Below are 56314 nucleotides of genomic sequence, written 5' to 3'. Positions count from 1 at the left end.
GTCAGCCATGTTCTTCGTGGTCACCCACAGCGGGGTCAACAGAACGGATGCGACGTCGCTCTTGGCTGTATCGTCTGTAGTTTTGCCGTTCAGCAGGGTTGAAGGAATGCTCATGCTCGCCCGGAGGTAGAGCGCTGCCGCGGCGGCAGCCTGGGCCTCGAAGTAGATCGGCTTGTAGACCGTTCCGCATTGGTAGCCCTTCAGGATGTTCTGCAGTCCGGACAAGGACGCGTCCTGGCCGGTGGTCGGGAAGGTCTTGGCTGGAACCTGCTTGCTCTGGAGGTAGGCGATCACTGCGTTGGCGTTGTCATCGTTGGGCGTGACCACGGCGTTGATGTCCGGGTGGGCGGTGTACTGCTGGGCGAAGGTCGTCTGTGCCACAGATGGCGTCCAGGTGCCGGCGGGTTCGCCTGCATTCACGTACTCGTTACTGTCGAAATGCGGTTTGAGCACTGCGTTGTAGCCTTGGGCGAACAACTTCGCGTTGTTGTCGGTCGGGTCGCCGTCCATGATCAGGACGTTCGGCTTGGTGACCTTCCAGTCACCGATGCAGGTGACTTCGCCCTGCCCGATCAACTGGCCCACTTTGACGTTGTCAAAACTGACGTAGGTCCGATCCTTCGCGCCTCCCTTGACGAGCCGGTCGTAGTCGATCACTTTAACGCCGCGGGCGGTGGCTGCAGCCTCGATGGCGGCACCGGATCCGGAGTCGAGGGCGTCGACGAGCAGGACGGACGCTCCGGCCGTGATGTCTGCCTCGGCCTGGGTCTGCATGGTGCTTGCACTGCCTTGTGCGTTGTCGATCTTGAACTTGCTCGCGTCAAGGCCGGCCGCTTCGAAGGCCTTCTTCAAGTACGGAGCGTCAAAAGTGACATATCGCGCGGAGGTGGTGGTATCGGGAAGCAGGACACCGATGAGTCCCTTGCCTTGCGATGCGAGGGAAGTGAGTTGCTTCATTGCCGAGAAATCCGCCGTGAACGCGTCCGCCGAAATCTGCGGGACGGCTCCGCCGGAACTTGCGGTGCTGGGGGTGGACGGGGTGCTTGGGCTTGAACAGGCGGCGAGCGCCGTGACGGCGAGGGCTGCAATGAAGGTGGTTCCGGCGCCTCGGGCAGGGACCTTCATGTGCTTGAACATTTCTTTCCTTCTCATGACTTGCGGAATGCAGGCGAGACGGCGGGTCGCGATCTGAGCGCTGCCGCCCGGGGCGCAGGACGACGCTGGAGATCGAGGCGATTCACGCCGGGCGTGCCGGTAAGCCAGCAACGTGCTGGCTGGGAATCAAGGTCCAGGGACGCGAGATTACGGGATCCTTTCCGGACGAACGTGCCGGTACTCCCGGCACGTTCGTCAATATGTTCTATGACTACGTTGTAGACCCGAAGTTTGTGCTTATCAAGGCTTCGCGCGCGGGAGTTCCCGCCTTAAGCCTTGGACGTTTTCGCGGCTTTTGCGGCTGCCTTGGCCGCCTGCTTGGTTGCCCGGACCTTCGCCAGCGATTCAGGGTCCACGATATCCGCGACCGAGGCAAAGGATCCTTCGAGGCCGTAGGATCCGGCCGCTTCCCGCCAGCCTTCGGCTTGCAATCCGCACTGCTTGCCGAGCAGGGCCAGGAAGATCCTCGCTTTCTGCTCGCCGAACCCCGGCAGTTCCTTCAACCTGCGCAGGACTTCGCCGCCGTCCGGGTTGTCCCGGGTCCAGATGGCGGTGGCGTCCCCGTCCCAATCGTGATGGACCGTCTCGGCAAGGGCCTGGACCCGGCCGGCCATCGAACCCGGGAACCGGTGGACTGCCGGGGTCTCCTTGAAGACTTCGATGAACCCCGCGGGATCGTATTCGGCAATCGTGGCCGGATCGATGGATCCGATGCGGGTTTTGATTTTTTCAGGCCCGGCGAACGCCGATTCCATGGTCACTTGCTGGTCGAGCAGCATGCCCGTGAGAAGGGCAAACGCATCATCGCCGAGCAGCTTGTCGGCTGCGGCATCGCCAGTGATATGCAGTTCCATGGATCAGTCCTCCGTCGCTATTGGGTCTTTCCCAGCCCGGCCTCCGCTACGAGTTCGGTAAGCCAAGGCCGGTGCTCACGGTGGAATACTATTCCCTCGGGCAATCCCTGCACGGTGGGTTCGGATCCCGTGATGTCGATGGTCATGCGGCCTCCTGCCATCGGTGCGTTGGTGATGTGGAGGTCCCCGTAGGACTCCGGCAGGACGGGATCCATCCAGAATCCGCCCCGGGACACGTGCGCGTCATACCGCATGAGGCTTGTCACCAGCATGATCGGAGTGGTCGCGGCCCAGGCCTGCGGCGAGCACGCAGTGGGATACGGTACGGGCTCGGCGAGTTGCTCACGGTCGAATCCGCAAAAGAGCTCGGGCAAGCGGCCGTTGGAGTAGTCGGCAGCCTCGAGGAGGGCCGTAGCGATCCTCTGTGCTTCTTCGATGAAGCCGTAGCGGACGAGGCCCGCCGCGATGATGGCGTTGTCGTGCGGCCACACCGATCCGTTGTGGTAGCTGGCCGGATTGTACGCACCCATGTTGCTGGCCAGGGTGCGGACGCCCCATCCGCTGAACATCTCCGGCGACATGAGGCGCTCCACTACCAAGGGGACTTTGTCGTCGTCGATGATGCCGTGCCACAAGCATTGCCCCATGTTGGAAGCGCATGCGTCGACGGGCCGTTTCCTGCCGTCCAGGGCGACGGCGAAGTAGCCGCGGTCCGGGAGCCAGAATTGCTCGTTGAACCGATTCTTAAGCTGTGCCGCCTCCTCGGTGAGCCGGGCCGCCAAAGGTGCGTCACCGGCGTCGTACGCCATCCACGCACGCGAGAGCAACGCCGTATACACCAGCGCCTGCACCTCGCACAGGGCGATTGGCGGCTCCGCGAGCGTCCCGTCGGCAAAATTGATGCCGTCCCACGAGTCCTTCCAGCCCTGGTTGATAAGCCCTTGGTCATTGAGGCGCGCGTACTCCACGAAACCGTCGCCGTCCTTGTCGCCGTATGTCCGGACCCAGTCCAACGCGCGGTCGGCGTGCGGCAGCAGTGCGGCAATAGTGTCCTTGGCGAAACCCCAGCGGCTCACCGATCCGAGCGTCATCACGAATTGCGGAGTGGCATCGACGCTCCCGTAGTAGACGGATTTGCCGCCCAAGGCCAATCCCGTGGAGACGCCAAGCCTGACTTCGTGCAGGATCTTTCCGGGTTCCTCTTCGCTCATCGGATCCACGACTTTCCCCTGGCGTTCGGCCAAAGTCTGCAGTGTTCCGAGGGCCAAGGAGGGATCCACGGGAAGGGCCATTTCCGAAGCCCACAGGGAGTCGCGTCCGAACAGCGTCATGAACCACGGCGCTCCGGCCGCCACGACGATCCGCTCCGGGTGTGCCGGATCCTCGATGCGGAGCGCGCCGAGGTCGTCGTAGCTTCGGCGCAAAGTCCGTTCGATGGATCTGTTGCCCATGTGAAGCTTGGGAATCTTCGCGACCCACTCCTGGCGGCGCCGGTCGCTCGGCGACAATTCGCCCGCGGACTGCGTCGCGAACCGGCCCGCAGGTTCCGCCTTGTCCGCCGTGAACGGCGCCACACGGAGGGTCGTGCTCCACTCGCCGTGCGGCGGAACAAGCACCAGGTACCTGAGGCCATCATGCCCGACGGCGGCCGCGCCTCCCGTAACCACGATTCCCTTGCGCACGTCATGCCACTCAGCGCTAATGGTGAGCGAGTCCGCAGCCGCGACGCGCGATTCCTTCCAGCGCCGCTGGACGCGGGCCTCCTTCACTTCGAAGAGGTCCGCGAAGTCCGACTCCGCGCCGATGTCAACCGTGCACTCCGCCGGGGCAGTGGAATAGTTCCTGACGGTGATCTCTTCAACGATGCCTCCGCCGACCTCCCGGAGCCGCTCGACGATCAGGTGGCTGTCCGCGTACCCCTCGGAACGCGGGACACGGCCGATGAACAGGGCCCGGTAGGGTTCCTTGGTCTCCGCGGTCAGCGCCTCGAGGCGTTGGCCGTTGACCGTGAGGTTCCAGCGGGAAAGGATGCGTGTGTCTTCGTGGAAGACCCCGTGCGGCTGCTCGGGATGGATGTCTCCGTTCGCCGAGGAAATGCAGAAGGACGAGCCCTCCACCAACGTGATCGTGCCGGCTCCTACTGGTCCCGCGGCCGTGTCCGCGTTCCATCCAGCCATCCCTGCTCCTTCAACGATGAGGATCGGGGCGGCGCCTAAACCGTGCCGAAGGCCGTTCGCCGCCGCACTCTGCGGGATAGACGCTACGCCTCCGCACCCTTCGATGAAAGGTGCGGAGGCTCGCGATCAGGGCTCGAGGAGGACCTTGATGGCACGCCGTTCATCCATGGCGCGGTAGGCCTCGGGTGCTTCCTCGAGCGGCATCACCGAGTCGAAAACCCGGCCCGGATTGATCTTGCCGTCGAGCACGTCGGCCAGGAGTTCCGGGATGTAGGTGCGCGCGGGCGCCATCCCACCTGAAACGGAGATGTTGGTGTCGAACAGGTAGCGCGGGGGGATCTCGGCTCCACCCGTCGGAACGCCCACGAAGCCCAAAGCGCCGCCGGGACGCACGCTGTGCAGGGCTTGTTCCATGGATTCCTTGGTCCCGACGCACTCGAGGACCGAATCGGCAAGGACACCGCCCAGGAGTTCACGCACCCTTGCCACGCCGGCTTCGCCGCGCTCCTCGACAATGTCGGTGGCCCCGAACTCGCGGGCGATGGCCTGGCGATCGGCATGCCGGGACATGGCAATCACGCGCTCGGCGCCGAGCCGCTTTGCCGCCAGCACTCCACAGAGCCCGACGGCGCCGTCGCCAACCACGACGACGGTCCGGCCGGGACCGGCTTTCGCGGCAAGGGCGGCGTGGTGTCCGGTGGCCATCACATCGGACAGCGTCAACAGGCTTGCACGCAGGGCATCCTCCGGTTCCGTGACGCCGGGAACCTTTACCAGCGTTGAATCGGCCAACGGGACCCGGACGGCTTGGCCTTGGCCGCCGTCGATCGCGTGCCCGGTGTCATCCTTGCTGCCCCACCCCGCCAAATGTTCGCAAGCCACGGTGACTCCGTTGAGGCACTGCGGACACGCGCCGCAACTGACCACGAACGGCGCAATCACGAAGTCGCCGACAGCCAAGCCAGTGACGTCCTCGCCGACGCTTTCGACCGTGCCGATGAACTCGTGTCCGATCGCAGTCGGTTTCCGTACCTCCCGCACGCCCCGGTATGGCCAGAGGTCCGAACCGCATACGCAGGCGGCCGAGACTTTGACTACCGCGTCCGTGGGAAGCTGGATGGTCGGGTAGTCGCGTTCTTCAACGCGGATGTCGCCTGGGCCGTGGATGATGGTGGCGCGCATAGTGGCTCCTCAGGTGGTGGTTGTTGGGCTTGGTCGAGTCTAGTCCTGGTGCAGTTGGATGAAGTTCCCGCAGCCGTCATCGAAAACGGCGGTGACGCCCATCGGCCCTTCCGCAGGGTCAGCTTGGAATTTCACGCCCGCGCCCACGAGGCGGTCGTACTCGGCGCGCACATCCGGCACGCCGAAAACGATGGCCGGCAGGCCGGCGTCGTACACGGCGTTCATGTAGTCGGAGCCGATCGGATTGTCGCTGGGTTCCAGGAGGAGGCCCACAGCGCCTTCACCGGCCCCAGGGTCCTTGATGATGAACAAGTTGTATTCGGGCATTGCCATGAGCGTTTCAAAGCCCAGCGTTTCCGTGTAGAACGTGTGGGCGGTTGCGGGGTCCTGGACATGGATGCTGCACATTTTCAGTCTCATGCTCCTAAGCTACCGACACTCGAACGCAGATGCAGTGGCTCCCTACATAAGCCACTGCACGGAGACATTCATTGACAGCAGTGCGTTCGTCAAAGGCGCGAGTATTGCCTTGTCGGCTTCCATGCGGCGAAGCGTCTCAAGGAATTCATCCATTTGGGCGGTAGTGAATCCGCCCTCCCGAAGCTGTCGGATCACCAGGTCTTCGTTTTGCTTACGGGTGTTGCTGAACCTCGGATTGACTTCCAACGGCAACGTTTCCGAATTCACGGCGTAGTGCCACCCCTCGTTCCCCCATGCGCACGGACCACCGTGCGCCAAATTATTCTCGCATGGCAAATGCTACTATCCCCGGGAGTCGATGAATGGGCAAGGAATTGGGGGGTGCTGCGATTACCTATACCGGCAGCATCTCCCGCAGCTCGGGAAACCGGAGTTTCCTTAAGGCGTAACAACCGGCCTCGCCAGGGCGCATCGTCGCCCTCCACGAAAGGAAACTCATGTCCACGTGGCTCATTACCGGATGCTCCACCGGCCTCGGCCGGGCGCTCGCCCGGACGGTCCTCGCCAAAGGCCACAACGCCGTCGTCACCGCCCGCGACGAAAGCACGCTGCAGGACCTCGCCGCTGAATATCCGGAAACTGCGCTCGCCGTCTCCCTCGACGTCACTGACCGCGCACAGATCAGGGACGTCGTCGAGCGCTCCCAGGCCCGCTTCGGCGGTGTCGATGTGCTCGTGAACAACGCCGGATACGGCTACCGCGCGGCGGTTGAGGAAGCCGACGACGCCGACATCCGGCTTCTGTTCGACACGAACTTCTTCGGCGCGGTGGACATGATCAAGGCAGTCCTTCCGGACATGAGGGCGAAGCGTTCGGGTGCGATCCTCAACATTTCCTCCATCGGGGCCCGGATTTCACCGGCAGGATCCGGGTACTACTCAGCGACGAAGGCGGCCCTCGAAGGCTTGTCGGGATCCCTCAACAAAGAGCTTCGGCCGCTCGGCACGGTGACCGCGATCGAGCCTGGAGCGTTCCGCACGGATTTCGCCGGACGCTCGCTCACGCAATCGGCAAGTGCTATCGACGACTACGCGGAAACAGCCGGCAAACGCCGCAAGGAGAACGACACGGTCCACGGCACCCAGCCGGGGGATCCGATGAAAGCAGCCGCGGCGATGCTGTCGGTGGTCGAAAGTCCTAATCCGCCGTCGCTCCTGGTGCTCGGCCGGGACGCTTTCGATGCCTTTGCCGCAGTGGCGGAAGCGCAGCGGGACGAGCTCGACCAATGGAGTGAAACAAGCGTCGGCACGGGCATTGACGCCTGACTGGAATAACCGACTGGAACCGGCAAGGAGAGACCAATGGAATATACGCGCCTCGGGAAATCAGGCCTGAAAGTCAGCCGAATAACGCTTGGTTGCATGAGCTTCGGAGACACAAGCCGCGGCTTCAATGAATGGGCGCTCGGCGACGAGGAAGCCGAGCCGCTTTTCCGGCAAGCCGTCGAGCTGGGAATCACGTTCTGGGACACCGCAAATGTCTACGGATACGGTACGTCGGAAGAAATCGTCGGGCGCGCCATCAAGAAATACACTCGTCGCGAAGATGTCGTCCTCGCAACCAAGGTCAATTTCAAGATGCACGACGGCCCCGGTGGCTCCGGGCTGTCCCGCAAGTCGATCATGGAACAAATCGACGCTTCCCTGGGCCGGCTCGGCACCGATTATGTGGATCTGTACCAGATTCACCGCTTCGACCCGGAAGTACCCGTCGAAGAAACCATGGAAGCCCTCCACGACGTCGTTAAGTCCGGCAAGGCCCGGTACATCGGCGCGTCCTCGATGTGGGCTTGGCAGTTCGCGAAAATGCAGCACACCGCCGATCTTCATGGCTGGACCAGGTTCATTTCGATGCAGAACCAGTACAGCCTGGTCCAGCGGGAGGAGGAACGCGAAATGTTCCCCCTCCTTGCCGATCAGGGGGTGGGCAGCATCCCGTGGAGCCCGCTCGCCAAAGGACGGCTCACCAGGCCGTGGGGCGAACACACCAAGCGCGCCGATACTGATCCCGTCCAGCGGCGCTTCTTCGGCGACGAAGACCAACCGATCGTCGACGCCGTGCAGCAGCTCGCGCAGGAGCTGGAAGTACCGATGGCACAGCTCGCGCTGGCGTGGGTGCTGCGGAATCCGAACGTTACAGCTCCCATCGTCGGGGCGACGAAGAGCCACCACCTTGCCGACGCCGCGGCCGCATTGGACATCAAGTTGACGGACGAGCAGGCGGAGTTCCTCGAAAAGCCCTACAGGCTGCGTTTGCCCACGGGGTTCTGACCGATTGCCAATAGCATTGGCCCATGACGGATAAGTTCAGCAATGGATGAGTCTTCGGCTTCTGCCGGCCTGGCGCACGAAACGGCCCGGGATCCGGGCCGCGTGCATTGGATGGAGCTGCTTTTCGACCTCGTCTTCGTGGCTTTCGTCGGCCAGCTTGCCCGCGGGATCCACGGCAACCCGGGATGGTCCGAATTCGGCACGTACGTGTTGCTCTTCTTCCCGGCTTGGTGGGCCTGGGTGAACATTGCGTCCGTCGTCAACCTCCTGCCACGGCTGTCGTCGCGGGCACTCGGAGTGGCGATGCTTGCGGCCATGGCGTCTGCCGGCGTCATGGCCGCGGCTGCGCCCGCCGCTTTCGGGGAGCGGGCATGGGCATTTTCGCTCGCGAACGTCGCAATGCGGATTGTCCTCTTGGTCCTTTGGCTCCATCAACACCGGGAGCACTCGGACGAGGTTCCGTGGAGAATTTGGATCTACAACGGCGGAACCGCCGCTCTTTGGCTGGCGGCATCATTCCTTCCGTTTCAGGCCGCGGTGGTTTTGTGGGCGGCAGCCATTGTCATCGAGGTGGGCATGGCGTTCCTCGGCGGGCGTCTTTGGCCGGAGCGGGGTATCAGCGGGATCAACATCGAGCACGCATCGGAACGGCTGGGCCTGTTCGTCGTCATAGTCCTCGGCGAGAGTGTGTTCACCATCGTCACCGAGGCGTCCGATGACTGGGGCGCCTCCGCGGGATTAGTGGCCGCACTCGGCTTCCTGATCGTAGCGATCCTCGGCTGGGCATTCTTCCAGTACGGGACGGGGGCCATGACGGCGGGGCTTGAGCGATTGCAGGCGCGGGCCGACTTCGCCGGAATTCTCCAGACCACGCTTTTCCTGCCGTTCCTCCTGGTCATAGGGGTAACGGCCATCGCCGGTGCCATTGCCACCGCCATCCCGGACCCCTTCGGGCACCTTCCGCTGGGCTCGGGAATTTCGCTGGGCGGCGGGATCGCGCTTTTCTATGGATGCAACGCGATCGTCACGGTGCGGTATGGCCGCTCGCCGCGGTCCGTCCTGCCGTGGGCGCTGCCTTCCGTTGTCCTCGCCGTCTCCCTCATTCCGGTGAGTACGGTGGTGTCCGGGACAGTGCTCCTGGCTATGGCCGTACTTCTCTTGCTCGCTGTCACCGGATACGTGGAACTGCAGAGGCGGCGGCACAGGCGTGGTGCCTCGGTGCCGCCGCCTCTATTGCCACTTGGCTAGCCGTTGATCACTTGTGGCACGCCGAGGTGTTTGAGGCCTTCGGTGCCGAATTCGAGGCCGTAGCCGGATTGTTTGGCGCCGCCGAAGGGGATGCGGGGGTCCACGGCGCCGTGTTTGTTGATCCACACGGTCCCGGCTTGTAGCCGGGCGGCGACGTTGCGGGCGGCTTCGAGGTCGGGGGACCAGACGGAGGCGCCGAGTCCGACGTCGAGGGCGTTCGCCATTTCCACTGCTTCGTCGACGGTGCTGTAGCGGATGATGGGCAGGGCGGGTCCGAACTGCTCCTCGGTCACGAGCGGGTTGGTGTTCTCGATGTCCGCGACGAGGGTGGCGGGGTAGAAGTTGCCGGGTTTGCTGGTGTCCGGGTTCCCGCCGGTCAGGATCCGGGCACCGGCGTCGCGTGCTGCGTCCACGAGGCGGGCGACGATCTCGTACTGGGCCCGGTTCTGCAAGGGTCCCAGGACGTTGGCCTCGTCCAGGCCGACACCCATGGGCATGGACTGGGCGACGGCGGTGAGCTCGTCGCAGACGGCCTCGTACAACGAGTCGGGGACGTAGAGGCGTTTGAGGGCGGCGCAGGTTTGGCCGGTGTTGATGAACGCGCCCCAGAACAGGTCCTGCGCGATCGCCGCGGGGTCGGCGTCGGGCAGGATGATGCCGGCGTCGTTGCCGCCCAGTTCCAGGGTGAGGCGTTTGACGGTGTCCGCACTGGAGCGGATGATCGCCTTGCCGGTGGCGGTGGAGCCGGTGAACATGATTTTCCCGACGTTCGGGTGGGTGGCGAGGGCTTCGCCGACGTCCCGCCCGCCGGAGACCACGGTGAGCAGCCCCTCGGGGAGTTCCTGGTTGATGACGTGGATCAGGGCGAGCGCGGACAGGGGCGTGTATTCGGAGGGTTTGACCACCACGGTGTTGCCCATGCGCAGGGCGGGGCCGATCTGCCAGACGGTGATCATCATGGGCCAGTTCCAGGGCCCGATCGCGCCGACGACCCCGATGGGGCGGTAGTGCAGCACGGCCCGGGTGGTCCCGTCGTCGACGACTGTTTCCGGTTCCAGGGGTGTGGTGGCGGCGGCGCGCAGCCAGGCCGCGCAGGCGCCGACTTCGAAGCGGGCGTTCGGGCCGTTCAGCGGTTTGCCTTGCTCGCGGGAGAGCAGGCGGGCGAGTTCCTCGGCGGAGCGTTCGACGGCGTCGGCGGCCTTGAGCAGCGCCGTCGACCGGGCCTCGTGCCCGGCAGCAGCCCACGCGGGTTGCGCGGCAGCCGCGGCCGCGACCGCCGCGTCCAAGTCCGCCACAGTGTGCACGGGCGCTTCACCGACCGCCTCACCGGTCGCCGGATCAAAAATCGTGCGGGTTTCGCCTGTGGCGGGGGTGATGGAAGAGAGAAGGGCGTCGTAGGTTTCCAAGGTTCTTACTCCACTCTGAGTTGGTTGAATCTGTCGGCCGGAATGGCCGCGGACGGTGGTTCTAGGTGGTGGGTTACAGCGCCATCAGGATCACAGCATCATCAGGAGCATGGCTCCGAGGGCTCCCGCGGAAGAAAGTACTTCGATCGGCTCGCACAGGCGAGGTTTAGCGGATGCGTTGCCGCTTGGCAGGACCTGCCGGGCGACCATGAAGATCGAGTAGGCGATGACCGCCCCCGCCAGGGAGAGGGCCAGGCCCGGATTCACTCCGCCCATTCCGGCGTGGGAATGGGCTTGGTGCAGCGAACTGTTTGGCGCGGCAGTGAGGGTGGTGACGAGGATGGCGAACATGGCCAGGATCGAAAGGGAACGGTGCCTTTCCATGTCGCCGCGGCGTGCCTTGGGCAGGAGCACCAGTGGAAGCGGGGAAGCGAGGAGCAAGAGCAGCCCCCACACGACGGCGGGAAGGACGCCGGGCCCGATAGTCGTATCCACCATGGCCACGAGCATGAGGGCCATGGGTCCCCACTGGCTGAGGTTCCGGATGGCTCCAGTGCGCATCGGTCCCCAGATTCCCAGGGCGCAACAGCCCAGCATGACGATGGTGAGAATGGTGTGCATTGATTCGCCGTTGATCGGGACCGGAGCCGCTTAGTCTTCTTCTTCGCCGAGGTGCACGGCGCCGGCGGGCTCTTCGCCGTGGCCGATCTTCTTGTAGATGGCCGGGCGGCTTCGTCGAAGCCGGAGCGCCCAGGCAATCCCGGCCAGTCCGGGCAGGACGATCGTGGCCGGCAAGATGAACGTCAGCGCATTCGTCTGGTCTTGTCCCAGGAGAACATTGAAGTTGACCACGATCAGGACGAAGATCGCAGCGAGGAGCACGAAGCCCAATGCGGGGGCAATCATGCGGGTCCATACTCCGGCGTCGTGCTTGTTTTTTCGGAAGAATCCGATCACGGCCAGGGAGACGACGGTCATGAGGAGGACAAGGCCCATCGCGCCGTCGTTGGTCAGCCACGTGAACATGGTGAGCACCGGGTAGAGGTCGCCAAGGCTCGAACCGGTCCCGGCGATCGCGAAGCCGACGGTCACGATGACGGCAATGATCGTCTGGGCGAACGATCCCGCGTACGGCGCACCGCTATGCTTCCTGACTGCGCCAAGCTTCCGGGGGAGGACCTGTTCCCGTCCCAGTGAGAAGAAATACCTCGCGGCTGCGTTGTGGAAGCTGACCAGAGCGGCGAAGAGGCTGGTGACGAAGAGCAGTCGTGCGAGGTCGGCTAGCAGGATCCCGGCGTGGTCGCCCAGGAAACCGAACATCAGGTCCGGTCCCTGCTTGGCCGAAGCGTCGACGACGTCCGACGGTCCGGTTCCGACGGCCATGGCCCACGACGAGACGGAGTAGAACAAAGCGATGATGGCCACCGCTGTGTACGTTGCCCGTGCCACGGTGTGCTTGGGATCCTTGCTCTCCTCGCCGTAGATCGCCGCGGATTCGAATCCCATGAACGCTGCGATACCGAACGAGAAGACGGCTCCGACGCCGGGAACGAAGAGGCTTTGCGGCGTTAGCGGTGCTCCGCTCACGCCTTCCGGTGCCACCACGAAGGACACGACGTCATAGATGATGACTACCAGGAATTCCAGTCCCACGAGGATCCCGAGGACTTTCGCGGACAGGTCAACACGGCTCACGCCGAGGAACGCGACGACGGCGATGCACACCAGAACGGGAATCCACCACGGGACCGATATCCCGAAGCGTTCGTTCAGCAGGTAGGAGACAGTGAAGCCGAAGAGTCCGTAGATGCCCACCTGCATCAGGTTGTAGGCCATGAGCGCCACCATCGAGACTCCGACGCCGACCGGCCTTGAGATTCCCTGGGACACGTAGGAATAGAAAGCGCCGGCGTTGACCACATACCTGCTCATGGCGGCGTAGCCGACGGCGAAGATGGCGAGGGTCCCGCCTAGCAGGAGGAAGGACAGCGGCACGCCAGTGACTCCGGTGACGCCGAACGTCGTCGTCACCCCTCCCGCAAGAACGGTGAGCGGCGCGGAGGCGGCGATGATCATGAAGGTCACGGCCGGAACGCCTAAGCGGCGTCGATGGTGGTGCGGGTGTTGCGTTTCGATCGACTCCTTTCCTGCTGTCATGCTCATTTTTGGGCCTCCATGTGGCAATGGCCACCCTCTTCACGCTTCGCGGCGGGAACATCGAGGACCGGGCTGCGGTCGAAGAAGCCTTCGGGGCGGAGTTTGAAGCCGACTGTGTCCACGGGCATGATGGGCCAGTCTTCCGGGCGGGGGTAATGGGTCAAACCGAATGTGTGCCAAACGACGATGTCCTGGCCGTCGATGTCGCGGTCCGCGGCAATGTAGGACGGCAATCCGGCGCCGCCGGCATTCTGGTTGACGAAATCGCCGCTCGGGTAGCGTTCGTCCTCGTGGTGGCGGGTCACCCACAAGTCCTTCGTGGCGAAGGTGGCGCGCTTCGCGATGGACGATTCGGGATCCGCCAGCAACATGGGATGGCCTTGGCCGTGGAGCTTGTAGGCGACGGGCTCTCCCAAGCGGTTGAGGGATTCCGGATTCGAAATCACCCAGGCCCGACCGGCTGCCATGTCCGATTCGCGGACGGCTTCCGATTCGCGGGCCAGGACAGTACGACGGCGGGTGAATGCGTTTCCGCGCTCGTTGCCTTCTCCCATGGGAACCCTCACGGCGTCTTCTTCCTCGACCCTGTTGCACAGTCCGTCGATGGCGAAGTCGAGGCGTGCGCTGAAGAGGTGCTGGTGGAAGGGGGCGCCGAGGCCCGGAGCCAACTCCGAGGCGTAGGGGTATCCCTTGCCGGGGTGGGCGCTTGTGAAGACAACACCGGTGGCCTTGGCTTCGAATTCGATGGTGCCGTCGAGGTACAAGTACCAGTAGAAGCCGTAATCGTAGTTACCGATGGTGGTGAAGAAGCTGATGACGAGCCGGCGGTTGCGGCGGGTGTAGTTCACTCCGCTCCAGAAATCGCTGTGCTTGGCGAGGATGCTCCAGTCTTCCTCGTGCATGCAGATCCCGTTGCGGATTTCGCGCGGACGTCCGAAGGCGTCGCTCACCACAGGGCTGAGGTATGTGATTTCGCCGAGGCAATCGCAGCCGAGTTCCAGCGAGTTGGCGTACTGGCCAACGAGGTATTCGCCCGTGTCGAAGTAGTTCTGCCACGAACGCACGGGTGAGGGGTCGCCGTACGGAACCACCATTTCGGCGATGGAAGCGCGCTTGAGGATACTGCGGCGGCGATCGCCGTCGTCGAACGCTATGTTGTGGAGCACCACGCCTTCGCGGACATCGAATCCGATGTCGAGGCTCCACTTTTCCCATTCCACGTGGTTGCCATCCGTGAGCGCGAAGCTCGGACCTTCCGGCTGGGTGATTTGGATGGGCTTCTGCGTGGTGCGCAGCGGTCCGGTCAGTTCAGGATCGGTGAAGTTGCCGTGCTCGGCGGGAACCGGAACAGGCCCGAAGTCCAGGATCTGGTCGACCGTCTTGCTGACGACGTCGATGTACGCGACCAGGCCATCGACCGGGCGGGCCCATGCGCTGTCTTCCGGGAATTCCTGGACGAAGGCGAGTCCGCGCAGGATTCGGCGGCCCTTTTCCTCGGGGTATTCGAATACGCCTGCCGACAGGGGAGCGACCCTGACTTTGGTGACATCGAGGTTCCGGTCGGCCAGTGCCTTGAGCCAGCGTTCGTCCTGGGCGAGGATCTCTTCGACCATTTCGAATTCCTCTTCGATGACGGGAAGTTCGCCGGTTACGGAGGTGTCGAGGTCGATCTTGGAAAGTACGGTTCCGTGCGTCACTGAGGCGACGACGTCCTTGGCTTCGCCGGTGGCCACGTTGTGCAGGAAGACCCGGAAACGGCGGTCCGCGACGTCGGCGTCGCGTGCCGGATCAAGCAGGCCGAGGTAGGCGACCCTGGTGGATTCGTTGAAGAGTCCTGCCTCGGCGAGGATCGCGGTGACCGCCTCGACATCGGCCGGGCTGGTCAGTGCGTAGGGCGACAGCGCGGCACCTTCAATCATTTCGGCGATTTCGGGAGAGGAAGTTGTGCTCATGGAAGGCCTTTGTGAGTGGCGGTTTATTTTCTATGTGTGTAGAGAATAACATCGTGTAACCTGAGTCACAACGGTTGTAGAAAAAAAGATTTGGGGAACGCGTGCCGAAGATCGTCGACCATGAGAAGCGTCGGCTCGAGCTGGTGGAAGCCACGTGGCGCATCATTGCCACGAGGGGAATCGAGGGGGCCACCATGCGCGAAATCGCCACGGAGGCCGGCTTTGCGAACGGTGCGCTCAAGCCGTACTTCCCCACAAAGGACGATCTCCTGACGTTCGCCTTCGCCCACGTCTTCAACCAGACGAATACCCGCATGGACAGTGCGACTTCCGGGCTCCGGGGGCTCCCGGCCTTGCGCAGCTATTGCCATGAGATCCTGCCGCTGGACGCCGAGAGGCTCAACGAGGCTCGCATTGCGATCGCCTTCTGGCAGCGCGCGCTGACCGATCCTGCCAAGTCGGCCTTGCACGATTCCTCAATGGAGCAATGGCGGGAGTCCCTTTTTTCGAAGCTTCGGGAGGCACGCGAGCTTGGCGAACTGAAAGAAGGGCTCGACGACGACGACCTCGTCGGCGCGATCATGACGTTCGTGCTCGGTGCTCAGATCACGGCGACTTTGACGTCCGAACACCACTCGGCGGACCAGTTGCGGTCCCAGTTGGAGACCTACATCTCACTCATTTCCAACGACGTCGTGGACGCCGAGGGGTAACTTCACCCAGCCGGCCTGCGCTGTCAGTTTGAAAGGGCGGGGGCTTCGGTGTGTTGTTCTGCCGGGGCTGCTGGTCCCGCGGTGCTGCGGCGGATGACGAGTTCAGGCGTGAAGGTAATCGCTTGGTGTTTGTGGCCGGGGTTGCCGAGATCTGCCATGAGCAGTTGGATTGCCGAGCGGCCGATTGCTTCCGTGGGCTGCCTGATGGAGGAAAGCGGCACGACGGCGGATGCTGCGAAATCGATGTCGTCGTACCCGATGAGGGCCACGTCGTCCGGGATGGCCAGGCCGTTCATCATGGTGATGGATTGCATCACGCCAAGGGCCAGGAGGTCGTTCGCGCAGAAGATTCCGTCGGGAATCCCTGCCTTGTCGCGGGCGGCGAGGCTGTCGCCGATGCGACGGCCGGCCAAGACGGATTGCGCTCCGGAGTCGAGTACTTCGAGGGTTGCGCCGGGTGTATTGTCGATGGCGCGCCGGGCACCTGCCAGACGCTCTGCGACCTGGGCGAGGTGCAGGGGTCCGCCGACGAAGGCCAGTCTTCGGCGCCCGAGATCGAGGAGGTGCCGGGCAGCAAGGTACCCTCCGGCGTCGTCATCGACCGAGACGGAACTGTAGCGTGATTCGTCCGCCCGGCGATCGACCAGGACCGTGGGTATCCCGCGTTCACGGAGGTTGTCGATGCGGTCGAGGATGTTGCCGACGGGGGAGATGAGCAGTCCTTGGACGGCTTGTTCCTGGAATAGGTCGATGTAGTGCGATTCGCGGGCGGAGTCCTGGCCGCTGTCGCCGAGCAGGACCGCGCTTCCGTGTGCTTCGGCTGCGTCCTCGGCGGCCCGAGCGATGGCCGTGAAGAAGGGGTTGCCGACGTCGAGGACCACGACGCCGATAGTGCGGCTGTGCCCTGCCCGGAGTTGGCGGGCGGCGTCGTTGCGCACGAAGCCAAGTTCATCGATGGCGCGCAGGACTTTCTCTTTGGTGCGGTTGGAAACCCGGTCCGGATTGTTCAGGACGTTTGAGACCGTGCCGACGGCGACTTCCGCCAGGTTGGCTACATCCTTGATGCTGACCGAGCGCTGCATCCGCTTTCCTGCTTTCTGCATTTCACTTCGCTGTTGACACGTTCCTTCCTCAAGGGTACTTTGAAACGTAACAATGAATCGTTTCAAAGATTGAATCGATCTATGGATTTTTGACGTGGATACCAATGCAAGGGTGCTTGCGAAGCCGCAGAACCTGGAAGTGCTTGCGGCGGCCCTGTTACCGGGTCCCGGCAAGCAAAACTCGCTGACTTTAGCCAAGAAAGACACACCATGAACAGTTTTGAGTCGGTTTTGGGCCGTTTGGGGGAGCTTGCGATTGAGGTTCCGTCGTGGGCGTATGGGAATTCGGGGACGCGGTTCAGGGTGTTCGGCACGCCGGGTACTCCGCGGACCATCCAGGAGAAGCTGGCGGACGCGGCGATGGTCCACGAGTTGACGGGTTTGGCGCCGACGGTGGCGTTGCACATTCCCTGGGACAAGGTCGATGACTATGGCGCGCTTCGTGAGTACGCCGAAGGCCTCGGGGTGGGCCTGGGAACGATCAACTCGAACACGTTCCAGGATGATGAGTACAAGTTCGGCTCCCTGACCTCCTCCGATGAGTCGGTGCGCCGCCGCGCGGTCGACCACCACCTCGAATGCATCCGGATCATGCACGCCACGGGGTCGCGGGATTTGAAGATCTGGCTCGCGGACGGGACGAATTACCCGGGCCAGGATGATATGCGGGGTCGGCAGGACCGTTTGGCTGATTCGTTGCGGGAGATTTACGCGGCGCTGGGTGATGATCAGCGCCTGGTGTTGGAGTACAAGTTCTTCGAGCCGGCTTTCTACCACACGGATGTCCCGGACTGGGGTACCTCGTATGCTCAGACGTTGGCGTTGGGGGAGAAGGCGTTCGTGTGCCTGGATACGGGTCATCATGCGCCGGGGACGAATATCGAGTTCATCGTGATGCAGTTGCTGCGGTTGGGCAAGCTGGGGTCCTTTGACTTCAACTCCCGCTTCTATGCCGATGACGACCTGATTGTCGGTGCGGCGGATCCGTTCCAGTTGTTCCGCATCATGCACGAGGTCATCCGCGGCGGCGGGTACGGGACGGAGTCCGGCGTCGCGCTGATGCTGGACCAGTGCCACAACCTGGAGGAAAAGATTCCGGGCCAGATCCGTTCGGTGCTTAACGTGCAGGAGATGACGGCCCGCACGCTGCTCATCGATGAGGAGGCGCTGGCCGAGGCGCAGCGGGCCGGGGATGTGCTGGCCGCGAATGCTGTATTCAATGACGCGTTTTATACCGATGTCCGCCCGGTGCTGGCCGAATGGCGTGAATCCCGTGGCCTGCCCGCCGACCCGATCGCCGCCTATAAGGCCAGCGGCTACCAGAAGAAAATCAACGAGGACCGCGCAGGCGGCCAGCAAGCCGGATGGGGCGCATAGAACACATGAGCACGCAAAACATGAACACCACTGTTGAAGACCTGATCGCCCGTTCCAACCGCCTCGGCGCGGACAAACGGAACACCAACTTCGCCGGCGGCAACACCTCCGCCAAAGGCACCGCGACGGACCCCGTCACCGGGCAGGACATCGAACTCCTCTGGGTGAAGGGTTCCGGCGGGGACCTGGGCACGTTGACGGCCGGGAACCTCGCGGTGCTGCGCCTGGACCGTTTGCAGGCGCTCAAGGCCGTGTATCCGGGGGTGGAGCGGGAGGATGAGATGGTGGCCGCGTTCGACTACTGCCTCCACGGCAAGGGCGGGGCAGCACCCTCGATCGACACGGCCATGCACGGGCTCGTGGACGCCGCGCACGTGGACCATCTGCACCCGGATTCGGGCATCGCGATCGCGACCGCCGTGGACGACGAAGCCCTCACCCAGAAGATTTTCGGCGACAAAGCGGTGTGGGTTCCCTGGCGCCGTCCCGGGTTCCAGCTGGGCCTGGACATCGCCGCGATCAAGGAAGCGAACCCGCAGGCGATCGGGACGATTCTGGGCGGGCACGGCATCACGGCCTGGGGCGCCACGAGCGAAGAAGCCGAGCAGAATTCGTTGTGGATCATCGACACCGCGGAGAAGTACATCAAGGAGAACGGCAAGGCCGAGCCTTTCGGACCTGAGCTTGCCGGCTACGCCGCCCTGCCCGAGGCCGAACGCCGGGCGAAGGCCGCGGCGTTGACGCCGGTGATCCGGGGCCTGGCGTCCACGGACAAACCGGTCCTGGGGCACTTCAGCGACGACGTACGGGTGCTGGATTTCCTGGCCGCGGCGGAGCATCCGCGGCTGGGCGCGTTGGGGACCTCCTGTCCGGATCATTTCCTGCGGACCAAGGTCAAGCCGTTGATTCTGGACCTGCCCGCCGACGCATCGATCGAGGACTCGGTGGCACGGTTGAAGGAACTGCACGCCGAATACCGTGAGGATTACCAGGCCTACTACGACCGGCACGCCGACGCCGAGTCCCCAGCCCTGCGGGGTGCCGACCCGGCGATCGTGCTGGTTCCGGGCGTGGGCATGTTCTCCTACGGCAAGGACAAGCAGACCGCCCGGGTTGCCGGTGAGTTCTACCTCAACGCCATCAACGTGATGCGCGGGGCCGAGGCGATCTCCTCCTACGCCCCGATCGAGGAGTCCGAGAAGTTCCGGATCGAATACTGGGCGCTCGAGGAGGCCAAGCTTGCCCGGATGCCCAAGCCGAAGTCCCATGCCACGCGCATCGCTTTGGTGACCGGGGCGGCCTCGGGCATCGGCAAGGCCATCGCGACCCGGCTGGCTGCCGAGGGCGCGTGCGTGGTGATCGCCGACCTGAACCTCGAGAACGCCCAAAAGGTGGCCGAAGAGTTGGGCGGCGCGGACGTCGCCATCGGCGTGCAGGCAGATGTCACCGACGAAGCCCAGGTGCAGGGAGCCATCCAGGAAGCCGTCCTGGCCTTCGGCGGGCTGGACCTGATCGTGAACAACGCCGGTCTGTCCATCTCCAAGCCCCTGCTCGAAACCACCGGGAAAGACTGGGACCTCCAGCACAACGTCATGGCCAAGGGCTCCTTCCTGGTCTCCAAGGCCGCGGCGAAGGTCATGATCGACCAAGGCCTCGGCGGGGACATTGTGTACATTTCCTCCAAGAATTCCGTGTTCGCCGGGCCGAACAACATCGCCTACTCCGCCACGAAAGCAGACCAGGCCCACCAGGTCCGCCTCCTCGCCGCGGAACTGGGCGAGTACGGCATCCGCGTCAACGGCATCAACCCCGACGGGGTGGTCCGCGGCTCCGGGATCTTCGCCGGCGGCTGGGGCGCCAAACGCGCCGCGGTCTACGGCGTCGACGAGGAAAAACTGGGCGAGTACTACGCCCAGCGCACCTTGCTCAAACGCGAAGTCCTGCCCGAACACGTGGCCAACGCCGCCGCGGTCCTGACCAGCGACGAACTCTCCCACACCACCGGCCTGCACATCCCCGTGGATGCCGGCGTCGCAGCTGCGTTCCTCCGATAGGCCACACCGTGACCAACCCATCACCAACCAGCACCGCCCCGGCCCACGCCGGGGCGGTGCCCGCCGTGGCTCCTTCCTCCGTGTTTGCCGCCGTCGATATCGGCGCCTCCTCCGGTCGGGTCATCCTCGGCCGCCTCACGGACGGAACCGTGTCCCTGGAAACCGTGCACCGCTTCCCCAACGGCGTCGTGGAGCTCGACGGCGGACTCCGCTGGGACTTCGACTCCCTCTTCGCGCAGGTCCTCACAGGCCTGACGGCCGCGGCAAAGACCGCCGCCGCCAAAGGCGAGACGATCGCCAGCATCGGCATCGACACCTGGGCCGTGGACTACGGACTCGTCAACAAAGCCGGAGAGCTCACCGCCCATCCCTACAGTTATCGCGACGAACGCAGCAAGGCCGCTGTTGCCCAGGTCCATGCCAAGATCGACCAGTCCCGGCTCTATGCCACTACGGGCCTGCAGTTCCTGGCGTTCAACACCATCTACCAGCTCGCGACCGAGAAGGACCTCGACGGGGTGCAGGCGTTGCTGATCCCGGACCTGATCGCCTTCAAACTCACCGGGCAACGCCGTACCGAGGCCACCAACGCCTCCACCACGGGCCTGTTCGATGCCGTGGCGGGGGAATGGGCCACGGAGTTCTTCAAACCCTTGGGGCTGCCCACTGGCCTCTTCGCCCCCTTGGTCCAGCCCGGTGAAACCATCGGCACCCTGTTGCCGGGCATCGCGGACACGACCGGGCTTCCCGCGGACACGAAGGTGGTCGCGGTCGGCTCGCACGACACCGCCTCCGCCGTCGCTGCGGTCCCGGCCACCGAGGAGGGCTTTGCCTACATTTCCTCCGGGACCTGGTCCCTGGTCGGCGTCGAACTCGACCACCCCGTCCTGGACAAGGCCAGCCGGCTGGCGAACTTCACCAACGAACACGGCGTGGACGGCACCATCCGGTACCTGCGCAACGTCGGCGGACTCTGGCTGCTCAGCGAATGCCAACGCACCTGGGCCGCCGAAGGCTACGCCTTACCGTTGCCCGGCCTGCTGGAATCCGCCGCGGCCCTGCGTCCCGGTGGGCCGGTGATCAACGCCGACGACCCCGCCTTCACCGCCCCGGACAACATGCCCCACCGCATCCGCGCAGCCGTGCGAAACACCGGAGACGTGCTCCCGGACCGCCCTGCCGCCGTCGTACGCTGCATCCTGGACAGCCTCGCCGCCGGCTACGCCCGCACCCTCGCTGATGCCGAACGGCTCGCCGGACGCAGCGTCGACGTCGTGCACATCGTCGGCGGCGGCTCCCAAAACCAGCTCCTCTGCCAACTCACCGCCAACGCCACCAACAAAACAGTCATCGCCGGCCCCGTCGAAGCAACAGCACTCGGCAACATCCTCCTCCAAGCCCGCACCGCCGGAACCATCACCGGCGGCCTGCCCGAACTACGCCGCACCGCACGCGCGAGCACCCACCTCACGCAATACGAGCCACATCCCAGCCACGCGTTCCACGGAAACTGAATGGTTCTGCCTCGGTAGTTCGGGGCCTGTCGATCCCTGTCGTGCTGGAAACAGCCTCGATAAACTTAAAGGGCGCCGAAGCGACGCGAAGTGCTTGCAGGAAGGGCACGGTCATGACAGAGAACACCGGCGACGACAAACCCATCGAAGAGGCGAACGACGGCACGCTTGAAGAACCCGATCTACGCGGACGATACGTCGAAGGCGACTACGGAAAGACGGGAAGGGAACCGGGCAGGCACCCGGACGACGAAGAAGGCCAATACGGTGAGGGCGACTACGGCGCCGCCGGCAACGTAGGCGGTCTGCCCGAGCCGCTCGGTAACCAGGCCAAGGAATCCGGACGGTACGCGCGCGCCGACCTCGGTGTTGCTGGATCGCTTCCCGGGCGCACGGCCGGTTCCGAAATCGGCCAATACGCCGAAGGCGACTACGGCTCGGATGGAACCGTCGGGCCCTTGCGGACGGCGACGGCTGAACAACCAGCCGGCGGGACGGCGGACCGCGCTGAAGCGCGAGCCAGTGAAGAGCGCGATGAGCCGGATGATGCCTGAAGGTGCCAGCCAGGAATATGGTGCCGGCCAGGAATAGCTAGCCGGTCGCCGTCGTCTCGGTCCGGTGTGTACTTGCCGCCGCCTCCGATTGGCCATGGATGAAACTGACGTCCTCGGGCGAAAGGCTGACTTGGCCGTGCTGGTCCGCATCGGGAGTTATTCCGGTCGCCCGATGGATGATCTCGGCAACGGTGCGTGGAAGAACCACGCACCCGGGGTTGTCGATCAGCCACTGCCGCGTTTCGGGGGCAAGCTGGTCCCAGTGACCCCTGATGTTCAACTCCATGGACGCCGCCTCATTGAGTAGTTGCAGAGAAGACTCCGGCCGGGCCGGTTGACGTCGGCTAAAACCGATGCCGGAAGCATGATCAGGATACGTGGCGTGCCTGGGGTTGCACAGGACGCAGCCTGTTGGGATGGTACGTTCAGCTGGACTTTCCCGTATGTTCATCCAACCGCTGTTCATCAAACCGCGCGAGGAGGGCCTCAACCGACATAGTCCTCCGGCTCTTGTGGCGGCTGGGTAGCGGTGCTGCCGCCCGTGCGAACCACTCGGATTTTCGTGGGCTGAGGTTCTGACTGTTCGGGGAGTTCGATGCGGATATCGAGCACCCCGTCTTCGTACGTTGCCGCGATGCTGTCCTGGTTCACGCCGCGTGGCAACGGAATGCTCCGTGAGCGTTTGCCATAGCGGAATTCGCTGCGGTATCCCAACTGGCCCGCGCGCTCGGCGTTTTCCTCCCGCCAGGCCTGGACGTGGAGCGTGTCGTCCGTGACGCTGATGTCCACATCCGATTCCGGGTCGATTCCCGGCAGTTCCACCCGGATGACCAAGGTGTTTCCTTCTTGGTATTGCTCCACCCGAAGTGACCCATCGCTTTCGCCTTGGAGGAAGCGCCGGACAGGCTCCGGAACTTCAATTCCGCTGTGGCGGAGAAAGTTGTCCATGATGATCTCCTGATCTGTGCCGACTTGCGACCGGAACCGGATGCGGGCCGGAACCGGCCATTCCCATGGAAGAAAAACTACCCTTCCCGTCGTGCACTGGGTAGCCCCAGAGGCTGCTTGACGCCCGATTTCCGGCGCCGGAAACTGGGGGTAGGAGGCGGGCCGTGGAAAACCTAGCGTGGATACTCGTGCTGCTCATCCCCTCGCTGGGATTCTTTGTTTTCCTGGTGGTTGTAAACATTCGATTGTCACGTCGACGGAAATCCTTGGGCTTGCCTCCTTTGGGATTGACTCCGATCCGGTCCAAGACCCGTCACCGGAAGCATCATCGCTACGTGATAATCCATCGCCACGGCCACTGACCCAAGCACACGAACCCACGGGCACTGGCCACGGTCAGTTCTGGTGGAAATCCGGTGCCTTGGGCGCGTCGAGTGCGCCGGCAACCTTCTCCTCAAGGGCGGCCACAGTGGCGTCCGGCAGCACAATGAGCCCGTCTAGTTCGTGCCGCGCACGCTTATACGCTGTCTGCCGCTCCGCCGGCGTGGCAGCCGAGTCGGAAGCGATCCTGAGCAGTTTCCGGGCCGTCGCCAGCCGCTGCCGTTCGGGCTCCGAAAAGTTGCCGTCCTTGATGCGTTTGGCTTCCCGTTCAGCCACGTCGAAAGCCAGCTCGAAGTTGCGCACAGCCGCGCGGTACTCGGCCAGCCGGGCCGCCGTCGTGATTTCTCCCGGGGCGGCGGGACGCAAACCGTCTGCTTCGCGCTTGGCGCGCAGGAAGTCCACGGTGAGCGGCTCGCGTACGTCGGACATCACCGGGAAGTCAATCAGTTTCCCGACGTCAAGCTCGTAAGAGAGCCACCGCTGGTTCACTGCGTCGTGAGCCTCCCGCAACCTGAGCACTTCGGATTGGCTCGCTTGCTCCGCCTGGGCCGCCTGGTTCTTGAGCCTGTAAAGCTCCACTCGACGGCGGTACCGCCGTTCGCTGGCGCTTGACCACGAGCGGGCCCAGCCGCCGGCCAGTCCGCTCAAGGGAAAGATCAACCACCAATTGTGGTTGACAAAATCGAAAAAGGGCTGCACGGCTTCATCGTCCCACCGGTCCGTGCCCGGCCTCAAGGTCGGGGCGTGCCTAGCAGATCATTGCGCATTTCCATCGACACGCATCCGGGGCAGGAATAGCCTTAAGCCGTCCCTTTTTGATCCACGAGGACTAGCGAAGAAGGTGTCCACACATGGGTGCTGAGGAAAACGTCGAACTGGTTCGGCGCGGATACGAAGCGTTCAATTCAGGGGATTTGGCGGCACTCAGCGAGCTATTCGCGGAGGACGCAGTTTGGTACGTCGCCGGCAGCGGCGTACTTTCCGGGACCAAACAGGGCCGCGACGCCATATTGGCCTACTTCGGCGAATTGGCAACACGCTCCCAAGGGTCCTTCAAAGCGACGGTCCACGACGTCGTCGGCGGAGAAGACCACACCATCGCAATTCAGCAAAGCCATGCTGAAGCCAACGGGAAGACCCTGGATCTGGGAACCGCCATTTCCTTTGTCCTCCGCGACGGAAAGGTTGTTGAAGGAAAGGAATTCTTCGAAGACACGGCCATAGCGGACAGCTTCTGGACCTGAGAGTCCGTCGAGGAATACGAACACCCGCATTATTTTTAAACACCCGCACAATTTTTAAGGAGCAGACATGGAAGGGACCCCATACGGAGTGGTCCACTTTTTCCCGGGAGGCACGAAGGAGCAATACGAAGCCTCTATCGCCGCTGTCCACCCCGGCGAGGGACTCCTGCCCGAGGGCCAGACATTCCACGCTGCCGGACCTTCGGCCGGCGGTTGGACCATTATGGCCGTCCATGAGTCGAAGGACAGCTGGGAGAAATTCCGCAACGACATCCTCATGCCGCGGATGCAGGCCGGCATCGAAGGTGGTTTCGAGGCGCCTCCGGAAGAAACCGTCATCGACCTCTACAAAGTCCTCACGCTGACGATGGCGTGATGGGCTGAAAAGCCGGGAGGCCGCCGTCGTAATCGGCTGGCGGCCTCCCCTCAACAACGGAAGGGCAACGGCGGATGACAGCCAAAGTCAATTACTTCGAAATCGGTTCCTCCGATCCCGAGGCCGTGAGGGGCTTCTACGGGCCGCTTTTCGACTGGAGTTTCGGCGAGTCTTCGCCCGCCGGTTACCAGATGGTCGACGGCGACAAGGGCGGCCTGTGGGACACCGCGTCCATAGGCGGAACCTCGTGGGCGATTTTCTACGTGCAAGTCGACGATGTGAACGCGGCGATCGCTAAGGCCGAGTCGCTCGGTGCGCGGGTCGCCCTTCCGTACGTCGACAACGGCGCCATCGAGTTTGCGCATCTTCTCGACCCCCAAGGCAACAGGTTCGGTGTGTGGCGACCCAAGCAGGCTGAGTAGGACCACGGCGGAAGACGGCCCTCGCGGCCGTGAACGAAAGGAATTGGCACATTGACACTCGACACACTGCCCGTACTTGATTTCTCGCGCCTGAAGGCCGGAGCGGAAGAAGCCGCCCGGTTCCGTGACGAGCTACGCGACGCCATGCACGAGGTTGGGTTCCTCTACTTGGCGGGCCACGGCATCCCGCAGGAACTGACGGACTCGATGCTCGAGGTCTCGCGACGCTTTTTCGAGTTGCCCGAAGAGGAAAAACTCGCTGTAGAGAACGTCCGAAGCCCGCAATTCCGCGGCTACACGAGGGTCGGCGGGGAACTCACGGACGGCGCGATTGACTGGCGCGAACAAATCGATGTCGGCGTCGAGCGTGAAGCTGTGCCACCCGGCCCGGGAGTGGCCGACTACTGGCGGCTGGAGGGGCCGAATCTGTGGCCCGGCGCGCTGCCGGAAATGCGAGGGATCGTCTCGGAATGGATGGAACGCCTGAGTGCCGTTTCGCTCGAGCTCCTCAGGGCTTTGGCCGTGTCCCTCGGGGCGCCCGAGGACACGTTTGACGCCGCCTTCGCCGCGCGCGCCTTCCCGGTCCTCAAGATCGTGCGTTATCCAGGAGAATCCAACCCCGAACCAAAACAGGGCGTGGGTTCCCACCGCGACGGCGGTGTCCTGACACTGTTGCTCGTCGAGCCCGGGAAGGGCGGCCTCCAAGTCGAGTACGAGGGACAGTGGATCGACGCTCCCCAAGTCCCGGGAACCTTCGTGGTCAACATCGGCGAAATGCTGGAGCTCGCCACGAACGGGTATCTCAAGGCGACCCTCCACCGCGTGATCTCGCCGCTTCGCGGCACGGACCGGATTTCCATCCCCTTCTTCTACAATCCCGCCCTCGACGCAACAATGCCCCAACTGGCCGTCAGCGAGGAGTTTCAGTCCAAGGCCCGCGGCTTGTCGGTTGACCCGACCAACAGCCCTATACTCGAGACCTACGGCGACAATGCCCTTCGCTACCGCATCCGGGCGCACCCGAACGTCGTCGAGGAGCATCACTCGGACCTCGTAGGCTAGGCGTCGATCCGGCTGGCGCTGGCAGTCAGCACCAGCCGGGCATCAGCGGCTGACCGGTTCGTGGTGAGCCAGGAGGCCTAGTTCGTCGCGGCGCGGCAGGCCTTCCCAGTCGCCGGGGACCAGGCACACGAACGCTCCGGACTTCGCGGCTGTCAGCAAGCGTTCCACAGGCTCGAGTCCCGCCACGAACTCGGCGAGGTAGCCTGCAACGAACGCATCTCCCGCGCCCACCGTGTCGATGGCCTCGATGGGGTGGGCTTCCTGCAGGTAGAGATTTCCGTCGATAAGCGCAAGCGCCCCGTCCGCGCCGAGTTTGATGACGACTTGCCGTGGACCCATGGCAGCGATGCGGCGCGCTGCTTCTTCTGCGTCGCAGACCGTCCCGACGGCGATTTCAGCCTCTTCAAGTCCGGCGAACACAATGTCCGCGAGCGGGATGATCTCCCGGTAGGCGCTCCCAGCGGTGCCGGCGTCCCAGAGCTTGCTCCGGTAGTTCAGGTCGAAGGAGACGGGAATCCCGGACTCGCGTGCGACGGCCACCGCATACTTCAAGGCGGCCGCCGCCTGCGAAGAAAGGGCCGGAGTAATACCGCTGGTGTGCAGCAACGCCGCGTCGGCAATCAGCTGAGGGTCGACGTCGTCGGGGGCAAGTCGCGAGCCCGCACTACCGGAACGGTAGTACGCAACTTTTTGGGCAGTAGGCGTGCGGCGCTCTTTGATCATCAGCCCGGTGGGAGCCTCGGGATCCACTGTGGCGCGGACGTCAACGCCCTCGGCCCGGATTTCCCGTTCGACCAACCGACCGAGCGAGTCGGCTCCGATCCGGCCGCACCAGACTGCCTGGACGCCGAGGCGTTGAAGTCCGATTGCCACGTTGGATTCAGATCCTCCGATGCCGACGCTCATAGTGCTGGCGTGGGCAAGCGGTCCGGCTTGGTTTGCCGACATGAGCGCCATGGTTTCCCCGAAAGTGACAACGTAGGGCGCGGCGTTCATCGTTCGCCTCGCGCTTCGTCCACAAGGCTGCGGACGCGGTGTGCGCGGGCGGTCAGGTCCCGCAGGTCCCCGCCCTTGAACGCATCCCCGAGGAGCGGACCGCCAAGGCTGACGGCCAGGGCGCCGGCTCGAATCCAGGCCGGAACATCATCGATGTCGACACCTCCGGACGGCACCACCTGGAGCTCCGGAAACGGTCCGCGAAGCTGGTGGATGTAGCCGGGGCCGACGGTAGAAGCCGGGAAGACCTTGACCGCCGTCGCTCCCGCTGCCCACCCGGCGTGGAGTTCCGTCGGCGTCAATCCGCCCGGGAAGACCGGAACCGCGCGTTCGGCGCAGAGCTCCACGATCTCAGGAACCATGATGGGGGTGACGATGTACGAAGCCCCGAGATCGAGGGCAGTGCCAGCTTCCGCGGCCGTAGTGACTGTCCCGACACCGATCTCCATCTCGTCGCCGAAGCGGTCCAGGAGGCGGGGCAGCTCATCCCATACCCCCGGTGTGCTCAGCGTCAATTCGGCGCTGAGCACACCGCCCTCGCGGAGTCCGTCGATCACAGGCGCGTAGTCCTTGGCGTGCCGCGCCCTCAGCACCGCGACCACGCCCGAGGTGCGGAGGATTGTGCTGGGAGCAGGCCGTGCGGGCGCGGACCGGGTGGCGGGCTGCGTGGCGGGCGACTCCCGCAAGTTGGTCTGGGACATGGGGTTCCTTCGGGTTACTTGGTGTCTACCACGGACAGTTCGCCGCCAGCTACTTCAGGGGCGGGAAAAGGATCGTGGCTGGCATCCTGCGGAGCGGTGAGGTCGCGGTTAAGGGTTTCGGGGCTCATGCGCGTGGCGATGAAGCTGATGAGCATGGTCGCCGACATGTAGATGGCCACCGGAATCCAGGAGTTGCTGAACATGCCCAGCAGGGCTGCGCAGATCATCGGTGCGATACCGCCGCCGATGATGGAGGAGAATTCGCGGCCGAGGGTGACGCCAGCGTACCGGTAGCGGCTCCCGAAAACTTCCGGGAAGTAGCTCATGTGCACGCCGACGACGCCTTGGCATGCCAGGACGAAACCAACGACGATCACCAGGATGATGGCGACTGGGGAGCCCGTGGTCAGCAACAGGAACGCCGGGGCGGGGAAAAGGACCAGTACGCCGGTAATGATGGAGACGACGCGCCGACGGCCGATCTTGTCCGACAGGACACCGAACGAGACGGCTGCCACGCCGCCGCACAGGGAACCGATGAGGAGGACCGGAGGGATGAACTTCGGGTCGGTGCCTATCACCGTGATGAGGTAGGACGCCATGAACACCTGGATCGTGTAGGACTGGGTGCTGACGCCGAGGTTCATCAGGATGACCCGCAATACGTTCGCCTTGCCGTGCTTCGCGACTTCCTTCAGCGGTGCCGGGGGCTCTGTCCGGGCCTGCTTGATCTCTTCGAATACGGGGGATTCGTCCAGCTTGCGCCGGATGACGAGGGCCGCGACTGTGACAAAGATGCTGGAAAGGAAGACCAGCCTCCAGCCCCACGTCAGCATGTCATTCGGTGCGAGGGACTGGGCCGCGATCCAGACGAGCGCTCCCAACGCCGTGCCCGCCGCTGCGCCGACCATGATCAGCGAAGCAAGCTTGCCGCGCGTCCCAGGGGCAGCCGATTCGGTGAGCAGGGTTGCTCCGCCGGATTGTTCGGCGCCGGCACCGAAGCCTTGCGCGGCCCGGCAAAGGCACAACAGCACCGGGGCAAAAAGGCCGATCTGCCCGTAGGTCGGGAGCAGCCCGATCGCGAGGGTCGCACCGCCCATGAGGAGAAGGGTGACAACAAGAACCCATTTGCGGCCGAGCCGGTCACCGAAGTGCGAGAAGAAGATGCCGCCAAGGGGCCGGAACAGGAATCCGACGGCGAACGTAGTGAAGCTCGCCAGGAGGGCCGCGGCAGGGGAAATGTTGGGGAAGAACAGCTTGCTGAAGACCAGTGCCGACGCCGTTCCGTAGATGACGAAATCGTAGAGTTCCAGCGTGGTGCCGATGAGGCCTGCGACGGCGGCCTTCCGGACTTTGCCTTGGTCCACCGGGGCGGGAGGCAGGTTTGCTGCAGAGGTCATGTCCATACTCCTTTGAATGGATGTCCTGTGGCCGGGGAAGGCCGGGTCAGTAAGTGATGAGTACCTTGAGGTTGGTGGGATCGTTGACAGGGGCTGTGAGGGCAGCCGCGCTGTCGGAAAGCGGATACGAGGCGGTGACGATTGCCTGCAGGTCCACCGTCCCGGCGGAGGCGAGTTTGATCGCCGTCGGGAAAGCGTTCGCGTAACGGAACGCGGTCACGAGGTCGATTTCGTAACGTTGGAGGAATCCAAGCGGGATGCCGTCAACCGTCGGCCGGGCCTGGCCTACTACAGTCGCCCGGGTGGCGGGGGCGAGCGCCTGGATCCCGTCCGACAGGGCGCGGGCATTGCCGGAGCATTCGATGAGGCGGTCCAGATCGCGGACGCCCGCAGAGCCCAGGTCCTGCTTTGCCGTGTTGATGGTCCGGGTGGCGCCGAGCTTGCCCGCGACGGCCAGGCGGTCGTCGTTGACATCGGTCACGATGATTTCCCTCGCTCCACGCGCCGCCGCCACCTGCGCAACAAGCAAGCCGATCGGTCCCGCGCCTGTGATGAGCACCCTGTGCCCCGCCTGTACCTCAGCGCGCTCGACCGCCCAAACAGCGACAGCCAGCGGTTCGATCACCGCGCCGATTCCTGCCGGAATGCTGTCCGGCAGGATATGCAGGGCCGCCTCCGGTACCACAACGTGCCGGGCGAACAGCCCGTCCGTGGGCGGGGAACCGAAGCATGTCCCGGCGGCGCACACGTTGTACCGGCCGGACAAGCACGCCGCGCACTCGCGGCACGGCAGCGCGGGTTCAATGACGACGGCGGTGCCCACCGCGATGCTTGCCAGCTCGCCTCTTGCGATGACGACCCCGGCCCCTTCGTGTCCGAGGATGGTCGGCTGGCGGAGGACGTTGGTACCGTTGCGGCCCTCGGCGAAGTAGTGCATGTCCGAGCCGCAAACGCCGCCGGAGCGCATTTCGACCAGGACGTCGCGGGGACCGATGGGCTTGAGGGGCTTCTGTTCAATGCGGAGGTCGCCCGCGCCGTGCAGGACGGCAGCTTCGGTGCTGCCCGGCAGCACGGTGTGCCGGGGTTGTGAATATGTCTGGGTGGTCATGGGGTGCCTTTGGTGGTAGCAAACGAGGAAGCGTTGAGGAAGTCCGCCGAATTTTCCGCTTCGGCCACAGCGGCGAGCGGTCCATGGGCGCGCAAGGTATCGATGAGTTCGCCCGTGCGTTCGATGAAGTCGGCACGGGCTGCAAGCTCTTCGCCGAGCAAGTGGTGGTTTGCCAACACCCGTTCAGCCAATTCACGCCCCGAACGGGACTGTGCCGCCAGCCCGGTCAGCAATGCCCGGGCGGGATCGTCCATGGCCGCCGCGTGCTGCCCGGGATTGAAGCCGGCAAGCGGGGCGACGCACGTGAGGTAGGCGGCGGTGGTGAGGGCAAGAAGGTGCGGCATCCGGCCGGCGTCGAGCATCTGGAGAGCCGGAACCGGGATCCGCTGCCTCAGCTTCACCGAACCATCCGAGCCAACCTGGCTGCTACGGTGCCCGAGGGCAGTGTTCCGCCACCGGGAGAAGAGCTGCACCTCGTACGCATCGACGTCAACATCGGCGGGCACGGACACACTCGGGAGGTATTCCCGGCGGAGGACTGAGCGCGCCGCCTGCTCAATGAAGGGGTGGGCCACCGAGTCCGGAATGGTCGCCGCCCCGGACAGCGCACCGAGATAGGCGATCAGGGAGTGGGTGCCGTTCAAGAGCCGGACCTTTAGTTGCTCGTACCCGGCCACTTCATCCGAGAACACAGCCCCGCCCGCCTCCCATGCAGGGCGACCGGCAATAAAGTCGTCCTCCACGATCCACATAGTGAATGGCTCTGCGGGAACCGGAATCCGGTCCGAGTAGCCGCAACTGCCGGCCACAAGCCGCCGGTAGTGCTCAGTAGTGGCCGGCACGATCCTGTCCACCATCGACGACGGGAACGTCACCCGGGCGTCGATCCAATCCAACGCTTCAGCAGCCTCCTTTCCCGGCAAACGCGACGCGAACTCGCGGACGAGCCGCCGAGAGTGGTGTCCGTTGTCGGCAAGGTTGTCGCAGCTCAGGATCGTCACCGGCTCACCGTGGGTGCGGGCCCGCTGCTGGAGGCCGCGGACGATCTGGCCGATCGGCGTGCGGGGACTTTCAAATGTGGCCAGGTCGTGCTGGACCGCCGGATCATTCAAGTTCAACGACCCCGTGGCAGGAGAGTACGTGTATCCGTTCTCGGTCACCGTCAACGAGACGATCCGTGTTTCCGGGGCGCCGATGGCCTCGCGGAGTCGCTCCGGGTTACCGGCAGCCGTGAACGCCTCCGAATGGACACGCGGAACCGAGAATGCAGAGCCCTCGGGGGAGATCTCGACAACGGTGTAGAGCATGTCCTGCGCTCGCAGGGCGTCGGTGATTGCTGTGGAACGGTTCGACACGCCGATGATTCCCCAGTCCCCGCCGTGGGCCTCGATGGCGGCGTCCGTGTAGACGGCCTGGTGTGCGCGGTGGAAGTTTCCGAGGCCGAGGTGCACGATTCCGGGAGCGGGAGCTGAAGTCCGTCGGAGGATTCCCGGAGTTCCGGCGTTTAGGGGCGTGATGCTTGGGGTGCCCATCTTCACCAGTCCTTCATGGCGCCGTCGAGTTCCCGGGCGATCGGGAGGTAGGCCTGCGCGTACGGGAAGCGGGCAGCGGCTTCTTCGTCCACCTCGATGCCGAGTCCGGGCTCGTCGCCCGGGTGCAGGTAGCCGTCCTCGAAACGGTAGCTTGGGCGGAAGACTTCGGAGACCAGGGGGTCGTACCCCATGTATTCCTGGATGGCGAAGTTGCTCGTGGCGAGGCCAAGGTGCAGGGACGCCGAGAGATTGATGGGGGAGACATCGGAAGGCCCGTGCGGCGCACCCTTGATCTGATAGACCTCCGCGAGAGCCAGGATCTTCCTGACATGGGAGATACCTCCAGCGTGCACGACGGCGGTGCGCACGTAGTCGATGAGCCGTTCGGTAATGAGCAACTCGGCATCCCAGACCGTGTTGAAGACTTCGCCGATGGCGAGCGGGATGGTGGTCTGCTGACGCAGCATACGCAGGAGGCGCTGGTTCTCGGCAGGGGTGACGTCTTCAAGCCAGAACAGGTCCACATCTTCGAGGGAGCGGCCGAGGCGGGCCGCTTCTGTGGGGTTGAGCCGGTGGTGGACGTCGTGAAGGAGCTTCAGCTCCGGTCCGACATGCTCACGGACAGCCGACAGGATTTTCGGAGCGTGACGCAGGTAGGCGGACGTGTCCCAGTCTTCTTCGACCGGTCCTGCGCCGCGGCCTGCCGGCTCGTAGCTTGCGGCGCCCTTGGTGACGCCATACACCTTGTCGAGTCCCGGGACACCGGACTGGGCACGCACTGCCCGGAACCCTTGTTCGCGCCGCCGGTCCACTGAATCAAGCAGTTCGGGGAGGTCCCAGCCGGTGGCGTGCGTGTAGGTGAGGATCTTGTCGCGGGCAGCGCCGCCGAGGAGCTGATAGACCGGGACTCCCAAGGCTTTTCCCTTGATGTCCCATAGCGCGAGGTCGATAGCGCCGATCGCAGCCATGGTGACCGGACCGCGCCTCCAATACGCTCCTTTGTAGAAGTATTGCCACGTGTCTTCGATGCGGTCGGCATCCCTTCCCAGGAGGGCCGGGACAAGGTGGTCCCGCAAGTAGCTGGCGACGGAAAGTTCCCGGCCGTTCAGGGTGGCGTCGCCCCAACCTGTCAGGCCGTCGTCGGTGGTGATCTTGAGCGTGACGAAGTTGCGGCCCGGGCTGGTTACCAGGACGTCGACGTCGACGATTTTTCGGGTCATCGGGAAATCACTACATTCTTCAGTGGTTCGTTTTTGGAAAGTCGGGTGATGTTTTCGGCGATTTCAAGCGCGCGGTTGCGGAAAGTCTCCGCGGTGACTCCGGACGAGTGCGGAGTCATGACGATGTTGTCCAAGCGGGCGAACGGGAGGCTTGAGGGCTCGCCGCGCCCGTCGGTGCCGGGGTATTGGTACCAGACATCGATCGCGGCGCCCGCGATCCGGCGATCCTTAAGCGCTTCGTAAAGGGCGGTTTCATCGACGACGGGTCCGCGCGCAATGTTCACCAGAAGTCCGTCCGGGCCGAGGTCATCAATTTCGCCGGCGCCCACGAGGCTTGTGGTTTCCTGGCTCAGGGGGATGCTGACCACCAGGATGTCCGATTCGCTCAATGCCTCGCCAAGCCGGTCCGTGGTCCCGGCCCATCGCAAGCCGTTTTCCTCTGCGTTGGTGTTTCCACTGCGGGTAATGGCTATTCCTTCGGCCCCGAATGCGTTAAGCAGCCGCCAGGCAGCCCCGCCGATGTGTCCGAACCCGAGGAATGTCACTACGGCGCCCCGGAGCGTTTCCGGCTGGTGGACGGTGGGGGAGTACACAGACGAGGACCACACGCCGCTGCGAAGTGCGGCGTCCTGGCCGATCAGGTTGCGGCGGAGGGCCACAAGGACCGTGGCGATGTGTTCGGCGATGGAGTTTTCGTGATGGAACGTGTTGGCGCAGACGGCTCCAGGCGGCAAGGCGTCCGCCTCGATCCCGTCGTATCCGGCACCACCAACATGGACGAGACGCAGGTTGACCGCGGCCTTACCCATGGCACCCGTGAAGCGTGGGCCCACGTAAACGTCGGCGTCTTTCAGGTCTGTGAGGACGGCGTGTTCGTTCCAGCTGTCATGCCAGGACGCGAGTGATCCGTCGGGGAGCGATGCCTCAAAGAGGGCGCGATGGGGCATCAGGTTGGGGTCTGCGATGACGATTCTCATGGCTACTTTCCCTGGAGGGCTTGTTCGGCGGTGCGGGCGGCAAAGGTGGAACCGCGCACGATGAGTTGGGAGCTAAGGTGCACGGCTTCCGTGGCCGTCGGTTTTCCGGACATCTGCTCGAGGAGGAGTTCGAGGCTGAGGGCGCCGCTTCGGTCGATCGGGACCCGGACGGAGGTGAGCCCGGGTTCTGCGGCGGCGGCAATGTCGAGATCGTCGATGCCCACCACGCTGATGTCTTCGGGGCAGTGATACCCGAGCGTCCGGGCGCCGGCGAGCATTCCGATGGCGACGAGGTCGTTGTACGCGATGACCGCAGTGGCGCCGCTGGCAACGACCGACGCCGCAGCGGCCAGACCGCCGTCGACCGTTGCGTTCTGGTTGCCGACCGTCACGAGCTCGATGCCCCAATCAGCACAGAAGCGCGTGATGGCGGCCAGTCGCTGTCCGTTTGCCCATGACGAGGCAGGGCCCGGAATATAGGCGAGTTTGCGATGTCCAAGCGCATGGAGATGCTCGATCGCCTGGCGAATCCCCTCACCGGCTTCCATCAGCACCCTTGCCGCGTGTTCGGCCTCGCCGTTGATGACAACGAGTGGAGCGTTTCCGGCCAAATCGTGGATCTGTGCGGAAGGCAAGCGCGGCGAGCAAAGAATGATGCCGTCCACTCCCGTTGCGAACGATTCCAAATGCGAGCGTTCCCGCGACGAAGACTCAGACGTGTCGGCGAGGACCATGCGGTGCCGGCCGTGCCAGGCCTGGTCTTGGATGGCCTTGATAAGTGCGGCGAAGACGGCGTTGGAGACGTCCGGGACAATGACGCCGAACGTCCGGCTGCCCGTGACTCCGGGAATGTCGTAGCCAAGCTCTTCGGCCGCCGCCATCACTTTCTGGCGAGTTTCCGCAGCGAGCCTTCCCGGATCTCCGAACGCCCTTGAAGCGGTTGCCAGGGACACCCCTGCCAGCTTTGCGACGTCGGTGAGTTTTGCCGGCATCTGTCCTCCAGTTGCTTCGTTGAAACCTTGCAGTACAAGTATGGAAAGACTTGTACAAGTTTGTCAACGGTTTTCATGAAGGTGCACGGAGGGGCTGCATGGAGAGACAGAATTGGTACCGCGCCCTACCGGGCGCGTGCTGTGATTGACTCCCGAAGAGTGGGAGAATTACAAGTGGTTCGAGTCGGCCGGCGGCGCATCTCGCCTGCTGAGACCCAGGTGAGTCCCCCAGTGCGCCGTCGGTCTTCAATGCCTGGGCAGGTCTCGTCGGGATAGGACAGGCTCGGGGGTTTTGCCGCTACGCGGCGCCTGTCCATCTCGCTATTGCTGCGGCACGCCGAGGCTTCTTCGGGCGCGGGTGCCCGTGTTCATCAACGGCGCGTCCATCAAGCTTGAGCCGTGTATCGCAAGCCTCTGAAACGACGGCGGGTGCAACGCTACGCGGCGCCGTGGGCCTGGCTACTGCCGGCTGCGGACAAAGGTCGGTCACCAAGCCTGTTCCGGCGCACTCGCGCGCGTCCCTGATCCCGGCCGCGACTCCCGGTTTGTCCGGGAAGGCCGCCGAGACGGCGATGACCGCCCCGTTCGGAGAAATGAGCCGGAACCTGAAGAGGGAGTCCGCGTCTACGAATACTTCGAATGTTCCAGCCATGATCAACCTCCGGGTTCAGGTGCCCGCATTCCGGCTGCTGCGCCGGGAAGCAGGCTGGCCGCATCGCTGCGCACCTTGGCAACTGTTGTGGAATCCAGTGTGCGCGCCGGATGTAACGCCCTGATGTCCAGGCGGGTAAAGGCCGTGTAAAACCTAACCAACCACCCCAACAGCCGGGTGGCGGATAATCCGATGAGCAAGCCGTCAGGCGCCGACCAGGCCGCGGGCGGCCGCGACGATGTGGCGCGCCGAAACTCCTGCCGCGTCGAGCAACTCCGCCGGCTTACCGGAGCCAGGCAGGCCCGTGACCGAAAGCAGGGCAACGTGGAGTTCTGGAGTATCCGGACCGGCGAGGGCCTCGAGGACTGCAGACCCGATGCCGCCCTGCGGGTAGTGGTCTTCGGCAATGACCAGCCGGCCTCCGGTGTCGCGGCAGGCTTTGCGGACGGTTTCGACGTCGACCGGCTTGACGGAGTAGAGGTCGATCACGCGGGCCTTTATTCCGGAAGCGGCCAGTTCATCGGCGGCTGAAAGGCACTCATGGAGCGTGACTCCGGCGCCGATGAGTGTCACTTGGTCGTCCGGGCTTGCACCATGGACCTTAGACCCGCCTACCGTGAAGTCTTCCTCGGGTCCGTAAATGACCGGGTATGCACCTCGTGTTGCGCGGAGGTAGGAGATTCCCTTCGTGTCGGCCATGGCATTCACGAGGCGTGCGGCAGAAGGTGCGTCGGCGGGGTACAGCACGGTGGAGCCGTGCACTGCCCGCATCGCGGCGATGTCCTCCAAAGCCATCTGCGATGGCCCGTCCTGGCCGATTTCGACACCGGCGTGGCTGCCGACTAACCGAATGGTTGCCTCGGAGACCCCCGCCATCCGGATGAAGTCGAAAGGCCTGGAGATGAGGAAGGCCGCAAAACTCGCAGCGAAGGCGATGTATCCGCGGACGGAAAGCCCCACAGCGGTTGCCACGAGTTGTTGCTCGGCAATGAAAACTTCGAAATAGCGTTCGGGGGCGGCGTCCTTGAAATCGCCGGCGTGCGTGGAGTTTCCCACCTCGCCGTCCAGGACTACGACGTCGGGCCGCGCGGAGAGCGCCGACACCGCTGCCCCGAACGCCGCCCTTGTGGCGACCTTGTCGCCGACTTCCCAGTGCGGGAGGCTCACGTCCGGATGGGTGCCTTGCGCAATCGCGGCCTCGCCGCTTACCGGCTTGGGGCAGCTGACGCGTAGGTTCGTGGGCCCGCCCAGCGCAGCGATGGCTTTTTCTGCCATGTCGGCCGGGAGCGCCTTGCCGTGCCAGCCATTGCGGTCTTCGACCTCGGGGACCCCTTTCCCCTTGATTGTCTTGGCCAAGATGACTGTCGGCGTGTCCCCATCGCTTCGCGCCTTGCTGAGGGCGTCGTCTATTTGGCCGAAGTCGTGGCCGTCGATGACGATCGCCCGGGCTCCGAACGCCTCGACCCGCTTGGCATAAGCCTCCATGTCCCATTGAAGTTCGGTGGGACCGTCCTGTCCGAGGCGGTTGACGTCCACAACCGCGGTCAGATTGCCGAGCTTGTAATATGCGGCTTTGTCGATGGCCTCCCATATGGAGCCCTCGGCCAGCTCGCTATCACCGCACAGGACCCAGGTGTGGAACGGGAGCTTATCGAGCGAGCGGCCCGCGAGGGCCACCCCGACGGCGACCGGCAGCCCCTGCCCCAGTGAGCCGGTCGCTACGTCAACCCAAGGAAGGGTTGGCGTTGGGTGGCCCTGCAGTCTCGCTCCGAACGTCCGGTAGGTGTCGATGAGTTCATCTTCATCGACCACACCCACGGCCCGGTACATCGAATACAGCAAGGGAGAAGCGTGCCCTTTCGAAAAAATGAGGTGGTCATTGTTCGCCAGGGAGGGGTTGTCCCAGTCGTAGTGCAGATGACGGGTGAGGAGGACCGCCATGACGTCTGCCGCCGACAAGGACGACGTCGGATGCCCCGACCCCGCTTTGGTGCTGCATCTGATCGAGTCGACGCGGAGCTGCGTGGCCAAAGCCTTGAGCCCTTCGGAAGCCGTGCTGGCCAAAGGCCCAGGTTGAACGGTGGCGTCTTGAGTCATGTCGATCTGCCTTTCTTGACGTCAGGCGGGTCCCTGTCCCGGCCGGGGACAGGCTAAACCCTTCTTCTATTGCCCACGAGCGCCCCGTAAATCAAGAGGACGATCACGGAGCCAACGATGGCGAGAATCCAGGTTCGTATGGAGAAGAAGTCCTGCAACCCGCCGCCGAAAATCAGGCCTCCGATCCAGCCGCCCAATATGGCGCCGATGACGCCAAGCAGCATAGTAATCAGTATGCCTCCGCCTTGGCGTCCGGGGATCAGGGCTTTTGCGATGGCGCCGGCAATCAGGCCAAGAATCAGAAATCCTATGAATCCCATGTCCAACCCCGCTTCCTTAAGTTGTTGTTGGCTGGCTATCTGTCCGCGTTTCTAATTCAGAGTCACGGGTGGTTCTCCCGGCGGCCGTGTGGGCGGGAATGGCGTAGGCGGGAAAGGAAGATCCGGGTCCGGCTCCGGGACCGGAGATGGACCGGGCTCCGGGAACGGCACCGGATCCGGCCTGCCTGGCTGCGGACCGGGCTGCGGCTCCCGTCCCGGGGGAGGGACAGGAGCCGGACCCGGTTCCGGCAGCGGCACGGGCTCCGGGGTCGGCGACGGTCCAGGTTCCCGCGTGGGGTCCGGGTCCCGTGACGGGTCCGGAGGGAACTTGCTCATTCTTTCGGCCTCCCGTCATTGCGGTCTTCTTCGAGGGTGTAGTCGCCTTCGAGGTCTTCGACCGGTATGTCGCCCACCCGCTCGGCGCCGTAGTCGCCTTCGGTGTACTGCCCGCGTCGCAAGTCCTCGTTTGCCAGCGCGCGATCCGCCACTGTCCCCTCTTGTGCCCTGGTGGTCGGCTCCGCCGGATCTGTGTCGGCAGAAGCCCTGAGGTCCGGGTCGATGGTGGGCAATGTTGAAGTGCCCGCAAGGCCCGCTGCGAGTCCGCTGTCCTCAACATCGCCGTCAGCTACCGTGCCGCGCCACGCACCGGTCTCGCCGCCGCGCTTTTCGATGAAATCCTTGAACTTGTCGAGGTCGGCCGCCACCCGGAGGTCGTCAACGCCCACCAAAGAGCCGGCCTTTTCGGCGAACGTTTCCGGTTCCCATTCGATTTCCACGCTGACGCGGGTGCGATCGGCGCTCAAGGGCTCGAAACGCACGGAGCCGGCGTTCCGTGGGCCGTCGATGCTGGCCCAGCTCACCAAGGAGTCGGGCACCTGATCGAGGATTTGGGCGTTGTAGTCCCGCTTGACGCCTCCGACGTTGGTGGAGAAGTGCAAAGCGGTCTCGTCGATCTGCGCAACGGTTTCCACCCCCTTCATAAATTCCGGGAACGACTCGAACTGGGTCCATTGGTTGTAAGCAACGGACACGGGAACTTCCACATCGATTGTTTGGTTGACGGTGCTCATTCGCTTTGCTCCTTGCGTCAATTCGCTTGGCGTTCCGTAGCCGCCCGCCTGTTGCTCCTCCGTGTGGTTCGTGTCCATGTCCATGGTGACCTTTCCGTGGTGGTTGATCATGCTGGCTTGGGAATTCATGGATCCAAAGAATCATCAGCTTACTTAGTAACTTCGCCGAACCCCTAGGCTAGGCAGGACCGGGGTCTGGAATCAAGGTTCCCCGCGATCCGAGCCGCGATCCGAGGGTTCGATTTGTTCAGGATCCTCGGAAACCCGGATCTTGCCCGGGGACCAGGACAGTACCGGGTACAGCAAAACCAGGACGGCAAGAACGACGACGACCCCCACACCCACTGCCAAGCCGGCATCCTGCCCCAGCGCCACGCTGAAAATCAGGCCTGCGCAGCCCGCGATGAGCAATGCCACGCAGCCGACCACGATTTTCACGATCCTGTTGCCGGCAGCCACCAGCTTGTCCTTCACGTGATGCCGGAACAGGCGCCGATGGAGGCTGACAGGAACCAGCATGAGCCCCGTTGTGAGGGCGGCGAGCACTACGAGCGCAAGAAACCACCATTTTTCAACTTCAGTGAGGACGCCGAACCGCTGCTGGAAAGGCAGGGTTAGCAGGAAGCCGCCGATGATCTGCGTGCCGGTTTGCAGTACGCGCATCTCCTGGAGCAATTCGTTCCAGTTGCGGTCCATCCGCTCGTCTTTTGTCTCGCTCCTGGTGTCCTTGAATTCGGCCGGTTCAAGCGGCCATTCATTCTCCTGCCGGCTCATGACGGCTTGGGCAGCTCACAGCCCGTTACGGGATTCAACCCCATGTAGTTCAACGGGCCCGCAACGATGTTGAGCGCGATCGTTGCGACCTGGGAACACTGTGCCGGCATAGCGCGATAGTAGCCGCGCTGACCGGCGGCGACCGCTCCCACTATGAGCCAAATGACGATGATCAGCCCGAAAATCGATCCTAAACGCATCTTTCCATCGACCAACCTCTCATCGATTCCGGATATCATAAGCTTACTTATTAAGTTCTCTGTGCCATAGGGCTTCCGGTCGACGGCTCGAACCGATGACCGCGGACGCTGGATACGGTGGGTTGTATGGGCAATCAAAGAAGGCCGGTCTGTCATTGACGTCACTCGCGACGGTCATCGTCGCTTTCATCGCAAACCTGCTGGTTGCCGTCGCCAAGACAGTGGCGGCCTTGATGACCGGCTCGGCCTCGATTGTTGCCGAGGCGCGACATCAATGGGGATCTGAGGGAGCACGAAGTGGCCGCGGCCCTTCGCCGCGTGGAACGCAACCTTAAGGAGCAGGACATTGTCGAGGAAGCGGTATTGACGCTGGCTACGCCCGATGAGGACGCCCTGACTTTCGAAGGCGGAACGCCATCGGCAATCGTCGAGTAGCGGACAGCTGCGCGATGGGAATGAAATACAAGGGAGTACTGATATGAACGGGCAGCTCTGGATCTGGATCGTCGTCGCAATCGTGGTCATTGCGGTGATTGTTGTTGTCGCAATTTTGTTCGGACGGCGCGCGAAAGCCGCCGTCGACCGTCGACGCGCCGCTGACCTTCGGGAACGCGCCCGCGCGGACGCGGCAGGAGCTCACGAACACAGCGCCCAGGCCGCCAGGGCCGAGGCCGATGCCCGGCGTGCCGAAAGTGAGGCCGAACGCCTTCGCAACGAGGCTGCCGAGCGGCAGGAAGCATCCGAAAAGGCTGACAGGATTTCGAAAGAGCGGCTTCGTCAGGCTGAGGCGCTCGATCCGGATGCGGGAAACGTTCCGGACGAGCGCGGTGACCGGGATGAGCGCAACGATCCGGACGACGGCGGCCGGCGGGGCTTGCGTAACGACCGGCGCGGGGATTAGCGGCAATAACGACGTCGGGCTGTCAACTAAGTCGGGCCGTCCCGCCGGGTGCGGCTCGGCGGGACGGCCCGGGAGGCGCCTGGAACGCTAGATGCCGTCTTCGCGCATTTCATGCCGGGTGACTGTGTCGCCATTGGCGGGATCGGCGAATCGCCGGCTTTCGCTGACCGTGCGCTGCCTGCGGGGTGCTGCGAACACCAAGGACAGGATGACTCCCAGCACGCCTGCCCCCATCAGGATGTAGCCGACGACTGTTTGATCGACATAGGGAATGAGGCCGGGCGTGATCGCAAATGCCAGGATTGCACCCACGGCAATCAGGAAAATCGAAGAACCGATATACATGGTCATGCTCCTTCGGTCGATGCCGGACATTTCTGCCGGCGGTTCCCCATACGGAGTTGCCGCCTTGGGTCGCTAGGCGACTACAGGTCCCATTATTCGCACTACTAAGTATGCTTAGCAAGTGTCGAATGAAATTCCGCGACCATAACGGTTGAAAAAGGAGTGAAAGCTGAACTGCCGATTCGGACTTCAGAAGATCCGGTAATCGCCCGCGTCTGCATTCGCTGACGGGTACACCACGGGCTCGCGTCCCAATTCAAGCAGGACATCATTGATGGTCAGCTGCCCGTCCAGTTGCACCACCGGGACGAAAGCCGGCTCGGATTCCACTTCGGCGGTCATGGTTCGATCCTATGCGTGACAAGGCAAGAGACGGCGAAGAACACGCGGACCACACTCCGGCAGTCACCCGGCGATTCATGCTCCGTCAGGGAGCGCAGTCACGAACGGAGCACACTCAGGGAGTCTGCGAAGCGGCAGCGGACGGCGACAAGTCGGACAACATGAGGCGACGGGCAGGAGCTTCCGGGAATGGATAAGTGACCTCCACCTCCAAGTCCGGGCCGACGTGGACAAACGCGCCGGGATCCAACGCGTGCCACCCCGGATTCCCATCCATCGGTTCGGTGGCAACCAGAACGTGACCGGACCGCGAAAGGTCCCGGCTATGGGCGCGAATCCGCGGGCTCCGCGCATCCAAGGGATCCTCGCCGTCGGGATTCGCCGGCGGGCGCTTCAGCAAGTGCAACTCGTGGGTATCCGGGTATCTCACGGCCCAAAGATCGGTTGCCGTCGTCAAGATAAAATTCAAACTCAAGACAGGCAGGTGGGCCGCTACCCACCTGACCGCCTTGATGACTCCCTTCCCTACATCACCGTCCGAACGCCGGATTTCAGCCGTAATCAACGCGAAGAGCCGCTCACTGTCCGTCTGGCCCAGCACCAGATCGCTCACGCCGTACTCTGCCAGGCGGCGGTCCAGCACGCCAAGGCCAGAGAACGCGCCGTTATGGGCAAACAACCGCCCGTCTTGCTCAAACGGGTGCGTATTAACCAAGGTATGCGCTCCAGTGCTCGCATACCGGACATGGGCAAGGAACGTCGCGCTCTTAAGGACCCGGGCCTCACGCGCAAAGGCGTGGTCCTCCCAAGCGGCCAACGGCTGCTTCGCGACGTGCGGATTCCCCTCGGTGTCGAACGTGCCTATGCCCGCACCGTCCGGCTCCCGCTTGCTTTGGTCGGCAAGGCTGTCCGGAGCGTCCAGCAGCCAGAAGGTGGCCCGGACCGAATCGGAACCGGCATGCAATCCAAACATTCGGCACATCGGCCGGCCTCCTTGCTTCGCGGTGCCTAGTGATGGAACGCGGGAGTCTGGCCGTCGGCAGGCATAGGGGCCAAGAGGCTGTCCAAATAGGCCACTTCCTTCTTGAGGTCAGTCAGGAAGCTCGACGCGAGATCGCGCGTGAAACCATTGCGGACAACAATCCGCTGCACGGTGACCTCACTTAGGCTTGCCGGCAGTGGATAGGCGGGAACCAGCCACCCATTCATCCGAAGCCGCTCTGAGAGATGGTGGAGATTCCATTTGTCCGTGTACCCCTCAGTCAGCCGCCAGGCAAAGACCGGGATGTCCGCCCCCTCGCTCAGCAACGTGAATGGCTCCAGCGCCCCGATTTCCGCGGAAAGGTACAGTGCTACATCCCGAGAAGTAGCTTGAACGGAACGGTAGCCTTCGAATCCAAGCCGCAGGAAAAGGTAATACTGCAACAGCACCTGCGCGCCGGGACGCGAGAAGTTCAGGGCAAAGCTGGACATGTCCCCGCCCAGATAGCTCACATGGAACACCAAGTCCGCCGGGAGGGCGTCCTCGTCGCGCCAGACGATCCACCCCAAGCCCGGGTACACCAACCCGTATTTATGACCTGACGTGTTGATGGACGCAACCCTGGGCAAGCGGAAATCCCACGAAGTCTCCGGCTGAAGGAAGGGAGCGACCATGCCGCCGGAAGCTCCATCGACATGGATCGGGACATCGAATCCGCGCTGCGCCTGGATCTCATCCAACGCCGCCGCGATTGCCGCAACGGGCTCATACGCACCGGTGTAGGTCACACCCATGATCGCGACCACACCGATCGTGTTCTCATCCACGTACTTATCGAGGTCATGGCCGTCAAGCACCGGATGCTCCTGAGAGATCGGAACATACCTCGCTTCGACGTCCCAATAGTTGCAGAACTTCTCCCAACAAACCTGCACGGCCGAACTGAGGACCAGGTTCGGCGTGTCGGCCGGCAGCCCGGCAGCCCGACGTGCGTGCTGCCAGCGGCGCTTCAGCGCCAAGCCGCCCAGCATGCAGGCCTCCGAGGATCCAATAGTGGACGTCCCCACCGCCTTTTCGGCGTCGGGAGCATTCCACAAATCCGCGAGCATGCGCCAACACCGGGTCTCAATCAGCGCCGTCTGGGGGTACTCATCCTTGTCGATCATGTTCTTGTCGAACGTCTCCGCATAAAGCCTGGATGCTTCCGGCTCCATCCAGGTGCCGACGAACGTCGCCAGGTTCAATCGCGAGTTCCCGTCCAGCATCGCCTCATCGTGCACGATCTGGTACGCGGTCGAGGGAAGTGATTCACCTGCCGGGAGAGTGAAGCGAGGGAAGATTGTGGACTCGCCCGGACGGCTGAATACGGGGTTGAGCTCCACTGCGGTGTCTGTTTCATGGGCCGATGTACGGTATGACCTGTTAATGGTGTGCTCCTTTGACTTGCCGGGGCGCTCACGGTTGCAACGGCAGGGCCTGCCAAAGCCCTACGCTACCTCTGCCGGCAGCTGCACCCAAGGCTTTCCACCGCCACCATCTTCCCTTGGGCATGGTGGCCGCGGGCCTGGCGGATGCATAATCTCAAGTGGGACCGTGCGGTCCCGACTGCCAGGCCCAGAGAGGTCTCCTCATGGCGAGCAGAAGAGCGCAGCGCGATCGCGCGGCGAGGGGACGGGGGCCCCGGACGCCGGGCGAATTTCCGTCTCCTCTGCTGCGTCCCGCCCGGGCGCAAGAAGCACCGCCTGAATCCGGAATGTCCCACGACAACCCGTTCCTTTTGTAGCGCGTACCTTAGGTGACGCGTCCAGCCGCGGACAGGACCCCAGCGCGGCCCAAGGTTAGGAGAAGCAGTGTCCAACCAGAACAGCCCCGAAACCCCCAATCAAGAGGAACCACGGAAGGTCCCTTTGCCGGGATCTGAGAGAGAGCCGGCCCCGGGCGCCCGGGATATCCTCGGCCTCGTCGATCCCGCCCGCCGGATCGAGGCAACGGTCGTCCTCCGGCGCCAGGAGGAAATGACGGAGGTTCCGTCCAGTCCCATCTCGAAAGACGAATTGGCGTCGCGGTATGGAGCATCAAGCGACGATCTCGACCTGGCAGTGCGGACCTTTGCCGGGCTTGGGCTGGATATTGCCGACGCCGATGCCGCCAGCCGAAGGATCCGGCTGGAGGGGACCGTGGAGCAGCTAAGCAGCGTTTTCGGAACCTCCCTTGACGAGCTCACAAGCCGGGCGCCTGACGGCAACACAGTCACGCACCGGCACCGCACCGGGGGACTGCACATTCCCGAAGTGCTGGATGGCGTCGTGGTGGCCGTACTTGGCCTCGATGACCGGCCGCAGGCCAGGGCACAATTTCATGCGATCCCGCTGGCTGCGACAGGTACGAGCTACACCCCGCCACAGTTGGGAATGATCTACAACTTTCCGAGTGATACCGACGGCAGCGGCCAAGTCGTAGCGATCCTCGAGCTGGGCGGCGGATTCGGGCAGGCGGATCTCGACGCCTACTTCCTAGGGCTCGGGATTCCGACGCCGGACATCTCGGCCGTGGGGGTTGACGGCGGAGCCAATCAACCCGGGCAGGATCCGTCGGGAGCCGACGGGGAAGTCCTGCTCGACATCGAAGTGGTGGGAGCACTCGCACCGAAGGCAAGCATCGTGGTCTATTTTGCGCCCAATACGGACGCCGGCTTCCTGGACGCGATCATTGCGGCATCCCACGCGAGCCCCGCGCCCGCGGCGATCAGCATCAGCTGGGGCCAGAGCGAAGACGCCTGGACGGCCCAGGCCCGGACGGCCTTCGACCAAGCGATGGCGGATGCCGCGGCCCTCGGCGTTACCGTCACCGCGGCGGCGGGGGATAACGGAAGTGCCGACGGCGTAACGGACCATCGCGACCATGCCGACTTTCCGGCGTCGAGCCCGCACGTGCTCGCCTGCGGCGGCACCCGGCTGACAGCGGATGTCCAAACTGGCGCGATCAGCTCCGAAACCGTGTGGAACGATGGCCCGAACTCAGCCACCGGCGGCGGTTACAGCGACGTCTTCCCTGTTCCGTCATGGCAATCCGGGGTTGCTGGGCACGCCAAGCACAAACCCGCGCCCAGGAATCCGGGCCGGGGAGTGCCCGATGTCTGTGGTGTCGCAGATCCGCAGACCGGCTACCGCGTCCGCGTCGACGGAAAGGACATGGTGATCGGCGGAACCAGCGCGGTGGCGCCCCTCTGGGCCGCGCTGATCGCCCGCTTGGCGCAGGCCAGCAATCGCCGGTTCGGCCTCATCCAGCCGCTCCTCTACCAAAACGGGACCCATCCGGCGTCGGGCTTCCACGACATTACCGTCGGTTCCAACGGAAGCTACCGGGCGGGGGTGGGCTGGGATCCGTGCACCGGCCTGGGCAGTCCTGACGGGAAGGCGCTCCTTCAGCTGGTCCAGTCCGCATCCTGAACGATCGATGGTGGTTCGAAGTGGCAGAAGTCGGCAAAATCCTGCTGCCATCGGTCCCCATCCTCAGTAGACTGGCTAATGTCCTTTACAACCGCTGGTTTCAAAGGAGGCTAGGCAATGGCTGGATATTTTGAATTGGTCGACGCGCCTGATGGCATGTACAGGATTGCACTGCGGGACGGCAACGGCGATATTTTGGCGATGACAACCACCTTTCCCACCAAACAGGCGGCAGTGCGCGGGATTTCCACTGTCAGGGAAATCGCCGGTACGGCTCTCATCAAGGACCGCAGTCACGGTCAATGGAGTCCTTCCCTCGAACGGCAAGTCCACAGGCGGCACCTGCACCACACGCCGGCTTGGCGGACGCACGAGCTAAGGAAGGCAATGAGCGCCTGACAGGCCAAATGCCACCAAGGGACTCCACACCGTGGGGTCCCTTCTTTGTCTGCCGTTCCCATTCGTCGCCGGCAGCTACGTTGTCGATGGCATCCCCTAGGCGGCGCCCTAATCCCCTTCGCCAGGGGAGCGAAACCCCTTGCCGTGGCGTGCTTTGGCGGCCCCCGCCGGAGCGGATACGATGGACGATGGCTGGCTGTGGTCCCCGTACGCCACAAGCTATGAAGCCTTATCAATGAATAGGAGACACCCGTGTCAGATGCCCAGCAGATCACCCTCATCGTCGATGGCGAAGAGACCAAGGTGACGGAAGGGACCACCGGCGCGGACCTCTTCTTTGAGCGCCGCGAAGTTGTGGTGGCCCGCGTTGACGGCGAGCTCAAGGACCTCGACCAAGTGCTGCCTGAAGGCGCCACGGTCGAAGGCATCACCATCGATTCGCCGGACGGACTGAATGTCCTCCGCCACTCCACCGCGCACGTCATGGCGCAGGCTGTGCAGCAGCTGCGCCCGGACGCCAAGCTTGGCATCGGCCCGTACATCACAGACGGTTTCTACTTTGACTTCGATGTCGCAGAACCGTTCACTCCGGAAGACCTGCGCCAGCTCGAAAAGATGATGCAGAAGATCATCAACCAGAACCAGAAGTTCGTGCGTCGCGTGGTCACCGAGGACGAAGCCCGCGTCGCCATGAAGGACGAGCCCTACAAGCTCGAACTCCTGGGCAAGAAGAACGACGCCGTGGACGCCGGCGAAGGCGTCAACGTCGAGGTGGGCGCGGGCGATATCACGATCTACGACAATGTGGACCGCAAGAGCGGCGACGTCGTCTGGTGCGATCTGTGCCGCGGACCGCACTTGCCCAACACCAAGCTGATTTCGAATGCCTTCGCTCTGACCCGGTCCTCGGCCGCCTACTGGCTCGGCAACCAGAACAACCAGCAGCTCCAGCGGATTTACGGCACCGCCTGGCCCACCAAGGAAGCCCTCAAGGCTTACCAGGACCGCATCGCCGAAGCCGAACGCCGCGACCACCGCAAGCTCGGCGCCGAACTGGACTTGTTCTCGTTCCCTGACGAGCTCGGTTCCGGCTTGCCGGTGTTCCATCCCAAGGGCGGCATCATCCGCAAGGCGATGGAGGATTACTCGCGCCAGCGCCACGTCGACGCCGGTTACGAGTTCGTGTACACGCCGCACATCACCAAGGGACACCTTTACGAAGTCTCTGGCCACCTCGACTGGTACAAGGACGGCATGTTCCCCGCCATGCACGTGGACGCGGAACTCAATGAGGACGGCACCGTGCGCAAGCCCGGCCAGGACTACTACCTGAAGCCGATGAACTGCCCCATGCACAACCTCATCTTCCGTTCGCGCGGACGCTCCTACCGCGAGTTGCCGTTGCGGCTCTTCGAGTTCGGTTCCGTGTACCGCTACGAGAAATCCGGCGTTGTCCACGGGCTGACCCGTGTCCGCGGAATGACACAGGACGATGCCCACATCTACTGCACCCGCGAGCAGATGAAGGACGAGCTCACCAACACCCTGAACTTCGTCCTTGGCCTGCTCAAGGACTACGGCCTGGATGATTTCTACCTTGAGCTGTCCACAAAGAACGAGGACAAGTTCGTCGGTGACGACGCCACCTGGGAAGAAGCCACCCGTACCCTCGCCGAAGTTGCACAGGCCTCCGGACTGGAATTGGTCCCGGATCCGGGCGGAGCCGCGTTCTACGGACCCAAGATTTCGGTACAGGCCAAGGACGCGCTCGGACGCACGTGGCAAATGTCCACTATCCAGCTCGACTTCAACCTCCCCGAACGGTTCGAGCTCGAGTTCCAGGCTGCCGACGGCACCCGCCAGCGCCCCGTGATGATCCACCGCGCCCTGTTCGGTTCGGTAGAGCGGTTCATGGGTGTCCTCACCGAGCACTACGCCGGCGCATTCCCTGCCTGGCTTGCCCCCGTGCAGGTGGTCGGTATTCCCGTGGCCGAAGCGTTCAACGACTACATGTTCGACGTCGTTGACCAGCTCAAGGCGGCAGGCATCCGCGCAGAGGTGGATATTTCCTCGGATCGTTTCCCGAAGAAGATCCGCACAGCCAGCAAGGACAAGATCCCGTTCGTCCTGATCGCCGGTGGCGAAGATGCAGAGGCCGGGGCAGTATCGTTCCGCTTCCGCGACGGCAGCCAGGACAACGGCGTTCCGGTCGAGGAGGCGGTCCGCCGGATCGTGGATGCGGTCAAGAACCGCGAAAGCTGACCAAGCGGACGACGACGGGGGCGGACAACAGTGCAGGAGTACACAGGCGTGACAGCTGACTATCCAGGCGATGCCGAAGTAACCGACGACTTCGGCCTCGCCGGGGTTCCCGATGCCTTCCAACGCCTGTGGACTCCGCATCGCATGGCCTACATCAAGGGCGGTCCCCAACAGTTCAAAGACCAGGACGACTGCCCGTTCTGTGTGGCGCCCGGCCGCACGGACGAGGAATCCTTGATCGTGCACCGTGGCAAGAGCTGCTACGTCGTGCTCAACCTGTTCCCCTACAACCCGGGCCACTTGCTCGTGTGCCCGTACCGGCACGTCCCGGACTACACGGACATCACGGTTGAGGAAACCGCCGAAATGGCCGAGCTCACGCAGACGGCCATGCGGGTGCTGCGGAAAGTCGCGAACCCCAGTGGTTTCAACCTGGGCATGAACCAGGGGGTCGCAGGAGGCGCCGGAATTGCCGCCCACCTCCATCAGCATGTGGTCCCGCGTTGGGGCGGCGACGGGAACTTCTTCCCCATCATCGCGCAGACGAAGGCCATCACCCAGACCCTCGCCGAGGTCCGTGAGCAAGTAGCCGATGCTTGGCCGGGGGAGTCCGCTGCGTCCGGGGAGCCGGATGCTTAACCGGCACGCCCGCGGTTTTTTCACGGGATTGTTCTCGCCCATAGCCAGATTCCTGCTGAGGGCGGGGGTGTCGCCAGACACCGTCACCGTCGTCGGGACCGTGGGTGTCGTGGTCGGCGCCCTGACGCTTTATCCCATGGGCCAGCTCTGGTGGGGCTCGTTGTTGATTACTGTGTTCGCGCTTTCCGACGTCTTGGACGGCATCATGGCGCGGGAGCGGGGACGCAGCGGACCGTGGGGTAACTTCCTCGACTCCACTTTGGACCGGATCGCGGATGGTGCCATTTTCGGCGGCGTGGCCATCTGGTTCTTCACGGGCGGCGCCAACCGGGCAACCGCCATCGCGGCGTTGGCCTGCCTCGTGCTCGGGATGGTGGTTTCCTACGCACGCGCCAAGGCTGAATCGTTGGGCTTCTACGCCAACGTCGGCATCGCCGAGAGGGCCGAGCGGCTCATATCGGTCCTCCTCGTGACCGGGCTGACGGGTCTCGGCCTGCCTCCTGTCGTGCTGCTCGTGACGCTCGTCGTCCTCTCTGTAGCGACCGCCGTGACCGTAGTGCAACGGATGGCCGCCGTCCGTCAACAGGCTCTGGCAAACGTCGACGGCGGGAAGCCGGCTTAGCGGTTCAGCGCACCTTAGTCGGGCCGGTCGGGAGGGCTTACGTCCTGCCGGTCTTCGAATTCTGCACGTCCCGCGCAGGGGACTAGTATTGAAGTTACTTGGTCAATGTGACCTGGAAATCCGGTGTGCGCAGCGCGTGGCCCTGTCCGTGTGCGCCCCGGCCAAGGTCTTCTATCTACCCATAGGGGTTTTTGTGTCTACACCTGATGTAAGCAACGAAGCCGGTTCGTCCGCAGCCAGCGTCACGGGCAGCAGCCGCGTTAAGCGCGGTATGGCGGAGATGCTCAAGGGCGGCGTCATCATGGACGTCGTCAACGTCGAGCAGGCCCGCATCGCCGAAGACGCCGGTGCCGTGGCGGTCATGGCGCTCGAGCGTGTTCCCGCGGACATCCGCGCCCAGGGCGGCGTGTCCCGCATGTCGGACCCGGACATGATCGACCAGATCATTGGTGCCGTGTCCATCCCGGTCATGGCCAAGGCCCGCATCGGCCACTTCGTCGAAGCCCAGGTCCTGCAGTCTTTGGGCGTGGACTACATCGACGAGTCCGAGGTCCTGACCCCGGCCGACTACACCCACCACATCGACAAGTGGAACTTCACCGTTCCCTTCGTCTGCGGTGCCACCAACCTCGGTGAGGCGCTGCGCCGCATCAACGAGGGCGCGGCCATGATCCGTTCCAAGGGCGAGGCCGGCACCGGTGATGTCTCCAACGCCACCACGCACATGCGCCAGATCCGTGCGCAGATCAAGAACCTTTCCTCCCTGCCCGAGGACGAGCTCTACGTCGCGGCCAAGGAACTGCAGGCCCCGTACGAGCTCGTGAAGGAAGTTGCCGCTACCGGCAAGCTCCCGGTCGTGCTGTTCACCGCCGGCGGCATCGCCACCCCGGCCGACGCCGCGATGATGATGCAGCTGGGCGCGGACGGCGTGTTCGTCGGCTCGGGCATCTTCAAGTCCGGCAACCCGGCCCAGCGCGCGGCCGCCGTCGTGAAGGCCACCACCTTCTACGACGACCCCGACGTCATCGCCAAGGTCTCCCGCGGCCTGGGCGAAGCCATGGTCGGCATCAACGTCGAGGAAATCCCCGAACCCCACCGCCTCGCAGAACGCGGCTGGTAACGTTCGGCGCTAACGCCTCAGCAGTACGACGGCGGTGGGTCCCCTCGAAGGGAGGCCCACCGCCGTCGTCGTCCCCAGAGTTTGTGTACAGATCGCACCCCCTTAAAACGCTCTTTAAGGGGTGTGACGTGTACACAAACTCGACGTGGCGCCTAACGCGGCCGGCGTGCCGCGTGTTCGCGCGCGAGTCGGGCGAAGTCGTCGTCGGGGTTTCCGGGAACGAAGGGTCCGTACTTGCGTTCGACGGCGGTGCGGATCAGGAAGTCGGCGATTGCGGGGTTCTTCGGCAGCAGGGACCCGTGCAAATAGCTGGCCACGACGTTCCGATGCCGCGCCCCTTCATGGCCGTCCTTGCTGTTGTTGCCCGCGCCTTTGGATACCGTGCCAAGGGGCTCGACGGCGGGTCCCAGGGTTGTCTGGCCGCTGTGGTTTTCGTAGCCCAGGATTTCGCCGAATTCCGGTGAGGTCAGCGTGACGTTGCCGATGAGGCGTTCGTCGGTGCCCACTGTCTCGATATCCAGGACCCCTATCCCCGGGATGACCGGTCCGGCCTTCGTCCTGAAGAACTTGCCGAAGAGCTGGTACAGCCCGCAGATGACCAGCATGGGGGTGCCGTCTTCCGCCATTCCCCGAAGCTGGTCACCCCGGGCCAGCAGGTCGTCCTGGATCACGGTCTGGCCGCTGTCCTGGCCACCGCCGCCGAGAATGATGTCAACGTCGTCCGGGAAGTCGTCGCCCACGTTGTATTCGAGGAGTTCGGGCGTGTATCCGTGCCACAGCAGCCGCTGCCGAATGACCAGCGCATTTCCCCAGTCGCCATAGATGTTCATGTCCCGCGGATACAGCTGAAGGACGCGGATGGTGCCCTTGCTGGCTTCGTGCGTGGCGCCGTCGGCCGGGTTCATGAGACCACCTCCACTGTGGTGATTTTGGCGAGTTCACGTCGTATCGCGAGCATCGCCGTGTATGTGCAGAAAATCCGCTTGGGCCTGCCCGCTGAACCCCGGATGAACCCGGCCAGTGCGGCTGGGAGGTCGGTGTCCACCGAAGAGAAACGGACGTCGTCGTACTGGAGCCGAAGGGCCATGTCGTAGGCCCGGACGCCGGAAACAACGTCCACGCCGCCCTCGCGCAGGGAGTCGAACTCGACGTCCCAGAGCCAGGACATGTCCCTGCCGTCGGCGTAGTTGTCGTTGATGGCGATCATGGAGGCGTATCCCTCGGCGGGAAACGACTTGAGCCCGAGTCTGAAGCCGCTCGGGTTCTTGACCAGCACCAACTCAAGCGGTTGGCCGTCGACGGTGAGGCTCTCGCCTCGGCCGAACGCCGGGGCCACTTCGGACAGCGCCTTGACCAGTTTGGTGGCGTCGGCGGGTTTTCCGGTGGCGCCGGTGATGCTCCGGGCAAGGACCAGCGCGGCGGCGGCATTGAAGATGTTGTAGACGCCCCGGAGCTTCATATGCGTCGTGACCAGCGTGCCGTCGAACTCGAAATCGGCGTCGTCCGCGCCAACGCGGCGGAGTACGACGTCGGCCGCCTCCGCAGCGGGAACGTCACCGTTGGCTTCGGTCCCGGAAGCCGCGGTGCGCATGTCGTCGTCGTTCGGGAAGGTGCTGCGAAGCGACTCGTCGAGTCCGAAGTACAGGACTTCGGGACCGTCCACGGAAGCAGCGATCCGGGCAACCCGGGGGTCCTCGCGGTTCAGGACCACGGTTCCGGTTGTGCTTTCGGCAATGCGCTGGAGGAGGAGCGCAGTGGTGTCGATCTCCCCGAAACGGTCCAGCTGGTCCCGCAGCACATTGAGGAGGAGGCAATAGCGGGGAGGCACCTTGTTCACGAAATGCACGGCGTGCGCTTCGTCGAGTTCAAGGACCGCGACGTCGGCATCCAGCCTTCCGCGCCAGTCCACCTCGCCGAGGAGGGCCGCCGCGACGCCACGCGTGAAGTTGCTGCCGGTCCGGTTCGTGAAGACCTTCAATCCTTGGCTTTCGAGCAGTTCCACTACCATTTTCGTGGTGGTCGTCTTGCCGTTTGTGCCACTGACGACGGCGACTCCGTGGGGGAGCGAGGACAGGGTCCGCTGCATGAATGCGGGGTCGATCTTTTCGACCACGAGTCCTGGGAAAGCCGACCCTCCGCCGCGAAGCCGGGACGCAGCCCGGACCAGTTTGCCGAGCGGAACGCTGTACGAAAACATGATCTGTAATATATCCCAGTTGAGGCATGGAACCTTTGCCGGCAAGTGCACGGAGGGCTGTCCGGACTACCCGAAGGCGGCCCGGGTAGCGGCTGCGCATTATGATGGTCGAATGACCATTCCCCTTTCCGAGGCGTCATCACGCGTGGGCTCCGGCCTCCGCATTGGAGTCCTCGCACTACAAGGCGACTTCCGCGAGCACCTCCGCGCCGTCGAGGCCGCCGGCGCGACCGGTATCGGCATCCGGCGACCCGCTGAGCTCGACGACATCGACGGCCTGATCATTCCGGGCGGCGAATCAACCACCATCGACAAACTCGCGCGGATCTTCGACCTCGCGGACCCGCTCCGCAAGCACATTGCGTCCGGGCTTCCTGTCTATGGTTCCTGCGCCGGCATGATCCTGCTTGCGAACGACATCGCCGACCCCGCGACGGACCTTGCCGGAAACCCGCAAGAGACCTTCGGCGGCCTCGATATCACGGTCCGCCGAAACGCCTTCGGACGGCAGCGCGAGTCCTTTGAAACCGACCTTGATTTCAAAGGCTTGGAATTCAGCGCCCGTGAACACGGCGTGGATCCCGTCCATGCTGTTTTCATCCGCGGCCCCTGGGTGGAGCGCGTCGGTCCCGGCGTCGAGATCCTTGCCCAGGTTGAACCGGACAAGGCCCGGCACACGGACACTTTGCACGGGTTGGCTAGAATTGTGGCAGTACGTTCGGGCCAGTTGCTCGCTACCTCCTTCCATCCGGAAGTGACGGGGGAGAAGCGCGTGCACGAACTATTCATTCGAATGATCAGAGGAGAAGCGTAAAGCATGTCAGGCCACTCCAAATGGGCGACCACCAAGCACAAGAAAGCCGTCATTGACGCAAAGCGTGCAAAGTCGTTCGCCAAACTGATCAAGAACATCGAAGTTGCCGCCCGCATGGGTGGACCGGACCTTGCCGGAAACCCGGGCCTCGAACTGGCGGTCACCAAGGCGAAGAAGACTTCCGTACCGAACGACAACATCGACCGCGCCATCAAGCGCGGGGCCGGGCTCACCGGCGAAGTGGTCGACTACACGGAAATCATGTACGAAGCCCGCGGCCCCCAGGGCTCGGCCCTCCTCATCGAGTGCTTGACGGACAATAAGAACCGTGCAGCGTCCGAAGTCCGGCTCGCCATTTCCCGCAACGGCGGCACCATCGCGGACCCCGGTTCGGTCAGCTACCTCTTCACCCGCAAGGGCGTCGTCAACCTGCCCAAGAACGGCCTTAGCGAGGACGACGTCCTGATGGCCGTGCTCGACGCCGGTGCGGAAGAAGTCAAGGACAGCGGCGAAAACTGGGAAGTCCATTCGGAGCCGACGGATCTCCAGGCCATCCGGGACGCCCTGAAGGAAGCCGGCATCGAGTACGAAACGGACGAAGCAGAGTTCATTCCGTCCATGCAGGTGGACCTCGACCTCGACGGTGCCAAGAAGTTCATGAGGCTCGTTGACGCCCTCGAAGACCTCGACGACGTCCAGAACGTCTACACCAATGCGGACATGAGCGAGGAAGTCCAAGCTGCCCTCGAAGCAGCGGAGTAGCATCCTTACCCGCGAATCTGTTTGATCACAACCTTGGAGGCCCGGAATTGACTCTTCGTGTATTGGGAGTCGATCCGGGCCTCACCCGTTGCGGCATAGGAGTGGTCGACGTCGAACGCAACAGGCGCGCCACCATGGTCGCCGTGGGCGTGGTGGGCACCTCGCCCGAACAACCGCTGGACCAGCGGCTCCTGGTCATCGCCGAGGCGATCGACGAGTGGCTCGACCTGTACAAACCCGATGTCCTCGCGGTGGAACGGGTCTTTTCCCAATTGAACGTGAGTACGGTCATGGGGGTGGCCCAGGCGTCCGGCGTCGTCATCGCCGCGGCGGCACGGCGAGGGATTCCGGTGGCGCTTCACACGCCGTCCGAAGTCAAAGCGGCAGTGACCGGAAGCGGCAGTTCAAACAAGGAAGCCGTAACCAAGCTCATCACCAAGATCCTCCGCCTCGACTCCCCGCCGCGGCCAGCCGACGCAGCGGACGCGTTGGCGCTGGCGGTCACCCATGCCTGGCGGGCCGGCAGCGGAGCGGCCGTTGCGTCCACCGGTCCGGGAAACAGCAGCCTCACTCCGGCCCAGCGGGCATGGGCCGAGGCCGAGGCGAAAGCGCGCCGCGCCCGCTAAATGTCCGTCGGCCTTGCTAGGGTATTCGTAGATATGTTCGGATATCCCGCGAACCACCAGGTGCGGGGCAGTTTTCAGGAGCCGGGTCTTGATCAGTTTTCTCCGCGGAACCGTGGCGCATGTAGGCCTTTCCACGGCCGTCATCGATCTCAACGGTGCCGGAATGAGCGTTTACGCCACACCGCA

The 56314-nt window shown here is 63.8% G+C and carries 58 protein-coding genes (2 of these 58 only partly in view); 24 read left to right on the top strand and 34 right to left on the bottom strand.

Annotation, left to right across the window (positions count from 1 at the left end; genetic code table 11):
* The 6 genes from E1809_RS11035 to E1809_RS11010 all read right to left on the bottom strand — a co-directional run.
* Positions 1-1137 carry the 5' portion of a sugar ABC transporter substrate-binding protein gene (locus E1809_RS11035; protein WP_165962274.1) on the bottom strand. It extends 87 nt beyond the left edge of the window, so 1137 of the gene's 1224 nt are visible here — the first part of the coding sequence; the start codon lies at positions 1135-1137; its stop codon lies beyond the left edge, outside the window.
* Between the two features lie 287 nt (positions 1138-1424).
* Positions 1425-2009 (bottom strand): HhH-GPD-type base excision DNA repair protein, encoded by a 585-nt coding sequence (locus E1809_RS11030; RefSeq protein ID WP_133204278.1) that lies wholly within the window; start codon positions 2007-2009, stop codon positions 1425-1427.
* Between the two features lie 17 nt (positions 2010-2026).
* On the bottom strand, positions 2027-4186 hold the full coding sequence (locus tag E1809_RS11025; protein ID WP_133204277.1) for an amylo-alpha-1,6-glucosidase: 2160 nt from the start codon (positions 4184-4186) through the stop codon (positions 2027-2029).
* Positions 4187-4312: 126 nt separating this feature from the next.
* Positions 4313-5368: a zinc-dependent alcohol dehydrogenase family protein gene (locus tag E1809_RS11020; protein ID WP_133204276.1), complete on the bottom strand. Its 1056-nt coding sequence runs from the start codon at positions 5366-5368 to the stop codon at positions 4313-4315.
* Between the two features lie 39 nt (positions 5369-5407).
* Positions 5408-5788 carry a VOC family protein gene (locus E1809_RS11015; RefSeq protein ID WP_133204275.1) on the bottom strand — a complete coding sequence of 127 codons (381 nt, stop codon included), beginning with the start codon at positions 5786-5788 and terminating at the stop codon, positions 5408-5410.
* A gap of 42 nt (positions 5789-5830) precedes the next feature.
* Complete coding sequence (locus E1809_RS11010; protein WP_133204274.1) at positions 5831-6055, bottom strand: hypothetical protein; 225 nt, start codon at positions 6053-6055, stop codon at positions 5831-5833.
* A gap of 230 nt (positions 6056-6285) precedes the next feature.
* Here E1809_RS11010 and E1809_RS11005 point away from each other — a divergent pair, with 230 nt between their 5' ends.
* The 3 genes from E1809_RS11005 to E1809_RS10995 are packed head-to-tail and all read left to right on the top strand — an operon-like array spanning position 6286 to position 9366.
* Complete coding sequence (locus E1809_RS11005) at positions 6286-7113, top strand: oxidoreductase (protein ID WP_133204273.1); 828 nt, start codon at positions 6286-6288, stop codon at positions 7111-7113.
* Positions 7114-7149: 36 nt separating this feature from the next.
* Positions 7150-8118 carry an aldo/keto reductase gene (locus E1809_RS11000; protein ID WP_133204272.1) on the top strand — a complete coding sequence of 323 codons (969 nt, stop codon included), beginning with the start codon at positions 7150-7152 and terminating at the stop codon, positions 8116-8118.
* Positions 8119-8160: 42 nt separating this feature from the next.
* Positions 8161-9366 carry a low temperature requirement protein A gene (locus E1809_RS10995; protein ID WP_133204271.1) on the top strand — a complete coding sequence of 402 codons (1206 nt, stop codon included), beginning with the start codon at positions 8161-8163 and terminating at the stop codon, positions 9364-9366.
* Here the strand turns inward: E1809_RS10995 and E1809_RS10990 are convergent.
* The 4 genes from E1809_RS10990 to E1809_RS10975 all read right to left on the bottom strand — a co-directional run bounded on the left by E1809_RS10990 (position 9363) and on the right by E1809_RS10975 (position 14848).
* Entirely contained in the window at positions 9363-10772 is a 1410-nt protein-coding gene (locus E1809_RS10990) for an aldehyde dehydrogenase family protein (protein ID WP_133204270.1), read from the bottom strand. The genes E1809_RS10995 and E1809_RS10990 overlap by 4 nt on opposite strands.
* A 90-nt stretch (positions 10773-10862) precedes the next feature.
* Positions 10863-11393: a hypothetical protein gene (locus E1809_RS10985; RefSeq protein ID WP_133204269.1), complete on the bottom strand. Its 531-nt coding sequence runs from the start codon at positions 11391-11393 to the stop codon at positions 10863-10865.
* A 30-nt stretch (positions 11394-11423) separates the two neighbouring features.
* Positions 11424-12929, bottom strand: coding sequence for an APC family permease (locus E1809_RS10980; RefSeq protein ID WP_374102693.1), 1506 nt, complete (start codon positions 12927-12929; stop codon positions 11424-11426).
* A 2-nt stretch (positions 12930-12931) separates the two neighbouring features.
* Positions 12932-14848, bottom strand: coding sequence for a primary-amine oxidase (locus tag E1809_RS10975; RefSeq protein ID WP_133204320.1), 1917 nt, complete (start codon positions 14846-14848; stop codon positions 12932-12934).
* Positions 14849-14982: 134 nt separating this feature from the next.
* On the opposite strand from E1809_RS10975, the gene E1809_RS10970 reads away from it, so the two are divergent.
* On the top strand, positions 14983-15594 hold the full coding sequence (locus E1809_RS10970) for a TetR/AcrR family transcriptional regulator (RefSeq protein WP_133204267.1): 612 nt from the start codon (positions 14983-14985) through the stop codon (positions 15592-15594).
* 23 nt (positions 15595-15617) lie between these two features.
* Here the strand turns inward: E1809_RS10970 and E1809_RS10965 are convergent, their stop codons facing one another.
* Positions 15618-16676, bottom strand: a complete 1059-nt coding sequence (locus E1809_RS10965; protein WP_133204319.1) for a LacI family DNA-binding transcriptional regulator — start codon at positions 16674-16676, stop codon at positions 15618-15620.
* Positions 16677-16907: 231 nt separating this feature from the next.
* On the opposite strand from E1809_RS10965, the gene rhaI reads away from it, so the two are divergent.
* The 4 genes from rhaI (at position 16908) to E1809_RS10945 (ending at position 22196) form a co-directional block, all read left to right on the top strand.
* Positions 16908-18074, top strand: coding sequence for an L-rhamnose isomerase (gene rhaI, locus E1809_RS10960; RefSeq protein ID WP_133204266.1), 1167 nt, complete (start codon positions 16908-16910; stop codon positions 18072-18074).
* 5 nt (positions 18075-18079) lie between these two features.
* Positions 18080-20128, top strand: a complete 2049-nt coding sequence (locus E1809_RS10955; protein ID WP_133204265.1) for a bifunctional aldolase/short-chain dehydrogenase — start codon at positions 18080-18082, stop codon at positions 20126-20128.
* Between the two features lie 56 nt (positions 20129-20184).
* Positions 20185-21642 carry a rhamnulokinase gene (locus E1809_RS10950; RefSeq protein ID WP_235835552.1) on the top strand — a complete coding sequence of 486 codons (1458 nt, stop codon included), beginning with the start codon at positions 20185-20187 and terminating at the stop codon, positions 21640-21642.
* A 113-nt stretch (positions 21643-21755) separates the two neighbouring features.
* A complete protein-coding gene (locus tag E1809_RS10945) occupies positions 21756-22196 on the top strand; it encodes a hypothetical protein (protein WP_133204263.1) in 441 nt (146 codons plus the stop codon).
* A gap of 37 nt (positions 22197-22233) precedes the next feature.
* Here E1809_RS10945 and E1809_RS10940 read toward each other — a convergent pair whose 3' ends face one another.
* The 3 genes from E1809_RS10940 to E1809_RS10930 all read right to left on the bottom strand — a co-directional run bounded on the left by E1809_RS10940 (position 22234) and on the right by E1809_RS10930 (position 24224).
* Positions 22234-22482, bottom strand: a complete 249-nt coding sequence (locus tag E1809_RS10940) for a hypothetical protein (RefSeq protein WP_235835549.1) — start codon at positions 22480-22482, stop codon at positions 22234-22236.
* A gap of 200 nt (positions 22483-22682) precedes the next feature.
* Positions 22683-23144, bottom strand: coding sequence for an Hsp20/alpha crystallin family protein (locus E1809_RS10935; RefSeq protein ID WP_133204262.1), 462 nt, complete (start codon positions 23142-23144; stop codon positions 22683-22685).
* 396 nt (positions 23145-23540) lie between these two features.
* Positions 23541-24224 carry a hypothetical protein gene (locus tag E1809_RS10930; protein ID WP_133204261.1) on the bottom strand — a complete coding sequence of 228 codons (684 nt, stop codon included), beginning with the start codon at positions 24222-24224 and terminating at the stop codon, positions 23541-23543.
* A 152-nt stretch (positions 24225-24376) separates the two neighbouring features.
* On the opposite strand from E1809_RS10930, the gene E1809_RS10925 reads away from it, so the two are divergent.
* The 4 genes from E1809_RS10925 to E1809_RS10910 all read left to right on the top strand — a co-directional run bounded on the left by E1809_RS10925 (position 24377) and on the right by E1809_RS10910 (position 26629).
* Positions 24377-24769 carry a nuclear transport factor 2 family protein gene (locus tag E1809_RS10925; RefSeq protein WP_133204260.1) on the top strand — a complete coding sequence of 131 codons (393 nt, stop codon included), beginning with the start codon at positions 24377-24379 and terminating at the stop codon, positions 24767-24769.
* A 67-nt stretch (positions 24770-24836) separates the two neighbouring features.
* A complete protein-coding gene (locus tag E1809_RS10920; RefSeq protein ID WP_133204259.1) occupies positions 24837-25145 on the top strand; it encodes a hypothetical protein in 309 nt (102 codons plus the stop codon).
* Between the two features lie 74 nt (positions 25146-25219).
* A complete protein-coding gene (locus tag E1809_RS10915; RefSeq protein ID WP_133204258.1) occupies positions 25220-25567 on the top strand; it encodes a VOC family protein in 348 nt (115 codons plus the stop codon).
* A 51-nt stretch (positions 25568-25618) separates the two neighbouring features.
* The gene (locus tag E1809_RS10910; protein WP_133204257.1) at positions 25619-26629 is read left to right on the top strand and encodes an isopenicillin N synthase family dioxygenase; all 1011 of its coding nucleotides are present in this window, start codon (positions 25619-25621) and stop codon (positions 26627-26629) included.
* 42 nt (positions 26630-26671) lie between these two features.
* Here E1809_RS10910 and E1809_RS10905 read toward each other — a convergent pair whose 3' ends face one another.
* From E1809_RS10905 to E1809_RS10835, 14 genes are all read right to left on the bottom strand, one after another.
* A complete protein-coding gene (locus E1809_RS10905; RefSeq protein WP_133204256.1) occupies positions 26672-27625 on the bottom strand; it encodes a sugar kinase in 954 nt (317 codons plus the stop codon).
* Positions 27622-28326 (bottom strand): bifunctional 4-hydroxy-2-oxoglutarate aldolase/2-dehydro-3-deoxy-phosphogluconate aldolase, encoded by a 705-nt coding sequence (locus E1809_RS10900; RefSeq protein ID WP_133204255.1) that lies wholly within the window; start codon positions 28324-28326, stop codon positions 27622-27624. Before E1809_RS10900 ends, E1809_RS10905 begins: the two co-directional genes overlap by 4 nt.
* A gap of 14 nt (positions 28327-28340) precedes the next feature.
* Positions 28341-29726: an MFS transporter gene (locus E1809_RS10895; protein ID WP_235835548.1), complete on the bottom strand. Its 1386-nt coding sequence runs from the start codon at positions 29724-29726 to the stop codon at positions 28341-28343.
* Positions 29727-29772: 46 nt separating this feature from the next.
* Positions 29773-30834, bottom strand: a complete 1062-nt coding sequence (locus E1809_RS10890; protein WP_133204254.1) for an NAD(P)-dependent alcohol dehydrogenase — start codon at positions 30832-30834, stop codon at positions 29773-29775.
* Positions 30831-32366 (bottom strand): mannitol dehydrogenase family protein, encoded by a 1536-nt coding sequence (locus E1809_RS10885; protein ID WP_133204253.1) that lies wholly within the window; start codon positions 32364-32366, stop codon positions 30831-30833. The genes E1809_RS10890 and E1809_RS10885 overlap by 4 nt, the downstream gene beginning before the upstream one ends.
* A gap of 2 nt (positions 32367-32368) precedes the next feature.
* Positions 32369-33586, bottom strand: coding sequence for a D-mannonate dehydratase ManD (gene manD / locus E1809_RS10880; RefSeq protein WP_133204252.1), 1218 nt, complete (start codon positions 33584-33586; stop codon positions 32369-32371).
* Entirely contained in the window at positions 33583-34563 is a 981-nt protein-coding gene (locus E1809_RS10875; protein ID WP_133204251.1) for a 2-hydroxyacid dehydrogenase, read from the bottom strand. The genes manD and E1809_RS10875 overlap by 4 nt, the downstream gene beginning before the upstream one ends.
* A 2-nt stretch (positions 34564-34565) precedes the next feature.
* Positions 34566-35555, bottom strand: coding sequence for a LacI family DNA-binding transcriptional regulator (locus E1809_RS10870; RefSeq protein ID WP_133204250.1), 990 nt, complete (start codon positions 35553-35555; stop codon positions 34566-34568).
* Positions 35556-35853: 298 nt separating this feature from the next.
* Positions 35854-36207, bottom strand: coding sequence for a YegP family protein (locus tag E1809_RS10865; RefSeq protein ID WP_133204249.1), 354 nt, complete (start codon positions 36205-36207; stop codon positions 35854-35856).
* A 204-nt stretch (positions 36208-36411) separates the two neighbouring features.
* On the bottom strand, positions 36412-38304 hold the full coding sequence (locus E1809_RS10860) for a transketolase (RefSeq protein WP_133204248.1): 1893 nt from the start codon (positions 38302-38304) through the stop codon (positions 36412-36414).
* Between the two features lie 53 nt (positions 38305-38357).
* Positions 38358-38624, bottom strand: a complete 267-nt coding sequence (locus tag E1809_RS10855; protein ID WP_133204247.1) for a GlsB/YeaQ/YmgE family stress response membrane protein — start codon at positions 38622-38624, stop codon at positions 38358-38360.
* A gap of 332 nt (positions 38625-38956) precedes the next feature.
* Positions 38957-39823 carry an SRPBCC family protein gene (locus E1809_RS10845; protein WP_235835547.1) on the bottom strand — a complete coding sequence of 289 codons (867 nt, stop codon included), beginning with the start codon at positions 39821-39823 and terminating at the stop codon, positions 38957-38959.
* Between the two features lie 72 nt (positions 39824-39895).
* Entirely contained in the window at positions 39896-40468 is a 573-nt protein-coding gene (locus E1809_RS10840) for a DUF6328 family protein (protein ID WP_235835546.1), read from the bottom strand.
* On the bottom strand, positions 40465-40668 hold the full coding sequence (locus E1809_RS10835) for a hypothetical protein (protein ID WP_133204245.1): 204 nt from the start codon (positions 40666-40668) through the stop codon (positions 40465-40467). Before E1809_RS10835 ends, E1809_RS10840 begins: the two co-directional genes overlap by 4 nt.
* A gap of 297 nt (positions 40669-40965) precedes the next feature.
* Between E1809_RS10835 and E1809_RS10825 the strand changes: the two genes are divergently transcribed.
* Together E1809_RS10825 and E1809_RS10820 are read left to right on the top strand one after the other, a co-directional pair.
* On the top strand, positions 40966-41103 hold the full coding sequence (locus E1809_RS10825; RefSeq protein ID WP_205754160.1) for a hypothetical protein: 138 nt from the start codon (positions 40966-40968) through the stop codon (positions 41101-41103).
* Positions 41104-41146: 43 nt separating this feature from the next.
* Positions 41147-41569: a hypothetical protein gene (locus E1809_RS10820; protein WP_133204244.1), complete on the top strand. Its 423-nt coding sequence runs from the start codon at positions 41147-41149 to the stop codon at positions 41567-41569.
* Positions 41570-41656: 87 nt separating this feature from the next.
* Here E1809_RS10820 and E1809_RS10815 read toward each other — a convergent pair whose 3' ends face one another.
* The 4 genes from E1809_RS10815 to E1809_RS10805 form a co-directional block, all read right to left on the bottom strand.
* Positions 41657-41914, bottom strand: coding sequence for a DUF6458 family protein (locus tag E1809_RS10815; RefSeq protein ID WP_133204316.1), 258 nt, complete (start codon positions 41912-41914; stop codon positions 41657-41659).
* A gap of 189 nt (positions 41915-42103) precedes the next feature.
* Positions 42104-42256, bottom strand: coding sequence for a hypothetical protein (locus E1809_RS26655; protein WP_165962273.1), 153 nt, complete (start codon positions 42254-42256; stop codon positions 42104-42106).
* A 115-nt stretch (positions 42257-42371) separates the two neighbouring features.
* On the bottom strand, positions 42372-43238 hold the full coding sequence (locus E1809_RS10810) for a class II glutamine amidotransferase (RefSeq protein WP_133204243.1): 867 nt from the start codon (positions 43236-43238) through the stop codon (positions 42372-42374).
* 26 nt (positions 43239-43264) lie between these two features.
* Positions 43265-44665, bottom strand: coding sequence for a glutamate decarboxylase (locus E1809_RS10805; RefSeq protein ID WP_133204242.1), 1401 nt, complete (start codon positions 44663-44665; stop codon positions 43265-43267).
* A gap of 423 nt (positions 44666-45088) precedes the next feature.
* Here E1809_RS10805 and E1809_RS10800 point away from each other — a divergent pair, with 423 nt between their 5' ends.
* From E1809_RS10800 to pdxS, 6 genes are all read left to right on the top strand, one after another.
* Positions 45089-46687 carry a S53 family peptidase gene (locus E1809_RS10800; protein WP_133204241.1) on the top strand — a complete coding sequence of 533 codons (1599 nt, stop codon included), beginning with the start codon at positions 45089-45091 and terminating at the stop codon, positions 46685-46687.
* A gap of 117 nt (positions 46688-46804) precedes the next feature.
* The gene (locus E1809_RS10795) at positions 46805-47086 is read left to right on the top strand and encodes a YegP family protein (protein WP_133204240.1); all 282 of its coding nucleotides are present in this window, start codon (positions 46805-46807) and stop codon (positions 47084-47086) included.
* A gap of 252 nt (positions 47087-47338) precedes the next feature.
* Positions 47339-49348 (top strand): threonine--tRNA ligase, encoded by a 2010-nt coding sequence (gene thrS, locus E1809_RS10790; protein WP_133204239.1) that lies wholly within the window; start codon positions 47339-47341, stop codon positions 49346-49348.
* 30 nt (positions 49349-49378) lie between these two features.
* Positions 49379-49987 (top strand): HIT family protein, encoded by a 609-nt coding sequence (locus tag E1809_RS10785; protein ID WP_133204238.1) that lies wholly within the window; start codon positions 49379-49381, stop codon positions 49985-49987.
* Positions 49980-50609, top strand: a complete 630-nt coding sequence (gene pgsA / locus E1809_RS10780) for a phosphatidylinositol phosphate synthase (protein WP_133204237.1) — start codon at positions 49980-49982, stop codon at positions 50607-50609. The genes E1809_RS10785 and pgsA overlap by 8 nt, the downstream gene beginning before the upstream one ends.
* A gap of 193 nt (positions 50610-50802) precedes the next feature.
* Entirely contained in the window at positions 50803-51729 is a 927-nt protein-coding gene (pdxS, locus tag E1809_RS10775; protein WP_133204236.1) for a pyridoxal 5'-phosphate synthase lyase subunit PdxS, read from the top strand.
* A gap of 152 nt (positions 51730-51881) precedes the next feature.
* Here the strand turns inward: pdxS and E1809_RS10770 are convergent, their stop codons facing one another.
* Positions 51882-52634 carry a type 1 glutamine amidotransferase gene (locus tag E1809_RS10770; protein WP_133204235.1) on the bottom strand — a complete coding sequence of 251 codons (753 nt, stop codon included), beginning with the start codon at positions 52632-52634 and terminating at the stop codon, positions 51882-51884.
* Positions 52631-53926: a Mur ligase family protein gene (locus E1809_RS10765; RefSeq protein ID WP_133204234.1), complete on the bottom strand. Its 1296-nt coding sequence runs from the start codon at positions 53924-53926 to the stop codon at positions 52631-52633. Before E1809_RS10765 ends, E1809_RS10770 begins: the two co-directional genes overlap by 4 nt.
* A gap of 112 nt (positions 53927-54038) precedes the next feature.
* Here E1809_RS10765 and pdxT point away from each other — a divergent pair, with 112 nt between their 5' ends.
* The 4 genes from pdxT to ruvA form a co-directional block, all read left to right on the top strand.
* On the top strand, positions 54039-54740 hold the full coding sequence (pdxT, locus tag E1809_RS10760) for a pyridoxal 5'-phosphate synthase glutaminase subunit PdxT (RefSeq protein ID WP_133204233.1): 702 nt from the start codon (positions 54039-54041) through the stop codon (positions 54738-54740).
* A gap of 3 nt (positions 54741-54743) precedes the next feature.
* Positions 54744-55502, top strand: coding sequence for a YebC/PmpR family DNA-binding transcriptional regulator (locus tag E1809_RS10755; RefSeq protein ID WP_133204232.1), 759 nt, complete (start codon positions 54744-54746; stop codon positions 55500-55502).
* A gap of 47 nt (positions 55503-55549) precedes the next feature.
* Positions 55550-56128, top strand: coding sequence for a crossover junction endodeoxyribonuclease RuvC (gene ruvC / locus E1809_RS10750; RefSeq protein ID WP_133204231.1), 579 nt, complete (start codon positions 55550-55552; stop codon positions 56126-56128).
* 88 nt (positions 56129-56216) lie between these two features.
* Positions 56217-56314 carry the 5' end (the start) of a Holliday junction branch migration protein RuvA gene (ruvA, locus tag E1809_RS10745; RefSeq protein WP_133204230.1) on the top strand. It continues 547 nt past the right edge of the window, so 98 of the gene's 645 nt are visible here — the first part of the coding sequence; its start codon is at positions 56217-56219; its stop codon lies beyond the right edge, outside the window.

The sequence above is a fragment of the Arthrobacter terricola genome (genome assembly GCF_004354015.1).
GTDB classification, from domain to species: Bacteria; Actinomycetota; Actinomycetes; order Actinomycetales; family Micrococcaceae; genus Arthrobacter; species Arthrobacter terricola.
The sequence above is the reverse complement of the archived record's forward strand: the minus strand, read 5'-3'. Positions and strand labels throughout refer to the sequence as shown.

Excerpts from the sequence above, each read along its gene's own strand:
- E1809_RS11030 (WP_133204278.1), bottom strand. The coding sequence starts at position 2,009 with ATGGAACTGCATATCACTGGCGATGCCGCAGCCGACAAGCTGCTCGGC.
- E1809_RS11025 (WP_133204277.1), bottom strand. The coding sequence starts at position 4,186 with ATGGCTGGATGGAACGCGGACACGGCCGCGGGACCAGTAGGAGCCGGC.
- E1809_RS11020 (WP_133204276.1), bottom strand. The coding sequence starts at position 5,368 with ATGCGCGCCACCATCATCCACGGCCCAGGCGACATCCGCGTTGAAGAA.
- E1809_RS11015 (WP_133204275.1), bottom strand. The coding sequence starts at position 5,788 with ATGAGACTGAAAATGTGCAGCATCCATGTCCAGGACCCCGCAACCGCC.
- E1809_RS11005 (WP_133204273.1), top strand. The coding sequence starts at position 6,286 with ATGTCCACGTGGCTCATTACCGGATGCTCCACCGGCCTCGGCCGGGCG.
- E1809_RS11000 (WP_133204272.1), top strand. The coding sequence starts at position 7,150 with ATGGAATATACGCGCCTCGGGAAATCAGGCCTGAAAGTCAGCCGAATA.
- E1809_RS10995 (WP_133204271.1), top strand. The coding sequence starts at position 8,161 with ATGGATGAGTCTTCGGCTTCTGCCGGCCTGGCGCACGAAACGGCCCGG.
- E1809_RS10985 (WP_133204269.1), bottom strand. The coding sequence starts at position 11,393 with ATGCACACCATTCTCACCATCGTCATGCTGGGCTGTTGCGCCCTGGGA.
- E1809_RS10980 (WP_374102693.1), bottom strand. The coding sequence starts at position 12,929 with ATGACAGCAGGAAAGGAGTCGATCGAAACGCAACACCCGCACCACCAT.
- E1809_RS10975 (WP_133204320.1), bottom strand. The coding sequence starts at position 14,848 with ATGATTGAAGGTGCCGCGCTGTCGCCCTACGCACTGACCAGCCCGGCC.
- E1809_RS10965 (WP_133204319.1), bottom strand. The coding sequence starts at position 16,676 with ATGCAGCGCTCGGTCAGCATCAAGGATGTAGCCAACCTGGCGGAAGTC.
- rhaI (WP_133204266.1), top strand. The coding sequence starts at position 16,908 with ATGAACAGTTTTGAGTCGGTTTTGGGCCGTTTGGGGGAGCTTGCGATT.
- E1809_RS10955 (WP_133204265.1), top strand. The coding sequence starts at position 18,080 with ATGAGCACGCAAAACATGAACACCACTGTTGAAGACCTGATCGCCCGT.
- E1809_RS10945 (WP_133204263.1), top strand. The coding sequence starts at position 21,756 with ATGACAGAGAACACCGGCGACGACAAACCCATCGAAGAGGCGAACGAC.
- E1809_RS10940 (WP_235835549.1), bottom strand. The coding sequence starts at position 22,482 with ATGGAGTTGAACATCAGGGGTCACTGGGACCAGCTTGCCCCCGAAACG.
- E1809_RS10935 (WP_133204262.1), bottom strand. The coding sequence starts at position 23,144 with ATGGACAACTTTCTCCGCCACAGCGGAATTGAAGTTCCGGAGCCTGTC.
- E1809_RS10925 (WP_133204260.1), top strand. The coding sequence starts at position 24,377 with ATGGGTGCTGAGGAAAACGTCGAACTGGTTCGGCGCGGATACGAAGCG.
- E1809_RS10920 (WP_133204259.1), top strand. The coding sequence starts at position 24,837 with ATGGAAGGGACCCCATACGGAGTGGTCCACTTTTTCCCGGGAGGCACG.
- E1809_RS10915 (WP_133204258.1), top strand. The coding sequence starts at position 25,220 with ATGACAGCCAAAGTCAATTACTTCGAAATCGGTTCCTCCGATCCCGAG.
- E1809_RS10905 (WP_133204256.1), bottom strand. The coding sequence starts at position 27,625 with ATGAACGCCGCGCCCTACGTTGTCACTTTCGGGGAAACCATGGCGCTC.
- E1809_RS10900 (WP_133204255.1), bottom strand. The coding sequence starts at position 28,326 with ATGTCCCAGACCAACTTGCGGGAGTCGCCCGCCACGCAGCCCGCCACC.
- E1809_RS10895 (WP_235835548.1), bottom strand. The coding sequence starts at position 29,726 with ATGACCTCTGCAGCAAACCTGCCTCCCGCCCCGGTGGACCAAGGCAAA.
- E1809_RS10890 (WP_133204254.1), bottom strand. The coding sequence starts at position 30,834 with ATGACCACCCAGACATATTCACAACCCCGGCACACCGTGCTGCCGGGC.
- E1809_RS10885 (WP_133204253.1), bottom strand. The coding sequence starts at position 32,366 with ATGGGCACCCCAAGCATCACGCCCCTAAACGCCGGAACTCCGGGAATC.
- manD (WP_133204252.1), bottom strand. The coding sequence starts at position 33,586 with ATGACCCGAAAAATCGTCGACGTCGACGTCCTGGTAACCAGCCCGGGC.
- E1809_RS10875 (WP_133204251.1), bottom strand. The coding sequence starts at position 34,563 with ATGAGAATCGTCATCGCAGACCCCAACCTGATGCCCCATCGCGCCCTC.
- E1809_RS10870 (WP_133204250.1), bottom strand. The coding sequence starts at position 35,555 with ATGCCGGCAAAACTCACCGACGTCGCAAAGCTGGCAGGGGTGTCCCTG.
- E1809_RS10865 (WP_133204249.1), bottom strand. The coding sequence starts at position 36,207 with ATGGCTGGAACATTCGAAGTATTCGTAGACGCGGACTCCCTCTTCAGG.
- E1809_RS10860 (WP_133204248.1), bottom strand. The coding sequence starts at position 38,304 with ATGACTCAAGACGCCACCGTTCAACCTGGGCCTTTGGCCAGCACGGCT.
- E1809_RS10855 (WP_133204247.1), bottom strand. The coding sequence starts at position 38,624 with ATGGGATTCATAGGATTTCTGATTCTTGGCCTGATTGCCGGCGCCATC.
- E1809_RS10845 (WP_235835547.1), bottom strand. The coding sequence starts at position 39,823 with ATGAATTCCCAAGCCAGCATGATCAACCACCACGGAAAGGTCACCATG.
- E1809_RS10840 (WP_235835546.1), bottom strand. The coding sequence starts at position 40,468 with ATGAGCCGGCAGGAGAATGAATGGCCGCTTGAACCGGCCGAATTCAAG.
- E1809_RS10835 (WP_133204245.1), bottom strand. The coding sequence starts at position 40,668 with ATGCGTTTAGGATCGATTTTCGGGCTGATCATCGTCATTTGGCTCATA.
- E1809_RS10820 (WP_133204244.1), top strand. The coding sequence starts at position 41,147 with ATGAACGGGCAGCTCTGGATCTGGATCGTCGTCGCAATCGTGGTCATT.
- E1809_RS10815 (WP_133204316.1), bottom strand. The coding sequence starts at position 41,914 with ATGTATATCGGTTCTTCGATTTTCCTGATTGCCGTGGGTGCAATCCTG.
- E1809_RS26655 (WP_165962273.1), bottom strand. The coding sequence starts at position 42,256 with ATGACCGCCGAAGTGGAATCCGAGCCGGCTTTCGTCCCGGTGGTGCAA.
- E1809_RS10810 (WP_133204243.1), bottom strand. The coding sequence starts at position 43,238 with ATGTGCCGAATGTTTGGATTGCATGCCGGTTCCGATTCGGTCCGGGCC.
- E1809_RS10795 (WP_133204240.1), top strand. The coding sequence starts at position 46,805 with ATGGCTGGATATTTTGAATTGGTCGACGCGCCTGATGGCATGTACAGG.
- pgsA (WP_133204237.1), top strand. The coding sequence starts at position 49,980 with ATGCTTAACCGGCACGCCCGCGGTTTTTTCACGGGATTGTTCTCGCCC.
- E1809_RS10770 (WP_133204235.1), bottom strand. The coding sequence starts at position 52,634 with ATGAACCCGGCCGACGGCGCCACGCACGAAGCCAGCAAGGGCACCATC.
- E1809_RS10765 (WP_133204234.1), bottom strand. The coding sequence starts at position 53,926 with ATGTTTTCGTACAGCGTTCCGCTCGGCAAACTGGTCCGGGCTGCGTCC.
- pdxT (WP_133204233.1), top strand. The coding sequence starts at position 54,039 with ATGACCATTCCCCTTTCCGAGGCGTCATCACGCGTGGGCTCCGGCCTC.
- E1809_RS10755 (WP_133204232.1), top strand. The coding sequence starts at position 54,744 with ATGTCAGGCCACTCCAAATGGGCGACCACCAAGCACAAGAAAGCCGTC.